We start from the raw sequence: 56,016 nt of genomic DNA, 5'->3' as shown, positions 1-56,016 counted from the left end.
TGACTGAGTTCTACCTGGTCGTGACGCCGGTCAAGATAGCCCTGCTTTTGAGTGTCACTGAGCCAGGCAGGATCTTCCAGAATCAGCCCGCGAAACAGGTCAGGTCTCCTTGTCGAGAGTTCCGAAACCATGGCTGCCCCCATCGAATGAGCCACCACCGCCACGGTTTTCCCGTAGGTCTCCTCCAGGAATTCCAGGGTTTCTTCCAGCTCTCGCTCCCCCGCCACGGCTGGTTCGGGCAACTCCGCGGGCTGGTAGCGAGGCGAGGTTCCGTGGCCGAGAGAATCAAGGGCGATAACGAGGTAGTCGGACTTGAGGTGATTGATGGTGTCTACCCAGGTGGTGGACGCGTCACAAACCCCATGGACCAGGACCACCAGCGGTTTTTCTGGATTTCCCGCCACATAATAAGAAAGCATGCTTCCCCCTATCGGTTTCCTAACACCGGAATTCTATCCCCGCTTCCCAGCGAAAAACCCCGTTTGGAACCGGCGGGCGGAAAAAGCGCTAACCCAAATCCGCTAGCAGTTGTCGCACCCGATCTTCGATGTCATCGCGGATAGCTCGCACTTCCTCGAGAGTTTTCCCAGCAGGATCCCCAACTTCCCAATCCAGGTAGTGTTTACCGGGGAAAACCGGACAGGCTTCCCCGCACCCCATGGTCACGACCCAGTCCGAGCGTTTCACGTCTTCGGGCTCTAATACCCGCGGGTTTGGGGCGAAAGGCTCGAGTCCGATTTCAGCAAGAGCCACGACCACCTCGGAATGGATTTCGGAGGCGGGCTCGGTCCCGGCGGAAAGTATTTCCATCGACTCAGGGGCAAGTTTCCGCGCTATCGCCGCCGCCATCTGAGAGCGACCCGCGTTTTGGCGGCAGGCAAAGAGAATCGTTTTCGTTTCATTCATGTCCGCATGATACCCGAGTGAGGTTAAGGGCAGGTTAAAGAGTTTCGGTTACCTGAATAACCACATGGGTGACCCGAATAACCACAACCCTATCCTGGCAATATAGCATAAAACAGGCAGGATTGCTTCTACCTGCGAATTTACAATTTGGCCTCCCCAAAAATCCCCGCCGGTGTGGTTATTCAGGTACGCTGCCACACGATTCTCAATGGCGACCGGCCAACTTACTGGACGACTACGGCAGTTCCCGAAGCCGTTACCATCAGCATGTTTCCGCCGGTCCCCAACACTTCGTAGTCGATATCCACACCGACAACCGCATTGGCTCCCAGACCGGCGGCGCGCTGTTCCATCTCCGCGATGGCGTTACTGCGCGCCTGCAGGAGTTCGCCTTCGTAGGAGCCGGAGCGACCGCCGAAAAAGTTCGTGAGCCCCGCGGCGAAGTCTTTGATGACGTCAACACCCTGGATGACCTCACCAAAGACAATGCCTTTGTATTCAATAATTTGGTGGCCTTCCACATTGGGGGTGGTCAGTGAAATCATGATTGTCTCCTCGCTTTAGATACCGGCGAGTTTAGTCTACCGGTATCAAAGCCCGTCGGGGAGCGAGCCGCCACCGCCCAACGCCCCCAGGCTACTGCTGTTGCACGGTTCCCTCCAGCCTGGTCGGGATCGAGTCGGCGCCGTGGGCTTCCACTTCACCAAGGTGCAGCTCGTGGACGGTTGCGCCTTCGAGAATCTCGAAGCTCGCGAGCCCTTCTCCCTCAGTTGAGATCTTCCCGTGAATCCCGAGCGCGTCCACGACCGCGCCGGGCTTGATGCTCACCGCGGAAGCCTTCAAGACGGTCTGGACGCCTTTGACGAGGCTCAAGCCCTCGCCACCGGTGGTCGTGACATCGCCGGTCACGGCAACCGCGCCTACCGGACGGGAAATCTGGATACCGATTGCGCCGTCCCCGTGGGTCGTAATCGACTCAAACTTGGCGGATTGCAAAGTCCCGTCATAGACGTTGAAACCGCGCGCTCCGAGCCCGTTCGTGACTATCGGCGCGTTTACTTCCAACGCCCCCATGTCCCCGAAGTTCACGAAACCAATCCCGGACGGACCCGTCGAGGTGATAGGCGCGTTCGCCACCCAGTGCGGGGTCTCGCCCCAGAGGTCAAGCACCATGTCATTTTGTCCGTGGGTCGTTACCGGTCCAGAGTTTTCGACCCGCTCGACTTTCGCTCCAGAGACCACGAAAACCCCGCCAGTGATTTTGTCCGGAGTCCCGGGAGCAATCCCACCATCGGTCACAATCGTTCCGGTTTCAACCAAATCCGCGGTAAAAGCCCCGCCCGTGAGTTTGCCCTCGCGGTCGGCGTAGCCAGCCAAGAAAACACCGGATCCGCGCACCGGAGTTTCCTCGGTGCCGACGCTGATTCCGCGCAAAGTCGCACTAAAAGTCGCAGCCGGATCGGGCTGGCGATTCCACAAGGTGAAGCCACCTTGGAGGACGTCAACGCCGTAACCGTGAGGCTGCTCGGCTCGCCCGCGCAGGTCAGCGGAGAGCACCTTGACCCCGTCAGCTTCGACGCGGATATGCTTTACCGCGCCTTCCGCTACGAGATAAACCTGACCGACGGTCGTGACGTTCCGCAACCGCAAAGTGCCGGCGTCGGTGATTTCGAGGGAGTTGTAGATTGCCTGCTCGTAGTCGAGGGTTTTAACCGTCAGGTTTTCTAGGGAGTTGTCCTTGGTGAGGCGCAAGCCTTTGGCGAGGAATTCGAAGCCGTCGGAGCTGTCTCCCTTCGCTCCGTGCAGGGTCACGCCCTCGGGGAGGGTAATCGAAGGAGAGCCTTTGATGACCCCCTCGATAGTAATGTCTTTCGCGCCACTTTCAAGGGCATCAGCAAGTTCTTTAGCGTCTGTAACAGTTTGAGTTTCTTTATTCATAAGGCCAATATAAGCGCTTCGAGCCCGTGCCAGCAAGGGAGTTCTCAGAGGGCGATTTGCCCCAGTTTTCAGGAATAAGCCGCGACTTTACGGTGTTTATTTGATTGTGTTTTCTGTCTAGCGTTTGTGGGGCTGACTCGCAAGTGCCGAGCCGAAATCAGGCTCGCGGTGCATCGCGCGGCTCTTCGCGCGATTCGGGGAGCGCCGGAAGTATAATCGCCACCAGGATAAGCCCGATACCGAGCAGCCCGAGCCAGCCAAAAACTTCGTGGAGGACCACGGCTCCGAGAACGGCGGCAACTGCGGGATTCAAGGCGGCCATCAAACCGGTGATTTCCGCGGAGACCCGAGATTGGGCGACCGGCTGGAAGGTGAAGCCGAAAATCGTACACACCAAAATCAGCATCGCCATCATCCCCCACTGGGATCCGGTCGCTGGCAGATGCGGGATTTGCCAAATCGCGCTGGCTAGGCCGGCGAGAAGCGCCAGCGCTCCGAGTTGAATCACACCGATAGCAAGCCCCTCTTCGGGGGTATCGGTCAAACGGTCCGTGATAATAATCGTCGCCGCGTAGCTCACTGCTCCGCCGAGCGCCACCAGCAGTCCTACCGAGAGTTTTCCGCCGGGAACTGTCAGCAAGCCGACTCCCACCACCGCGAGGATGAGGAAAGCGACCCCGAAACGCACGGCTAGAACATTGAACGATCCCCTGGTTTCGAGGAGATGCTTGCTGAATATAAACGAGGTTCCCCGCGCCATCATCAACGCGGCCAACAAAACTCAAAACCGTGCTGGGCGCCGCGGAAGGTGTCTTTCCTTTGCTCCACTTGCTCATTATCGGGATATTTTCGGAAGGACACCAAAACCGCGGAGAACCCGCCTAGACCTCAGACGGCTCGCCTGCAAAACTTGCGGTAGCCGCTTGCTGGGTCGCCAGAGCGTGACGGGTCGTGGCAAAAATGGCCAGCAAGGCGGCCACAATCGCAATCAGCGCCACCAGCCACCATCCGGGCTGGGCAGCGACGGCAATGGATTCGCCGCGGGCGCGGGTTCCGAAGTTCATAATCGCGCCCAGAACTGCGACGCCGATTGTCAAGCCGGTTTGCCGGAAAATGGACACCGTCGCGCCGGCCACACCGGACTGGTCTTTAGGCATCCCACTTAGAGCGGTCGTGATCAATGCGGGGTTTGCTAAGCCCACTGAGGCTCCCATCAGGACTGATGCCACCAGGAAGAGCGCCAGAATCGCCGCCGTGGCGCTGTCACCGCTCCCAGCCAACGGCAAAGCCAGCAGCAATAGAGCCAACACCAACTGCAGGGCCGCCCCCACCAGCAGCGGCACGCGATTACCGGTTTTTTCTAGGGTTCGTCCCGAAATCGAGGAACCGGCCGCGTTTGCCAAGGCCAGGGGCACCATCAGCAAGCCCGCCACCAGCGGCGTGAAGGCTAAGCCGGGGGCTGGCTCTTGCAACAGGAGCGTAGCGATGAACATGAATCCCGCGTAGGTGAAGAAGAATAGGAAAGCCAACAAGCCGGCGGTTGCGAAAGGAATGGAGCGGAAGAATTTCAGGTCCACCATGGGGAATTTCACTATCGCCTCCACCAAGACGAAGGCCACGAGGGCGAGGATGCCCGCGACCAACAACGCCCAGGTCAAGACGTCAGTCTTGCCCTCACCGAGCGCAATAATCGCGTAGGTCATCGACCCCAAGCCCACGAGCATCAAGGCCTGTCCCGGCCAGTCAATCGGACGCGACTTGGCGGCGCGCGACTCCGGCACGCTGATGACAATCGCCACCAAGCCCAGCACCGACAGGGGCACATTGAGCCAGAAAATCCCCTGCCAGCCGGCAATCCAGGACAGTAATCCGCCGATTACCGGACCGGCGGCGGCCCCGAGACCAATCATGGTTCCCCACACTCCGACTGCGCGCGCCCGCTCGCCGGGGTCGAGGAAAACGTTGTTGATGATGGCGAGCGCGATGGCCGGCATCATGGCGGAGCCGAGCCCTTGGAAGGCGCGGGCCAAAATCAGCCAGGTCGGGTTGGGGGCCAAAGCACCAGCGAGCGAAGCCAGACCGAAGATGGACACCCCGATGAGGAGGACTCGCTTACGGCCAAATTTGTCTCCCAGTGAGGCGGTCAGCATGATGAGCGAAGCGATGACCACCGTATAGATATCGCCAATCCACTGCAGTTCGGAAGTGGAGGCTCCAAGTTCGCTTTGGATGCGAGGCAGCGTCACGTTCAGGCCCGTGAAGTCTACCTGGGTTATGAAGATGGAGATGGCGCAAGTGAAAAGAATAATGTTGCGCTGTAGTTTTGACATAGCTGATATATTATTGAGGTTCTTCGACACGGTTTCCTTCTTTCTCAACCGATGTGGTTAACAATATTTTTTGATAATTTATTCCCGATTATATGATTCTTCTCTCTAAGTGAAATTGCGCTATTCGGCTAGGTATCGTCTCCTGCATTGTGATAACGTGTTTTTTGGTAATACAACTTGTGTGTTTGGCTTTGAATGCGCCACGCGCGCCCGAAGGCAGGGGCACTCAACGAAAGGGAGATTATGGGACACATAATTGGCATTATCGTAGTTGGCGCGATTATCGGGGCCTTGGCTCGACTTTTCCGCAAGGGCAAGGAACCGATGGGAATCGTGGTTACTATCATCATCGGCGCTGTTGGAGCCGGTCTCGCCGGATGGGTTTTGGGACTGCTTGGATACGGCAATGCTAATGGTGGAATTCCTTGGATTCAGTGGATTGTCGCTGTTATCTTCGCGATTATCTTGATTGGAATTTACATGGCTCTTACCGGAAAGAAATCCGAGTAATAAACGCCTTCGTGATAATCTCGTTTCCCTGTAGCGAGTTGATTTGCGAAATACGATTGGGGGTTCCCGAACTTGAGTTCGGGAACCCCTTATTTTTTCAAAACCGGCCAGCGATTGCAAAATAGCCCCTTCGAATTCAGCAATCCCTTAATGAATTCTTTAAATCAATCACAGGTAGCGGGCGAGGAAGTCGCGGGTGCGTTCGCGCTGGGGATTTTCGAAGATATCATCGGGAGCACCTTGTTCTTCGATTACTCCGTCGGCCATGAAGACGACGTTTTTACTGACGGTACGGGCGAAACTCATCTCGTGGGTGACGACGAGCATCGTCATGCCCTCGGCGGCGAGCTGTTTCATTACCCCGATGACCTCACCAACCATTTCCGGGTCGAGAGCGGAGGTGGGTTCATCAAAGAGCAACACCTCGGGATCCATCGCGAGGGCTCGCGAGATGGCGACGCGCTGCTTCTGACCACCGCTTAGCTGGCGGGGGCGGGCATTGATAAAAGGCAACATCCCGACTTTGTCGAGGTACTCGCGAGCCTTTTCCTCGGCTTCGCCCCGCGACCGACCCAGGACTTTCATCTGGCCAATCATGCAGTTCTTCAAGACCGTCATATTGTTGAACAGATTGAAGGACTGGAAAACCATCCCCACCTTAGAGCGGTATTTCGCCTGGTTAACCGAGCGGTCGTGGATGGATTTTCCGTGGTACAAGATTTCGCCCGAAGTCGCTGGCTCAAGCATGTTGATGCAGCGCAACAAGGTTGACTTCCCCGACCCGGAGGCCCCGATTATCGAGGTCACATCCCCCGAACGAACCGAAAAATCGATGTCTTTCAAAACTTCGTGGGTCCCGAAACTCTTGGAGAGGTGTTTGATGGTAATAATCTCCTCGGTCATTTCGCGCCTTTCTTCGGTTCAGAATAGGTGTAGTTGCCGGCGGCCATGACGAGTTGGTCTTCATTAATGAGTTCGAAGTCCGCATCCGCTTCGGCTCCCGGAACGAGTTCATAATTGTCCGCGCCGTCAATAGCATGCTCGAGTTTCCGCAACAAGAAAGAGGACAACAGCGTGAGTGTCAAATACCCGACCATCTCGATTGTTGCCGAGGGGAAGTATTGGTATATCGCTCCGGACACCATCTTGTGAACCGAGAAAAACTCGGCGAAACCGATGATGAACATGACCGAGGTGTCTTTGATGTTGATGATGAAGTTGTTCCCGATTTGCGGGAGAAGATTACGTAGCGCTTGGGGCAAAATCACGTAGAGCATCGTCTGGAAGTGGGTCATGCCGATGGCGCGAGCCCCCTCGGTTTGTCCCGGGTCAACGCTGATGATGCCGCCGCGGACTGACTCGGCAATATAGGCGCCGGTGTTGATGGAGACGACGAAAATCGACACGCCCCACATGGATTGGAACTGTAGCGCATTGTTCGTGAAATACGGCAGGCCGTAGTAGATGAACACGGCCTGGAGAATCATTGGGGTGCCGCGGAAAACCTCGACATAGATCCGGATGATGACGCGGATAAGGGCGAGGAGGAAGCGCTTGGCGAGCGGGTCGGTTTTCGCGTGCGGGATGGTGTTGAGAATCCCGCATGCGAAGCCGATAATGCACCCGAGAAAGGTTGCAATGGTGGCGAGAATAAGCGTGTTGGCGATACCTTGGAGGTAAATTCCGCCGTAATCATTGAGCAACGCGAGGATATCTCGCCACAGTTGTAACAGCATATTTTCTTCTTTCAAGTGGTGCCCGGCGAAAGTCAGCAAGGGACGTGCTTGATGACTGGATGATGGTTTTGAAAATGAGTCAAAAAGCACGTCCCCATGACTCATTTTTGGAGGGGTTGGATTTTCGCAGCCTGTTCCATGAGCTTGTTGAAGTCCTCGGCCGTCTTGTCTTTCAAGACCGCGTTGATGCCATCCTTCAACTCGGTGTTTCCCTTGCGGATAGCGATGCCGATATTCACGTCCTCGTCGGAAGCCTTGAAGTTATCGTCGCCACTGGAGAAGTCGAGAATCTTCATATCCGGATAGGCGATTAATGCGCCCTGTGCGGTCGGCATATCCGTCACCACGTAGTCCACCTGACCGGTTTCCAGCGCCATCAACATGGCGGGAGCGGAAGCCGCCGGAGGCTGCTTGTCCACGTCCTTAATCTGGGGGATCAAAGTGTCGTACCACACGGTACCGGACTGGCTCGTTGCCTTGCCACCCGCGAGGTCAGCAAGCCCTTTAGCGCCCGCAAACTTGGAGTCCGCCTTGGTGAGCGCCACAATATTCGCATAAAGATACGGGCCGGCAAAGTCCACGGTCTTTTCACGTTCCTTCGTCATGGACTGGCCCGCAATGGTCGCATCCACGGTTCCAGCCTGGACTGCGGGAATCAGGGAATCCCATTCGAGCTGGACAATCTCGAGTTTCCACCCGTTCGCGTCCGCAATCTCCTTGGCGGTCATAACGTCGTAGCCATTGGCATAGAGTTCCGCGCCCTTGATTTTGACTGCTCCGTTGGCATCATCGGGTTGTGCCCAGTTGTAGGGGGCATAGGCGGCTTCCATGGCGACGGTGAAAACCCCGTCCTCCACTCCGGACCCCCCTGCTTTAGCCGCGGACGAAGTCTCCCCGGAAGGCGAAGCCTCGCCGGTCTTCAGAGAATCCACCGAACCTGAACCACAGGCGGCTAGAGAAATCGCTCCAGCTAGAAGTGCGAGCGTGCCAAATAACTTTTTCATCATCGGTCCTTTCAATCGTTGCTAACAACTTTCGCTTGAACCGGCCACTAGAAAAGGGGCCATGTTCCATGACCCCATACGTGTGTATGCGTCATGATAGCTCTCCGCAATCGCGACAGTCGGACGAATATTTTTCGCCCGCCCGGGCTTGGCTCCTGGGGAAGAATCCGCACCCTCGGCAACCGCCCCTTTCACTTCCGGCCACCCTTGGGGTTCCCCTGCTTTTCGGAAGTTACTGATGTTGGTTGCGCCTCCATCATGCTTTTATATGGCTTAGTTTAGGTCGGTTATTGAAAAGGTGCAAAAATGGGTTTGATAGCGCCCTGTTGAAGGAGTTTCGATTGCGAGCCGTTTTTTCTTTGCGAACCGGCCATCCGGTGATAGATTCCCATGTCATCGAGGTTGAAATCGAGGACTATTCTCTTCGTTTGCTGCGGTGGGTGCCTCGAGGGGAGTTGGCGGTTCAACAAGGCGCTCGCGGCGAATACGGCGAGGCCCTTGCTAAACACCTTGCTGACTCCCTAGCGGAACCGATTTGTTCTTCCACCACTCCGCCCGACCCCATGTTCGAGCCTTTCGCATCCGCCTTGGAAGATTGGGAGGTTGGAGATCAGAACGCGTGGCGATATCAACTTGACCTGCTGTATCCTCTGGACTCGGACTTCCGAGAAAGCGTCCGCGAGGCTTTGTTGCGCACGCGCCGCGGTGAGGTCATCAGTTACGCCAGCTTGGCAAGGCGGATTCGTGAGCCGAAGGCGGTTCGGGCAGCGGCATCGGCCTGCGCTACCAACCCGATAGCTCTGGTGGTGCCGTGTCATCGGGTGGTTCCATCGGCGTCCGCGCCACAGTTTTCCGAAGTGAAGGTGGCGGTGTTGGAAGAGGTGAAGGAGCTGGGGAGTGAGGCGCAGCAGTTCGTGGCGAAACCCCGCCGGAAGATCCCGAAGAGGACGCTGCGGCTCGCCGCGGAGCGGTTGCAACTTGTTGACCTCGGAGAATATGCCTATGGCTCGAAATTAAAACGGGCTTTGGTGGAGTTCGAGTTGGCCTGGAAAATCTCTGACACTGCCAAACGCGCCGCGAAACGCTAATCTAATCCGAACGATCATCGTCTAGGAAATGGGCGGACCCCAGCTTCATTCCCGCGGGGCAACACGTTTCGAATCTCCACCTGGCCCCTCAGAGAAAGCGCGGAGGAAACGCTTGGAGTCACCACCCGCGCTAACTATTGCCGAGGACGAGCCAAAGTGAGGGGCGGATGTTCGGCTCGATAGGCGTTGATGGGCGCATCTGCATCGGGATAGCCCAAGGCAAGACCGGTAATCATCGCGTAATCCTTGGGAATCTCGAACTCCTGGTCAACCGGCGAGCGCCAGGTTGCGAGCGTCCCGATTGCGAGTGTCCCGAGCCCGCGGTTTGCTGCCGACAGCATCAATGTCCCGAGCATCACCCCCGCGTCCTGGGCGGAAAACGGCAGCATTTTCTGGTGGACGAAAACGAAAATCCCCACCGGCGCGCCGAAAAGTTTCAAATTATCCCGCTGCTGCGCCTCCCGCGCTTCACGGTCTCCCCGTTCGATTCCGAGATGTTTATAGAACCGTTTTCCGTTAGCGACCTGGCGCGCCCGCAGCTCGGGGGGATATTCCCGCCAAGTCTTGAAGTCAGCGCTCGGAAGTTTCCCACGCCAGACCGCTTTCACAAAGGCCAGCGGCTGGCCGCGCCGGAGCCCCAAAGATTCATCCCAAATCCGCAAGTAATCCGCCCGAATCCGCTCGAGGCGCTCCCCTGTGGCCACTGCCAACACGTAGCCGCGAGTGTTTGACCAAGACGCGCAGTGCCGCGCTTCATCCAAGACCGCGTCCAAAACCTCCGGAGAAACCGGTTTTTCGAGGAAGGCCCTTACTGAATAGCGAGCCTGCAATAGTTCTTCGAATTCCATCAACGTTCCTTTTCTTCGGTAGCGGCAGCGAGCTCTTCGGCCAGCAAGTCGCGGGGCGCGGGCAGATTGCGAATTCGGTTCAACAACTCGTATGACCCGAGCAACGCCGCCACATACGGAATCCCCGCCAAGGGTGCGAGCGGCATGAGCCAAAACAAAGCCACGAAAATCGCCACGCAAGCCGCAATAACCGCTATGTTGACCACCGGCGCGCCCCACAGGCGCCGCTTCGCCAGCGGCAAACTGGCGGCGGCGCGGTCGCGGCGGAATTTCAGGTGGGTCGCCATGACGAGACACCAAGTGATCAAGATGGCTACTGTCGTCGCCCCCAGGAGAATCATGAAAGCGCTGTCGGGAGCGGTGATGGACAAGACGGCAGCAATCCCCACCCCGAAAAGCGACACCACCACGGCTCCACGCGGGGTTCCATTCGCGGAAAGTTTCCCCGCGATTCGTGGGGCTTGGCCTTCAACGGCGAGAGCGTGAATCATGCGGGTAGCGGCGTAGAGACAGCCATTCGCGGCAGAGAGAGCCGCCACAATCAGAATCGCGTTCATGACGTGAGCCGCGGGGCCCACTCCGGACAAGGCCAAGGCTCGCACGAAGGGCGATTCCTCGATGGTTCCGCCTTGAGCGGCGGTTTTGGTCCACGGCTGGAGCGCCAACACCACCGTGACGGCAGCCAGATAGAAGATGACGATACGCCAAATCATGGCCTGGGCCGCTTGGGGAATGTCGCGCCGCGGATTTTCGGACTCCGCGGCCGTGGAGGAGACGTTTTCGATTCCTCCAAAGGAGAAAACTGCCATACAGGAAGCGGCTAAAACCCCGAGAATCCCGTGCGGCAGGAAGCCACCGTGGGCCGTCAAGTTCCCCCACCCAATTGGGGCCCGCCCCGGAACCATCCCGAGGATAAGCGCCAATCCGAGGAGAATGAAGGCCACGGCCGCCACCACTTTAATCATCGAAAACCAATATTCCGAAGACCCGTAGAGGTGCACCGAGAAGGCATTAAAGGCCATAATGAGCGCCGCGCAGCCGATGGCTCCAGCCCACAGGGGGACTTCCGGGAACCAGTAGCGGATGTAGGTCGCGGTGGCGGTGACTTCCGCGCCGACCGCGACCAGGGATTGAATCGCGAAATTCCAGCGCGCCACGTAGCCGCCGCGCCGCCCCAAGTAAGACGCGGCGACGGTTCCGTGTCCGCCCGCAACCGGATGGGTCGAAACCATCTCGGCCAAGGCCCACACGACCGCCAGTGCGAAGGATCCCGCAATCAGGTAGGAGATTATGGTGGCTGGCCCCGCATAGGCGATGACCGATCCGGAGCCAAGGAACAATCCCGTTCCGAGCGCTCCGGAGAGGCCAATCATGGAGACTTGCCGGTGGGTGAGCCCGCGGGTGAGCGCTTGGGGGTTACCCTTCGGCGCCTCGCTTGCGCAGTCGCTAATTACAGGCACGGAATCGCTTGTTGACATACCTGCAAGACTATGCCATTTGGGCGGCGTTGCCGTAATCCGTAGCCTCCCTTACACCAAACCGGCCACGGTCGGCAGCCACAGCGAAATCTGGGGGACGAAGACCACCACGAAGAGGGTCAAAATGATCCCGATCATGAACGGCCACAGTTTCGCCACCACCGGTTCGATGCGCAGTCCCGCCACTTTGGAACCCACGAAGAGAACGTTGCCGACCGGCGGAGTAATCACCCCAACCGACAGGTTCATGACCACCATCGCCCCGAAATGCACCGGATCAACCCCGAGGTCAGTCACGATTGGGAGGAAGATGGGGACAAAAATCAGGATGGCCGGAGTCGGATCCATGAAGGTGCCGACGATGAGCAAAATCACCATGATGATAATCAAGATACCCGTCTTGGAGTCGGTGATTCCGAGGAGCAAGTCCGTGATCAGAGTGGGGATTCGCGCAAAAGCCATGACCCAGGACAGGCCGGAAGATACTGCCACAAGGAGCATCACCACGGAGGTGGTTTCGGTTGCGGTCACGAGAATCTTCGGAAGGTCTTTCACTTTCAAGTTCCGATAGATGAAGCCCAACACGAGACAGTAGACCACCGCGATAGCGGAGGACTCGGTGGCGGGGAACCCGCCCAAGATAATCCCGCCGATGACGAGGAAAATCATGAACAAGGAAGGCACCGCGCGCCACAGGGTCACCAAGGTCAGTTTCAAACCCGGGTGTTCCACTTCGCGCCGGACATTCTCCTTGCGGAACATGATGAGAGCCACCACGAGACAGGCCACCACCCAGAGCAGCCCCGGCCCAACTCCGGCCATGAACAACGCCGCAATCGAGGTCGAGGATACGAGGGAGTACACGATGAAGGTGTTGGACGGAGGGATGAGCATTCCCGAAGGCGCGGAGGCGATATTGACTGCCGCCGCGTAGGACTTGGAGTAGCCTTCCTTTTCCATGCGCGGCTGCATAATCGTCCCGATGGCGGAAGCGGCCGCAACCGCCGCTCCGGAGACAGCGCCGAACATGGCGTTGGCGACGATATTCGTTTGTGCCATCGAAGCGGGCATCCGTCCCACCAAGACTTTGGCGGCATCAATCAGTCTGGCAGCAATCCCGCCGGAGTTCATTAAGACGCCCGCCAAAATGAAGAACGGAATTGCCAGGAGCGAAAACGAGTTCACGCCGGTAAACATGCGCTGAGCAATGGACATGGCCGCCACATCGGGAGCCATGACGGCGATGGCCGCGATAACGGTCGGAACCCCGATGGCAATCGCGATGGGAACCGAGGAAGAGATGAGGGCGATGATTCCGATGAGGAGAATCAATCCGGCAACAGCGGTGGGTGTCATTTCTCGACCTCCTTCGTCGGGGCCGCGGCATCTACCAGTTCAGCCTCAGTTTCGAGCGCCTCTTCGGCGATTTCTTGGCCTTTCGCGGCTTCGAGTTCCGCTTCGGGGACGGGGAAAGCGCTCGTCTCGTGGCGGGAAATCTCTTTAATGTAGTTCAACGCAAACAGGCTGATGCACACTCCCGCAAGCGGGATTACCAGGTAGATTGACCCGATGTTCAATGGCAGAGCCGTCAAGTTTTGGGTCCAGGCGTTCAAGGCGGCTTTGAACCCGCCATAGACCAGCACGAAAAGTCCGAAGAACAGCCCGACAACGTGGGTCCAGATTCCGAAGAATCGCTCGCCTTTGTCGGGGAAACGACGCGCCAGCATCTCCACGGCCATGTGGCCACGAGACCCGTAGACCAGGGAGGCTCCCAGGAAAGAAAGCCACACGAACACGACTTTCGCAAGCTCTTCTGACCAGGTCACGGGGGAATTCAGCACGAGACGGGAGAAAACCTGCCAGACCGTGGTGAGGACGAGGATCGTAAACAGCGCTGCGCAGACCACCGCCAACGCTTTACAGAGACCATTTACCAGTAGTTTCATGATTGTCCTCCTGACTGGGTGGGACTGGGTGCGGTTGTGGCCGCCACGGGAGCAGGCGACTGGGTGGATGCGGGCGACTGGGTCGTCTCGGTCGCGGCCTTAGTGCCCGCCTCCAGTTCGTCAGCCACCGCGCGAATCTTGGCGTAGAGCTCCTTTTGGTAAGGCGTCACCACGAACTGGTCTTTAATAGGTTGGAGCGCATTAAAGAAAGCCTCGGAATCGACTTCATTAAACTCCGCACCGTGTTCTTTCGCGATTTCTTCGGATTCTTTCGTGTAATCAATCCAGAGTTTGGTATGGAAATCCATGGAATCATTCCACTTTTCAATCAATAGGTTGCGATCTTTTTCAGGCACGGCCCGAAACAGGTCGGCACGCAGAATCATGTAGTCCAAACCGATAAGGTGATTGGTGTAAGCATAATGATTCGCGACTTCCATGTGTTTAGCCGTGTTATACGAAACAGCATTGTTTTCTGCGCCATCTAAGACACCGGCCTGCAAGGCAGAATAAACCTCACCATAAGACAGCGGAGTGGCTGAACCACCCATGAGTTCAATCATCCGAATATGCATATCGGATTCTTGCACCCGAATTTTTAGCCCCTTCAAATCGGCGGGGGTCTTGATGACCCTATCGGTGGTATAGACATTGCGGGAGCCTTGAGTATATCCACCTAAAACGGTGATGTTGTCTCTTTTCTCCAACGATTCAAATAGTTTTCCGACAATCTCACGGTCTTTCAAAACCGCAATTTGTTGGTCAATCGAGGTAAAAGTGGTCGGCATGTCGAGAACTTGGAAATCTTTATTGACGTTTTCCAACTGGGTTCCCGAAACAATCGCCATTTCTATCGCCCCGGATTTCACCATTTGGAGAACTTCCTGTTGAGAGCCGAGCTGCTCATTAGGAAATATCTCTATTTGGTAGCGCCCTCCGGTGGCTTTCGAAAACTCTTTTCCGAAGAATTCCAAAGCCTTATAAGAAGGATGTTCCGTGGTCTGATTGAGCGCTACTTTGAGGTAGGTGACGGTGTCGGGTTTCCCCACACTGTCGAGTTTAATGCCCCCAAATCCGGCGCACCCTGACAGCATCAGGGTGGCCGCGACTATGAGGGGAAGGAATCTTTTCGTTTTCACGAGACCTCCGCCTTAGTGTGACGCCGCATCTTTGCGGCGTATCTCCAAACTGAATATGAAATTATTGACTAAATTGCTTTAGCCAAGGCGGAAAATTTCCCGCGGTTGTTCATCGGTGAGCCGGTGAATCCAGTGGCGCGCGCTCGACAGGGATAGGCGTCCTTCCCGCACGTAGCGAGCCAGGAAAGCCGCGTCCAAGCGCCGGTTCATGTCGTGGCGCGCCGGAATCGACAAGAAGGCCCGGGTGTCATCAATGAACCCAGATAGTCGCGAGAATCCCGCAACCTCGGAAGTCGCCGCATGGAAGCGCAGAATCGAGTCCGGCGCGTCAATAAACCACCACGGGGCTCCGATGTAGACTGCCGGATAGAACCCGGCCAGCGGCGCAATCTCTCGGGAGTATACGGTCTCATCCAAAGTGAAGAGCACCAGATGAAGGCGTTTATCGTTTCCGTATTTCTCCAGCAAGGGCCGCAGTGCCCGGGTAAACTCGGTGGCCACCGGAATGTCGTGACCGGTGTCTGGCCCGAAACGGTCAAAGGCCGCCGTGGAGTGGTTGCGGAACACTCCGGGATGAACCGTCATGACGAGACCGTCATCAATACTCATCCCCGCAAACCGCGTCAGCATTCCGGACTCAAAGGCATCGGCTTCTTCCGGACTCGGATCCCCGCCCACGCAGGCTCGATACAGCGCCGACATTTCCTCATCGTTCAAATCCAGGCTGCGCGGGTGGGAAACCCCGAAGTCGGCTGAAACCGCACCGCGTTCCACAAAGCGTGCCCGCGAGGCTCGCATGGCCTCGAGATAGCCTCGGAAATCATCCGGAGCCGCCCCGACCGAAGCAGTCAAAGCCGTGACTTTCTCCACGAACTCGGGCTTCCGCGCATTCACGTAGGCATCGGGCCGGAAGGTCGGCGCGACCCGCCCCTTGATGGCTCCGCTAACTGTCAACTCGGCCAGCTTCGCGTGCGAGTCCAGTGAATCCAGCGGGTCATCCGTGGTGGCCATGAAGGCAATCGGGAAGGAGTTAAACAGCTCGCGGGGACGAAAGTCCGGCTCCGCAAGCCGCGCCGCAATGCGGTCATAGATCTCATCGGCAGTCTCCGCGCTCGGCATCACATCCAGCCCGAACAGGGTCACGAACTCGTGGGTGAGCCAGTAGCCCGAGGCGGTTCCGTCAAGCAAATGCCAGTTCTCGCAGAAAATCCGCCACGCCCCGCGCGGGTCGGTTGTCGGCACCTTGCCGACCCCGATCCGCTCCAGGTCAATGCCGGCCGCGTTCAACATCCGGAACACATAGTGGTCGTAGCGCAAGAACAGGTCGGTGGCGTCCTGGAAAGCCGCATTATCCAGCAGCAAATCGGGGCTGACATGCCCGTGCGGCGAAATAATCGGCAGGTCCTTCACCGTCGCGTACAGTTCCTGTGCCACTTCGCGCGTCTGCGGGTCTGCCGGAAACAGCCGATCCGGATCCAGTGTCAAGGGCTCATTCATGATTTTCACCAACCTTAGCGCTGCACGCGAGCGGATCCGCCGCCGACGAGACGCTCGATTTCGGCCAGCGACGCCATCGAGGTGTCGCCGGGTGTGGTCATAGCGAGCGCGCCGTGGGCGGCGCCATATTCGACCGCGCGCGAGATGTCCCCAAACTCCATGAGCCCGTAAATGAGCCCCGAAGCGAAGGAGTCTCCCCCGCCGACGCGGTCGAGAATCTCGAGGCCATCGCGCTGGGTGGCTTGCACAAACCCTTGCTGACGATCCCAAGCGACCGCGCCCCAGTCGTTGACCGTGGCGGTGCGAACCTGGCGCATGGTCGTCCCGATGCACTGGAAGTTCGGGAATTTCTGGGAGGCAGTTTCAATCATCTTGCGGAAAGACTCGACTTCCAGATTATCAAGATTCTCGTTGGCACCCTCAATCTCGAAACCGAGAGAAGCCGTGAAGTCTTCTTCGTTTCCGATCATCACGTCAACGTACTGTGCCAAGTCACGGTTAACTTCTTGGCATTTAGCCTGACCACCAATGGCTTTCCACAAGGACGGACGGTAGTTGAGGTCGTAGGACACAATCGTCCCGTGACGTTTAGCGGCTTGCATTGCCGCGCGAGCCACGGCGGCAGTGTTTGCAGACAAAGCCGTGAAGATTCCGCCCGTGTGCAGCCAGCGCACCCCGAGATCTCCGAAGAGATGCTCCCAATCCACGTCTTCGGGCCGCATCTGGGACACGGCCGTGTTGCCGCGGTCGTTACAACCAACCGCCCCGCGAACCCCGAAGCCGCGTTCGGTGAAGTTGAGCCCGTTACGAACCGAGCGCCCGACCCCGTCGGAGTCCACCCACTTAATCAAGGAAGTATCCACGCCGCCTTGCAAGATACAGTCCTCAATCAAGAGCCCGACTTCATCACGAACCAGCGCGGTGACGATGGCGGCGCGGCGCCCAAAGGCGCGGCGCGACCCGCGAGCCACGTTATATTCGCCCCCACCTTCGGAGGCCTTGAATGCCCGGGCGGTGCGAATCCGCCCCTCGCCGGGGTCAAGTCGCAGCATGACCTCCCCGAGAGACACCACGTCATAGCGGCATTCCTCGGCGGGGCGAACCTTTAGTTCACTGGGAACTTTACTCATTGTCTAATCTCCTTTACTTTCTCCATGGCTTCTCGCGACAAGCGCGTAATTTCATCAAAGTTTCCTTCGGCAACCAACTTGCCGGACACCATCCAAGACCCGCCCACCGCTGGAATCATCGGCGCGGAGAGCCACTCGGCGAGGTTATCCAGATTAATCCCTCCGGTCGGCATGAACTTCACCTGGGGGAAGGGTCCCGCAAAGGCCTTCACGACCGGTAAGCCACCCAGAGGCACCGCGGGGAAGAACTTCACGACTTCGAGACCCCAGCCCCAAGACAGGACTTCCATAATGTCCGTGGGATTCGCAATCCCTGGCAGGAGGGGCACTTGCGCTTTGTCGGCGGCTTTGGCAATCTTCTTGGAAGTTCCGGGGGAAACCAGGAACTTCGCGCCTTCGGCAACCGCGGCCTCGGCCTGTTCCCGATTAATGACCGTCCCCGCACCAACCGTGATTTCAGGAACTTCACGGGCAATAGCGCCGATACAGCCCAGGGCCGCCTCGGTTCGCAGGGTCACCTCCGCGGACTTGATTCCTCCGGCGAGCAAAGCGCGGGCGGTCGGAACTGCGTCTTCCACGCGATCCAACACGACCACGGGAACGATCGGGTTTTCTTTGAGCAAGGGCATGGCGCTCGGAATATGCATTTTTCCTTCTTTCTTGACGGTCTAATAAATGGACGCAAGGTCTTCTAGGCCTCTTGGTGGGATTTCACGATGGCTTCCCACAGGCCGCTCAGGTAGACGGCTCCCAACGCACGGTCGTAGAGCGGGTATCCCGGACGACCGGTTTCACCCCAGATCATGCGCCCGTGGTCGGGGCGAATGTAAACGTCAGGGTTGGTTTCGTAGATGGCCTCCATAATGGCGTACATATCAAGGGAGCCAGTGGAAGACGGGTGCGGAGCCTCGTGGAACTTCTTGGGACCAAGGTATTTCACGTTGCGGACGTGGGCGGCGTTCATCAAGCCGCGTTTCCCAAACTCGCGGAAGATTGCGGGAACGTCATTGTCCGGATTGGAGCCCAAAGACCCGGCACAGATACAAAAACCGTTGAACTCCGAGTCATAGAGACCGGCAATCTTGTCCATATCGTCGCGCGACTTGTAGATGCGCGGCAACCCGAAGAGATCCCAGGCCGGATCGTCGGGGTGGCAAGCCATCTTGATGCCAACCTTTTCGGCGGTCGGAATGATGCCCTCGAGGAAGTACTGGTAGTTGTCGCGCATCTTGTCATGGTCAACGTCTTGGTAAAGTTTCATCACCTCATCAAGGTGCGCGAGGCGTTCGGGCTCCCAGCCGGGAAGGGTCAACCCGCCGGATTCCTTGGCGGTAATCTCCACAATATCCCGCGGGGTCATGCCCTCAATCTGGGCGTGGTCATAATACAGGCAGTTCGAACCGTCCTCGGTGACGTGGGAGAGCTCGGTGCGAAGCCAATCGAAAACCGGCATGAAGTTGTAGACAACGACCTTTACCCCGAACTTCGCTAGGTTCTCGAGGCTCTTATTGTAGGCATCGATATAGCCATCACGAGTGGGCAGGCCGAGTTTAATGTCTTCATGAACATTGACCGACTCGATGACTTCGCACTCGAGACCGGCATCGTTGACCCCACTCACAAGGTCACGAATCTCGTCTTCTTCCCAGACTTCCCCGGCGGCCTTGCCGGAAAGCACCCCCATGATCCCGGTCATCTCGGGAATCTGGCGGATATATTCGAGCGGAATCGGGTCGTAACCCTCCCCGTACCAGCGGAACGTCATTTTCATTTGTGGAACTCCTTGTCGACAGTGGCGCGGATTGCGCCGGGGGCGGACATCATTTCTTTATAAAAATCTGTGACCTTGGCTGCGAGCGGCGTTTCGGTCAAGTCAATCCCGAAAATGTCTTCGCGGGCCAAAAGCGGCGCGAGGCGCGCTTCTGCGTCATCGTTTTCACCAAGGGCGACTCCCTGGAAGTGGGCTTGGAGCTCCGGGCCGAGCGGGTCGGAAGAAATCTCCAGGGGCGCGCCGTTGTCGTCAAGGCCGGTCAAGTAGCGCAACCACAGCGCGAAAACGAAGGGGATTGCGTGGAGCGCGCCAAGGTCAAGCCCGCGCTCTCGGTATTTCTTCAAAGTCACGCCGAAACGAATCGGGAGCTTTTGAGAGGTGTCCATCGCGATCCGCGCCGGGTCGTCGGGAAGATAGCGGTTCGGGAAGCGCACCTCCAAAACTTCTTGCAAGAATTCCTCGGGCTTCACAATCCCGGGGTCAACCACGACCGGCATGGCCTCACGCTCACCAAGTTCACGAACCAAAGCCGCGAGCGCGGGGTCGCGCATCTCGGAGTCAATTGTCGGGAAGTGGAGCAAGCAGCCCGCAACCGCGAGAGCCGTATGCAGCGGGTTCAAACAGGTAGTTACCTTCATGTTTTCAAAGTCATCGCAAGTCTCCCGCGCGACCACGTCCACCCCGAGTCCCTCCCAGGCGGGTCTCTCGCCGGCGAATTTGTCTTCAATAATCAGGTATTCGGTCGGCTCCGTGTTCACAAACCCAGCCAGCGGAGTGCGCCTGGGGGTGGTCACTTCCATGTCGGTAAATCCGCGGGCCGCGAGGTCAGCAGCCACGGCGGGGCTCGGGCGCGGGGTAATCTTGTCAATCACCGTAATCGGGAAAGCCACATTGCCTTCATCCCCTACCCAGTCGGCAAATTCCCGGGGAACCGCGCCTTGCTCAAGCCACTTGCTGACAATCGTCAACACCGATTCGCGCAGCTTATCCCCGTTGTGAGAGAAATTATCGAAGCTCAAGAGGGTCAGGGGCGCGGGCTTACCAGAGTCACGAACCGCGTTAAACCGCTCCCACAGCAGACCCGCGGTGAGCAGCATCGCGTGAGCCGCGGCAGCTTCCTGACTTCCCGGGGCTTCCACCAAGCCCGACGTGACTTCCGGCTGCAGGTCGCCGGCGGAATCCGTGATGACATAGCCCTTTTCCGTAATGGTGAAACTCATCAAGGCCACGCCCGGGTTGCGGGCGACTTCCACCAGCCGGCGATAGTCCGCCTCGCGAGCCACCGCGAGGGCCTCACTAATCCCCGCCACGACCCGTTCTTCGCGAGTTCCGTCCGGATTCAAGGTCACCTTGAGGCTCATCAAGTCGTGGTCGCCGAGCTGGACATCCATATCGCCGGGGTCGCGCGGGGCGACGGCAACAATCGGCCAGTGCTCCCCGCGGGCAATCAGGTCATCCGCCACGCGAGCCACGTAGGCGCGAAACAGGTTTCCCGGCCCTACGTGTATCCACCGCGGATTCTCCCGACCCTCGGCCTGCATGGTGGCAACAGCAAATGCGGGGAGACGCAGGTTTTCAACACTTCCCAGTTCTTCGAGGCCTTTTAAGTTTAACTCCATTGTTTTCCTTCGTTTTCGGGGAATGAAAACTCATTCCCAAGGGCTTGGTTTTATTGTTTCGCAGGAGTCACCTCGAGCGGGAAAGTTGCCAAAAGTTGCCTTTTGTTGCCAGGCTTGCTGTCTGCCCGACGTTTGCCGCACGACACCACGACGCCGCACGACACCACGACGACACGCAGTGACGCGCGGCGAACGCCTTACACGGTCTGCCACGGCGGCGTCTCCGGCAGCAACTTGTTGTAAGCCTCAACCAAGCCGTCTTGGTATTCCCCGCGGAAGCTCCCCTCCAAGAAACGCGGCAAGCCGACTTCGCGGAATTCTTGCCAAGACGCGGCTTCTTCGCCGGGTCGAATCGGGAACCACAGCACGTCGTGGGAAAAGGCCGCCTTGCCGTCCCCAGGCGCATCCCCGAGGAGGAGAATCTTGTCCGGGTCGTATTTCCCGACCGCGGCCAACTCCAACTGTTCGGCTTTGGTTCCCATCTCTTGACCAGCAATGACCGAGACATACTGCTCGAGGTCGTGCTCGGCCCACTCGTGATGGAGCATCGCCAAGGAGGCTGCCGAAACGACCATGACATCGGCGCGTTCCTGGGCCGCGGACAGGGCCGCGGGAACCCCGGGGAAAGGCGCACAGTTATGCACCATCCAGGCCACGAGCTCGTTGACCGTCTCGCCCCACTGTAAAGCCCTCTCAAGTTCCGCGGAAGGATGGTCAGCCATTAATTGCTTCAAGCCGGCTTCACTAAGCGGCAACCCGGAAGTCACGAAGGCGTGGAGATCCCGCCCCTCGGGGAGCTTTATCTCGGAGGCCAAGACTTCTGGGCGTTGTTTCAAGAGGTCAAAGAGCAAATCCAACCCCGACCAGCGGTTGATCCCGCGATACTTCGAAAACAGGTTCATGAAGATTGCGGTTTCTCGGACCAACGTCGAAATCGCCTGGAGGTCAAAAGCCTTGATATAGGCCGGAGTGAAGCACTCGAAGTGTTTAATGTTCATCTGGTCAATGGCACAACCATCCGAATCCACCCCGATAAAGAACTCTTTAGTGGGCGTAAAACCCCGAAGTTTCTCGCGTAGTTCTTCCATAACTGACCTCAAATCCGGGTGTCGATCTTGCCACAGAACGCATCCACCGGCGATAAACCCTTGAACTCGCTCTTGCCCTCGAGTTTGTCCACGAGAGACTCCAAGGTGTCGGGTTTGTCGTCGTAGGTGTTGATATAGGTCTTCACCTGCGGGACGTCCACGAGCGCATAAGGTGTCGCGGTGGAAACATAAATCGTCGGGAGTTCAAAGACATACCAGGGAATATCCACCGTGCCCTTGGTGGCCGGCCACATGACGCGCTCCGTGGGTTGCATCATCCCGTCGATCTTGGAGATCAACAAGACGAGGTCATAGTTGTCGGTGAGGTTCGAAATCGGAGCCTTACCGGCATAGACGTTCTTGACGGCCTCGGCTTGTTCCTCGGGAGACATTTTAGAGAGCTTATCCAACAGCGACTCGTGACGATCCACCTCGTAACCGCGTTCCCGCAGTAGCTCCGCGACCCTATCGGCGGGATGTTTCGCCTCACCGCCCCCGCCGAAAGCCCTTGAGATGGGGTTTTGCGGACCCGAGACGCTAACCACCAGAATCCGGCGGCACTTCTCGGGGGAAATCGGGAGGTTTTTCGGCTGCTTGTTCTTCACCAAGGTGATGGCATCATTGGTGAGCGCGCTCGCCACCGCGAGGTTTTCCGGCAAACCAATCCGCCCCATAGCCTCTTCCTTCGAAGGCAAAATCTCCTCGCGTGGCGTCTTATGTAAGCCCAGCCGTGCCTTCAAGCCGAGAATTCTCTCGAGCGCATCTTGGAGCCGCTCGGCGCTGATACGCCCATCTTCGACCGCGGCCTTCATCCAGGCGAAGTCCTCGTCCGGGTCGTTGAAGAAGAGGAACAAGTCCACGCCGGCGGCAATCGCGGTCGGGAGGATGTCTCGCCGATTCATGGCGCCGGTCAAGCCCACCATGTGGGAGGCATCGGTCACCACGACCCCGTTGAAGCCGAGTTGGCCTCGCAAGAGATCTCCGACGAGTTCCTTCGACAAGGTGGCCGGCAAGAGATCATCATCAGTCATTCCCGGGTTGAATTTCTTCTGGTAGGCCGGCTGCATGATGTGGCCGATCATGATGGAAGGCAGCCCGTCTTCGATGAGCCCGGAATAGACCTTCCCGAAAGTCGCGTCCCATTCCTCGCAGGTGAGCGAGTTCACGGAGGCGGAGAGATGCTGGTCACGTTCATCAATCCCGTCTCCCGGGAAATGCTTGGCGGCGGGCATAATGCCTGATTCCATAATCCCGCGCATATAGGCCCTTGAGAGCGCCAAGACCCGATCCGGGTCATCGGCGAAGGCACGGTTGGACAGAATCGGGTTGCGCCAGTTGCGCATAATGTCCACGATCGGGGCAAACGACCAGTTACAGCCAATTGCCGCTGCCTCCACGCCGGAAACCCGCCCCATCTCGTAGGCATATTTTTCCCCGAGCTCACCGGGAGCTGCGCCGATTTTCACCTCAAAACCGACATAGGTTCCGTCGGTGCAGGCGCCGTTTCCGCCGGCTTCCGTGTTTGCCGCAATCAGCAAAGGAATCTTCGATTTCGTCTGCAGGATGTAGTTTTGGTCCCACACCTCCGCGGCCTTTCCCGGGTTGTAGCGGACCGCGCCGATATGGTACTTGTTCAAAACCTCGGTCAAATATTCCTCGGTTCGAGACGCGCCCATATTGACGAAGAGCTGGCCAACTTTTTCGTCCAGGGTCATTCCGGCAATGGTGTCACGTACCCATTTCTGGTCGGCAGCATCGAGGTTATAGGGTTTCGCTCCCAAATCGATCATGTTGTTTTCCTTTCCTAATTCTTTCTAAACATTCTTCCCGTTGCTCTGGTTGTCAGGTGCACTGTCGGGAATTTGCTGGTTCGCCTGGTCTGTCGTGGCATTACCGGAAGCGGAAACCGGAGTTTGCTGCGCTGCCACCTGGGCTCGACGCGACTCGAGTTCCACCACATTGACCTGCACAATCTTCTTCTTCAAAGGATAGAGGAACCACAGCGCCAAACCGACGAGGACAAAGCCCACTCCGGGAAGCAGATTAGCCAGCATATAGAGCTTGTCAAGCACCTCCGGGAGCTGCGCTGCTCCGGCTTTAGCCGCATCAGAGTCGTACCCAATCCAGTCCAGTGTCCACCCGGTGAGGCCACCGGCCAAAGCCTGGCCAAGTTTACGAGCCCAGGAGTACACCGAGTAAACTGTGGCATCATCTCGATACCCTGAAACGACTTCTTGGTAGTCGATTACGTCAGTAATGAAAGCCCAGACAAGGTAGTTAAAGATAGCAATACAGAAAGATCCTACGGCGTAGAAAACAATCCACAGCCAAGCGATTTTAATGTGGAGCACCCAGGCGATTATGAACACCGCACCGGCGGAAAGCATGGCCACGGTTGCGACCTCGGCTTTGCCCCACTTTTTAGCCATGATTGGAGCCAACACAATCAGGATTAGTGGAGGAACCAAACCGGCGAGCGCCCCTGCAGTTTGCAGCTTGCCATCGTTGAAGTAGCTCAGGAAAATATAGCCAACCATACCCAGGAGGAACAGGCTGCTCAACAGCAAGAGCAAGGCCGCCGCAATCAAACCGCCGAGAGCCCGGTTAGTCAAGACCGCCTTCAGCATTTCCCCAATGGAATGCTTCTCTTCTTGCTTTTTATCGGCAGGGTTATCGCCCTCGTGGACACGCTCCTGCACGTTAAAGTAGCAGACCAGGTAGCAAATAACTGCAGCAACGGAGCAGAAAACCGCACCCAAAGTCATTTTGGAACCATCGAGAATAGCCTGACCGGCCTCGTTTTTGCTGTAGACAATCATGGGCATAACCGCCATGATGAACATCTGCGCCAAGGCACCCCCGGTGGAACGGAAGACGGAAAGCTGAGAACGGTCGTCGGGGCTGGCGGAAATAACCGAAGCCATGGAACCGTAGGGAATGTTGATTGCTGTGTAGCAAATGGAGCCCCACAGGAAGTAGGTCGCACACATCCACACCAGTTTCGCGGTGTAGGAGCCGAAGTCCGCGACGAAGGACATATACATCAGGGAGGAGGCCACTGCCACGGGAATCATGATGTACTTAATCCAACGGCGAAATTTGTCCTTGCCAGATTTGACCGGCAGTTTATCCACAATGATGCCCATACCCACGTCGGTGAAGCCATCAACGATACGTGCCGCCAAGAGCAGGGTACCTACATGCGCGGGATTAATCCCCACCACGTTGGTATAGAACAGCATGAAGAACATTGACTGCAGGAGGAAGGTGAAGTCGTTGCCGAAGTCACCAAACATGTAGCCGATTTTGTCGCGCAACCCGAAGGGGCGCTTGACCGGCGCGGGTGCGGGGGAGGGAGTTGTATTCGCCATTGAGGTTCCTTTACGTTGATTTTAGGGGCCGGTTAGCTTCGCTGCCTTCCGGTGAAGTTGGATATATCTTCACACGCTCGCGGTGCCACCAGCGCAAGTTGCCATTAATTGCCAAGGGGAAGAGCGAGAACTGGTGTCATCAGGTTATGACAGGATTCTTTGCAAAAAGTAGCGGCAACTTTTGGCAACTTCGCCGCGCGGAGTCGGTTTTCTGGTTGCATTGGAGTAATCGGGCAAGGTTGCCCCTCCCCCTCGGCCCCGCAGGCCGTTAATGAAATCGATAACTCAGCAAGGAGCCAATATGCTAACAGTTCGCGAAACATCCTCCCGCAACGTCTTTGTCCTCGACGGCGTGTGGGACTTTAAGGTTGATGACCAGAACAGCGGTATTAATGACCGCTGGTTTACTGGGCCTTTACCCGATTCTCAGACTATGGCCGTGCCAGCATCCTTCAATGACGTTGTGACCTGCACGGAAGCCCGCGACCACGTCGGATATCTGTGGTACCAGCGCGAGGCGCGCGTTCCCCGCGGTCTCGGCGAGGATCGTCTGGTGTTGCGGTTCGGTTCCGCGACCCACTCCGCGATTGTGTGGGTAAACGATACCGAGGTTACCCGTCACGAAGGCGGCTACCTGCCTTTCGAGGTCGACATTACTGACGTGTCCGGCTCAGAAGGCGAGACTTTCCGCCTGACCGTTTGCGTCGACAACCGCCTGAGCTGGGAAACTATCCCCCCAGGCTACATGAAAAAGGACTCGACTGGACGCGAGCGCCAGTTCTACTACCACGACTTTTACAACTATGCCGGCATCCATCGTTCCGTGAAACTCTACACTCGTCCCGCTGACCACGTTGAGAATGTGACGGTCGTGACGGAGATTGAGGGCACGACTGGAATCGTGAACTACGAAGTCGTGGTGGCCGGCGGCGCGGATGTGAGCGTGCGCTTGCTCGACGCTAGCGGTCAGCAAGTTGCGGAGGCCAGCGGAGCGAAGGGGCGCCTTAGCGTCCCGAACGCGCATTTCTGGGCTCCGGGAGATGGCTACCTCTACACTCTGGAGATTCACGCGGGCGAGGACGTTTATCCCCAAACCGTTGGAATCCGGACGGTCGAGGTGCGCGGAACAGAGTTGCTGATTAACGGCAAACCCTTCTATTTCCGCGGCTACGGACGCCACGAAGACAATATTGTTCGCGGCAAGGCCCACGACAATGTCATGATGATCCACGACTTCGAGTTGATGAAGTGGCAGGGCGCGAACTCTTTCCGCACTTCCCACTATCCCTACGCCGAAGAAGTCATGGACTACGCGGACCGTGAAGGCTTCGTAGTGATTGATGAAACCTCCGCGGTGGGCTTGAACGTCGGAATTGGCGGCGGGATTGCCACGGCAGAAAACAAGTTGAAGACCTTCTCTCCCGAGACCTGTAACGAGCGCACCCAGGCGGCGCACCGGCGCGAGATTGAGAAGCTCATTGCGCGGGACAAGAACCACCCCTGCGTCGTGATTTGGTCGATTGCTAATGAACCGGAGTCATTTACTGAAGAGTCTCGCGAATACTTCGCTCCCCTTGCTGAAGCCGCCCGTAAAGCCGACCCGACCCGTCCGGTGGGCTATGTCAACGTGATGCTGGCTACTCCGGACAACGAAAAAATCACAGATCTCTTCGATGTGATTATGTTGAATCGTTACAACGGCTGGTATGTCCAGACCGGCAACCTTGCTGACGCCGAAGCCGCACTTCGGACCGAGATTGACGGCTGGTTGAAGAACTATCCTGGCAAGCCGATTATCTTCACGGAATACGGCCCGGACACGATGAACGGCAACGCCGACCTCTACCGTCGCCCCTGGTCCCAGGAATATCAGATTGATATGCTCGCGATGTTCCACAAAGTTTTTGACTCTTATCCGGAAGTCATCGGGGAACAGATGTGGAACTTTGCGGACTTCTCGACGGTCCCCGGGATTATGCGCGTTGGTGGCAACAAGAAGGGCATGTTCACCCGCGACCGCAACCCGAAGCCCGCGGCCTATGCGGTTCGGGAACGTTGGTTGAGAATGCGCGAGGAACTGGGGTTCTAAGCGAATCCGGTGACAGATAGTAGAGATTGCAATTCCGGCAACGAGAGACGGGAGGGGCTCATGGCACACCGCAAGCCAGTAACAATTTATGACCTCGCTAAAGATGTTGGGGTGGCCGCCTCCACCGTCTCTCGGGCCTTGTCTCGGCCCGACCGAGTCAGTGCCGACACGGCTGCGCGGATTTTTGCCGCGGCAGAGCGTCTGGGATATTCGCGGGTCGGGGCGACCTACAGCGAAGAAACCCACCTTTCCAACACGCTGGTTTTCGCGGTGGCAGACTTGGCGAACCCCATGTATGCCGATGTCGCCGCCGGATTCCAGCAAGCGGCCCAGGCCGCCGGTTACACGACCCTCATCATCAACACGGAAGAATCGGGTTCTTTGGAACAGCGCACGATTCAGCAAGTCGTGTCTCGGGTTGACGGGGTAGCGCTGGCGGCGTCTCGCCTGGATGCGGCTTCTATCAACAAGCTCGAGAAACAGCGGCCTTTAGTTTTGTTGAACCGCTACATGAAGGGTCACACCTGCGTCATTCCGGAAACCGAACGCGGGATTGCCCAGGTGTTTCGCTACCTGCGGGATTTAGGGCACCACGGGGTCATGTATATTTCCGGCCCGGAAATGTCTTGGGCAAACGCGATTCGCTGGCGAGTGGCCTCGGAATACGCCCCGAAATTTGGGTTGAACCTGTGGCGGACAGATTACGCCACCCCCGACTATTCGGCCGGAGTCTCCGCTTTCGGGACTTGGAAAGACACCGGAAAAACCACTGCGGTTTTGGCCTTCAACGACCTGATTGCGGCCGGTTTCTTGCGAGAAGCCCGCGCTCACCAGGTTCGCATCCCCGAAGACGTGTCGGTCGTCGGAATCGATAACTCGACTTTGGCAACCCTTATCTCACCGGAACTGTCCTCCATGACTTCAGCCTCCACCGCGATCGGTCGCCGCGGGGCGGAGTCCCTCATCTGGCAGGTCACGCATCGCTCCATTCGGGAACGCAAGCTCATGCGCGTCCCCATCGAATTCATCCCCCGCGCCTCCACCGGCCCCGCCCCGCAATCCTAGCCCCTCTCCTCGCGCCGACGCCCTAGCCCCCACCTTGCGTCGCGGTCGCGTCCCTCTCGCCACGTTTTCAGTGTCTCCGTTCCGGTCGGGCTTGCGTCGCGGACTCGTCTTTTGGTCGCGGAGCGCTCGGTACGTTTCTCAGTCGCATCGCACTTGGGTCGTTTCTTCTGCCGGTTCGGGCTTGCGTCGCGCGTGAGGGACGTTCGCGTAGGCAGCTCCGAAACCCACAAACCGGAAGTAAACGCGACGCAAGCCCGAACAATCACAACGACGATGTGCCAAACTGAATGGGACGCAAGCCTGAAGTGACAAGCGAGCCGAGAGGGACAGGCGAAGCAGATAAGACGGGAAAAGAATTCGGATAGGATGAGCGAAGAGAAGGGGGTGGAGATGAGTGAAATTAGGTCTACGGGAGATTTGGCTTTTCAGGGATTTCTTGAGTATCCCGAGATGCGCTTCCCGAGCGGGAAATTCTCGTTCTTGGCGGGGCCCAGCGGGAGCGGCAAAAGCACGTATCTGCGCTTGTTGAACCGCACCGCGCAGCCTTCCTCCGGAGAAATCTTCCTCGGAGAGGAGCCGATTTCGAGCTTCGAGGTCCTGGATTATCGCCGCCGGGTCTTGCTGGTTCCGCAAGAGGTTTACCTGAAAGAGGGAACCATCGCGGAGAACTTTCGACTGTTCTATCGTTCGCGCCGCGAGGCTTGTCCAGATGCGGACGCGATGCGCGCGGCTCTGGACTTGTGCCAGGCGGATTTCTCCCCCGAAGACGAAACCGCGACACTTTCTGGAGGGGAGTCCCAGCGGGTGTTTCTCGCGTTTTTTCTCTCGACCGGCCCCGAGGTTTTGCTCCTTGATGAGCTCACCGCAGCCCTTGATGAATCGACCTCTAAAACACTTCTCGAAAACCTCAAAACCCACGCGGCCACGAACGGAACCACCGTCATCTGCATCAGCCACAGCGAAGCCTTGGTTTCCGAATTTTCCGACTACACTGCACGGTTGACGGGGCGGTAGAAAATCGCGGGAAAGGAGGCTTCCCGTGAGTCTTGAAACCACCACCAGCCTCGGGTGGCAGGCCCTGCAGTTTTCACTGATATATGTCCTGTTGATTATCGTCATCGCGGTCATGAAAGCCTTCCGGATTGACAAGGCGAAGGTGCTTTTAGTCGCGAGCATCAAAATGACGGTGCAGCTCATTTTGGCGGGCATTTTGCTGACCTATATCTTCCAGTACCCCCATCCCGCCTTCACCGTGCTTTACCTCCTGGCGATGCTGGGCTTCGCGATTTACACCGTCTGGAAACGCAACCCGAACTTGAACCGCCGCTTTCACCTGGTGATTGCCGCTTCCATGAGCGTCTCGAGCATCTTCATCATCGTGTTCTTCATCGCCCTCGTGGTGCGCGAAAACGTGTTGAATCCGCAGTACGCCATCCCGCTTTACGGCATGGTGGTCGGGAACTCCATGACCGGGGTGACCTTGGGTTTGAAGACTTTCCAGGACGTCACTGCCGGCCAGACGAAGCGGATTAATGCGCTGCTGTGTTTTGGGGCGGGGCCGCGAGAAATCCTGTTTCCTTTCGTGAAGCAGTCCCTGGAAACCGCGATGGTGCCAACGATTAACTCCATGATTGGGATGGGGATTGTGTTCCTCCCGGGGATGATGACCGGCCAGATTCTTGCCGGGGCGCTGCCGATGACGGCGATTTTTTACCAGATCGCCATCATGATTGCGATTACGACCGTCGTGACCTGCGCCTGCTTCGGATCACTGTATTTTGGATTTCAAACCCTGTTTGACAAGGACACTCAGATTATTCGGTTGCCTTCCGTCGAGGCTGAAAGCTGACTTCCCGGGCACCAACTTCAGGGATTTTCGCGGTCGCATATCGGGAGTGTCCCCTGTAACTCGTGAATTTTCGGCACTGAGTGGCAATAGTGGCAGCAATGGCCAAATTTTCCTGAGTTACGTCCAATCTCCCGAGTAGCCTCCGACTCGATAACATAGAACTATGCGCTTTTTGAACGATCTCCAACCGACCTATGACCTCACCTATGACGACGTGTTCATGGTGCCGTCCCGCTCCAATATCGGCTCGCGGACCAGCGTGGACCTCAAAACCAGCGACGGCTCGGGGACCACGATTCCGATTGTGGTCGCGAATATGACCGCAGTCTCGGGAAAACGCATGGCCGAAACCGTGGCGCGTCGTGGCGGAATGGCGATTATTCCCCAAGACATTCCGGTCGATGTCGTCACCGAGACGGTCGCCGCCGTGAAGGAAAGCCATCTCATCTACGAGACTCCCGTCACGGTGAAACCGCATCACACCTGCGGGTATGCTCTGGATTTGCTTCCGAAGCGGGCGCACGGCGCGGCGGTGGTTTTTGATCCTGACACCGATAAGCCCCTGGGGCTGGTCCAGAAATCCGATCTCCAGGGAGTGGACCGCTACACCCAGGTTCGCGAGGTGATGAGTTCTGATTTGTTGCTCATCCGGGAGGGAACCGAACTTCGCCAGGGCTTCCATATTTTGAAAGACGCCAACCATCGGCTCGCTCCCGTCGTGGATGGTCAGGGGCACTTGCTGGGCGTGTTGACCCGCAAAGGAGCCGTTCGCTCCGCGATTTACGAGCCCGCAGTAGATTCCGGCGGGCGCTTGCGGATTGGGGCGGCTCTCGCGATGCATGACCACCCATCTGTCAAAGCCCAACAACTCGTGGAGGCCGGGGTGGACATTATTGTGATGGACACCGCCCACGGTCATCAAGACGGTATGTTGGCGGCGATAAGCGAGGTGCGTTCTGCCCTTCCCGCAGATTTCCCGATTGTGGCCGGGAATGTGGTTTCCGCCGCGGGAGTGCGGGATTTGGTGGAAGCCGGAGCCTCCATCGTGAAGGTCGGGGTCGGACCCGGCGCAATGTGTACGACCCGGATGCAGACCGGAGTGGGTCGCCCGCAGTTTTCCGCGGCTCTCGAATGCGCCGCGGCCGCCCGCGAGCTCGGTGCCTCAGTCTGGGCTGACGGCGGGGTGCGCCATCCGCGCGACGTGGCCTTGGCTCTGGCCGCGGGGGCCTCGAATGTCATGATTGGGTCCTGGTTCGCGGGCACTTTCGAGTCCCCCGGTGACCTGCAATATGACGGCAAGGGACGGCCTTTCAAGGAGTCTTTCGGGATGGCTTCGAAGCGCGCGGTGCAACAGCGCACCGAGGGGGACGACGCTTTTGACCGAGCCCGCAAGGAGCTTTTCGAGGAAGGGATTTCCCGGGCCAAGATGTTCTTGGATCCGGAGCGTCCCAGTGTCGAGGATTTGATTGATGAAATCATATCCGGAGTGCGTTCGGCTTTCACCTATGCCGGAGCAGGAACTATTCCGGAATTCCAGGAACGCGCTGTGGTGGGGATTCAGTCGGCCGCCGGCTATCGCGAAGGCGCCCCACTGGAACAGTCCTGGTAGAAGCGGAGCCACGGGGTCAGGCGGAGCCACGGGGTCAGACCTCTCTGCTTGCAACTTTGCTTCGCAAAGTTGCGCACCGCTTCCTTGGCCTCGGCAATGCTCGAGCAATCTCGGCATTGCGCTCGACCTTCGTCGCGGTGGCGTAACGAAGTGGAACCAGAATGGCCCGACCCACCGATTCCTCCCTGCGGGAGCTAGTTTTTGAAGGAGTGAATCGGGGCGGGGATGCGACCGCCACGGGCCGCAAAATCGGCGGAAGAAAACGGCGAGACCTGCATAATCGGAGCCCAGCCGAGCAGCCCCCCAAAATCTGCCACCTCGCCCACGCCCTTGCCGGGAACCGGAATCACCCTTACTGCCGTAGTTTTCCCGCCGGCAATCCCGATAGCCGCCTCGTCAGCAATCAGCCCGGTGATGGTCGCGGCGGGGGTGTCTCCCGGAATCGCAATCATGTCGAGGCCAACCGAGCAAATCGCTGTCATCGCCTCGAGTTTCGCGAGGCTAATCGAGCCGCGCTCTACTCCGTGAATCATGTTGATGTCTTCGGAAACCGGAATGAACGACCCCGACAAGCCCCCGACCATAGAGCACGCCATCAGCCCGCCTTTCTTTACGGCATCATTCAACAAGGCGAGAGCCGCGGTTGTCCCCGGTGCCCCCACTGACTCGATCCCCATCTCTTCCAAGATGGCCGCGACCGAATCCCCCACAGTAGAGGTCGGAGCGAGAGACAAATCCACAATCCCAAATCTGACCCCGAGCCGCTCGGCGACGGTTTTGCCCACCAACTGTCCCATACGGGTAATCTTGAAGGCCGACTTCTTGATGACCTCGGCGCATTCATCAAAGGGCCGTCCGCGCACTCCACGCAAGGCGCGTTCCACCACACCCGGTCCGGAAATCCCGACCGAAATCACCGCATCCGGTTGACTCACCCCGTGGAATGCCCCGGCCATAAACGGGTTGTCCCCCACCGCGTTGGCGAAAACCACAAGTTTCGCCGCCCCGATTCCGTCATCCGCGGCCGTGGCCTGAGCCGTTGCCACCACCTGTTCCCCCATGCGAGCCGCAGCCGACATGTTGATGCCGGTCCGGCTCGAGCCGATGTTGACCGAGGAACAGACAATATCTGTGGAGGCCAAAGCCTCGGGAATCGAGTCAATCAGAGCCTGGTCGGAACTGGTCGCGCCGGCTTCAACCAGCGCGGAGTATCCGCCAACAAAATCCACCCCGACGGTTTTTCCGGCCAGGTCCAAGGCCTTCGCGAAAGGCAAGGGATTGCCGGTATGACTTGCCGCCGCCACCAAGGAAATCGGCGTCACGGAAATTCGCTTGTTGATGACCGGAACCCCGAACTCTCCCGCGACTTCATCGGCCACCTCGACAAGCCGAGACGCCGCCGTCACGAGACGCTCCTCCACCCGCTCGCAGGCCACCTCCACGCGAGAATCGGCGCAGTCCAGCAGGGACAAACCCATCGTCACGGTACGAACGTCGAGATTGTCCTCGGCAATCATGCGGATGGTTTCGAGGATTTCTCCCTCGGTATCAAGACTCATTATTGGTTACCTCTTTACTCGATAGCACTTGTTGACGCGGGGCGGATTGGCGAAACTAAAACAGGGAAAACGGGCGCCCCGCAAACCGGCATAAACAGCGCAAAACCGGACCGGCGCGCACCGAACTACAGTTTATGCATAGCGTTAAACAGCTCTTCTGCCTGGACTTTAATGACAAGCCCCTGGGATTCCTCCACCGGAGTCATCGCTTCTTGAACGTCGTTCAAAGACACTGTGGCCTCGTCAAACTCGAGTTGCATAATCATCGTGAAATACTCATCCATCAAAGTCTGGGACACATTCGTGATATTCACGCCTCGATCTGCCAGCCCATTTGCCACTGCGGCGATAATTCCCGTGTGGTCAATTCCGGTTACCGTCATGATTGCTTTCATATCTCTTATTATGCCTTCAAAAATATTCCCGTCTGAAACTTTATTTCGCTGAGTGCTGAAAAGTTACCGGATTTCAAGTTTTCTCTTGCGAACTCACAAAAGTCGTGCGTTTAATGAAACTGTCTTTTAGACAAAACATCTCAGAAAGGAAAGACTCATGAAAACTCAGGAAATGCACGATCGTTTGCTCGCTAACCTGGTGGAACAAACCGGAAAGTCTGCGGAAGAACTGGTTCCCGGTTTACACAAGGCTGGCGTAGAGGCTCACGCAGCGGGAGACGGCGCGGTAAATGAAGTTCGCGAGACTTTCTTTGCTGAGGTGGCCTCTACCCTCGGGGTTCCCGTCGAGTCGATCTCCAAGTTTGCCGATGATTTGAAGGATGATTGGCCTGCCGCTAAGGCCAATATCGCCAAAGAAACCGGTAAGTCCGAAGACGAGGTGCGCGGCGTTTTGCACGAGGTCGGCAACAAGCACATGGATGCCTATAAGGAAGCCGTCGCGAAGAACCACGAGGGCTTCGTGGTGCGCGCCGCCAAGGAGCTCGGCTTCGACCGCGCTGTGATCGAAAACGCCTTCATTTTTGACTAAACTTCAACTCAATTTCAACAAAAGGAAACGAAATATACCATCCCAGAAAGGATAAACATGACGAAGATTGGTGTCTTTGTAGGCAGCCTGCGGAAAGATTCTTGGAACCGTAAAGTTGCCAATGAACTGGTGAGCTTGCTCCCCGAAGGATATGAAACGGAATTCTTTGAGATTGGCAATCTCCCGCTCTACAACGAGGATTGGGACCAGTCAGGTTCCGTTCCCGAGGTGGTTCAGGACTTCCGTAAGGCGGTGGCCGGAGTTGACGCCTTCATTTGGACTACCCCCGAATACAATCGAGGAGTACCGGGCGTTTTGAAGAACGCCATTGACGTGGCCTCCAAGCCGATGCAGGACGCGGTTTTCGCCGGAAAACCCTCTCTGATTGCTTCCGCTTCGACGGGATCAATGGGCGGTTTCGGGTCTAACCACCATCTGCGCCAGACCTTGGTATTCGTGAATTCCCCCGTAGTAGCCCAGCCGGAAATCTACTTGAGCTTCATCGACAAGGCCTACGACGAGAGCGGGAAGATGAAGGCCGGCACTCGTGATTTCCTGGCGAAGGGAATTGAGGCCTTTACGAAGCTGATTGGACACTATCAGGTATAAGAGCCGGTTTTCTCTGATTTTTGGCTCACTGCTAGTGTTGGGGTGGAGTGATTGAATGCGGCGCTCCACCCCAGCATTTTGCCCTATTATTAAATGCCAGCAACTCACCTCTAAGGAATAATCAGTCTCATGGGGACAGCTTTCGTAATAACCCTTTCACAGGCCATCGTGTTGTTTTTGGCAACAAACATTGATCATCTTGTCCTCTTAACCTTGTGGTTTGTGCGCGGGCGGGGGCGCTCCGGTTCTACCGCGCGGATTTTTGCCGGACAGTACCTTGGTTTCGGATCCATTTTGGCAGTGACGGCTGTCCTCGGGATTACCTCGGGTTTCATCATTCCCGAGGAGCATTTGCGTTGGCTCGGGTTATTGCCTTTGTTGATTGGCCTGAAAGCCGGATTCGATGAAATTCGCGAGCGCGTTCCGGCTCGCCGGGCTGCCGACGGCACGGGCGAGGACGACGATGACGCGGAGAAACTTGCCGGCAAACCCCTGAGTATCTTGTCCGTCGCGGCGGTCACTATTGCAAACGGAGGGGACGAAATTGGGGTTTATATTCCGGTCTTCGCGATTTCTGAACCGTGGCAAATCGGGGTCTACGTAGTAGTTTTCCTCTTGCTGGCTGGCGTCTTGCTGACACTCGCGAAGCTCATCACCGACCGCGCTGGTGTGGGAGAGCTCCTCGAACGTCTCGAGGCGATCCTTTTCCCCGGTGTCCTCATTTTCCTCGGAATTCTTATCCTTGCCGACATCCTGTAGCGATAATTCTCCAAGCGAATCTCAGGGCTTTGACGCGGGTTCGACCTTCGCAATCACGTCCAGGAATCCGCGCATCTTTTCGTCGCGAGCCTCGGAGCGCTGCTGGAAGGAGGCTGTGTCGGTTCCGAAAGTGGCGTCGATTTCATCCAGGATTTCATCAAGGCGGCTCATATCTGGAACGCCCGCCGGCATGGTCTTATCCCAGCCTCCAGCAATCCCCTTGATGAGTTTCCGGGCACCCTCAGGCCCACCGCCGAGCCGGTTGGCCTCCAAGGGGCCGACTGCCGCATAGCGCAACCCGAGGGAGTTGCGGATAATCCGGTCGAGGTTCTCCACGTCGATCACCCCTTGTTGCAAGAGATAGAACGCCTCCCACATGATGACTTTTTGGATGCGGTTCCCGACGAATCCGAAGATTTCCTTATTAAGTTTGGATGGGTCAAAGCCGATTTCGCGGTAGATTCCCATCGCTGCGTCCACGATTTTCGGGTCGGTGTCGGGGCTCGGGACAATCTCGAGGACAGGCATGATTGCCGGTGGGGTAAAGGGGTGTCCGATAATGATGCGGTTCGCGGCGGGGTTACCCTCCGCGATTTTCGACGGCAAGATGGCCGAGGAAGAAGACGCGAGAATGACACCTTCAGAGGTGGCCGCGCCGAGTCCCGCAAAGGTCTCGTGTTTCCATTCTAGATTTTCCGGCCCAGCCTCTTGAACAAAATCAACGCCTTGCGCGGCAGCCTCGAGGTCGGAAAAATACTCGCCTTTCTCCCCAAAACGGTCTTTTACCTGGGACTCAAGCTCAGGGCGGACGTCCAAGACACGGACCTGCCAACCGTGTTCCACAAAGCGCTCGGCAAAAGACATTCCAATCAGTCCGCCGCCAACTATCAATGCTGTTTTCATGTTTTCTCCCCTGGGATTCTTTTTAGGTGTTGTTCTTACGGGTCACCACTGTCCCCGCTTTCACCTTAGTCCGCCATCGCTCGGCCTTGGTTCCGAAACGACAGTTAGCATTAGGAACACTAGGAATAGTTTCTTGTGCAGGGGCGTCCTAGGTGACCACTTTGACTTCACTATCTTCCGACCCATTTTCAAAGCAGCAGGTCAAGGCGATTTGCTTGTCGGAGGCTCTCCTACTAAATTCACGAAAGTGCCCCCAGGGTGAGGCTGTGGTTTCCCCGGATTCTCCTGTGACCTAAAACCGCTCTACTCGCCGCGCCCCGCAACCAGATCACTAACTATCGCTAGTGGCGCGAGTACGGCGAAATATCGATATTTACGCACATTTAACACCTGACATGGATTTTTTAGCGGCGTTTACTCCTCTACCGGCTCTTCGAGAACCTAAGATAGGAGGGGAAACTCACAGCCGTATTTTAGGAGAGTATTGATGAATGAGATGAACTCAAGCCCCAGTAATCCCGAGAACCCAACGCAGGGACAGTATTCCTCCGGGACACCTTTCGGACAGCCGAGCCAACCTAGTTTTGGCCAGCCGAGCTTTGGTCTGCCCGAATCTTCCTCTTCCGGTACATTCGGGCAGACTGGACAGTTCGGTCAACAAAACCAACCCGGTCAGCCAAACCCGAGCCAGCCCTACTTCGGCCAGCCGGATCAGCCGATTCAACCCGCGGGCTATCCTCCTTACGGCTACCAACAGCCAAATGCGAACCCGCCGGGAGCCACCATGGCGATTGTGGGATTTATCCTTTCGATTGTGGCTTCGCTGGTGGGCCTGATTATCAGCATTGTGGCCCTGGTTCAGCTCAACCGCGCCGGCGCCACGAAGAATCGTGGCTTTGCAATCGCTGGCATCATCATCGGAGCCATCCTCACTATCATCAGCACCATCTGGACGATATCCATGATTGGCATTTTTATCGCGGCTCTCGAATATTCAGGCAACCAGACTTGGGATGAATCAGGCCCCTTCCCCACCGAAGAATTCGAATACTTCGATGACAATGAGGACGGAGAAGATCCCACCGCTGCTGGAGAGTACGGCCCTGTGCCGATGCTCGATACCGCCATGCTTCTAGGGAATGCCTATGCAGCGTAAAACCCGCCCGTGCGATGGAGCCTGACGGCAACCGCGATTGCGGCTGCGAGATAATTAATCCCTTAGCGAAGCGAATTGCGCTTCGCTAGCTCTACCGATTTGCAAAGCCTGCTTGACAGATAATGTCAAGCAGGCTATTCTTTTTATGTAAAGTTTACTTAGCAAAGGGGTTTTATGAAAACCGAGATTCCTCGCCTGCGAAAGGAGCGCAAGCTCTCCCAGGGAGAACTTGCTGAAGCCGTAGGAGTCACTCGGCAAACCATCACTTCCGTCGAAACCGGAAAGTACGTAGCCTCGCTGCAGCTGGCCTATAAAATTTCACACTTTTTCAATCTCAGCATCGAAGATGTCTTCGATTTTTCAGACTTGGAGGAAACACAATGAACCAACTTGAGGAATACCGCATAGAGCTAAAGAAACGTCAAGGTCTGACATTGTTTTTCATCATCGGAGGAATGCTGCTCGCAACGGTGGGCAACAACTTCTTGCGCTCACAAATGCCAGACGCGCCAATAGTCAATATCATCACTGTTGCCGCCATCATTTTTGAGTTAATTTGCCTTGCCTATCTGAGTTCCAATATGGACAAGATGCGAAACGAAGAAAAATTGAAGAAGGCTTATATCGCCGAACACGATGAGCGCGAAGCCGCCATTCGCGCCAAATCCGGCAGGCCGGTTGTCACCGTGCTCGCCATGGCGCTCGTGGGCGCGTCGCTCATTGTGGGAGGCTTTAGTATCCCCGCCTTTATTGCCTTGCAGCTGGCAGCCGCTTTCCAGCTCCTGGCTGCCTTTGCGCTCACCGGCTACTGGAGTCACAAACTTTAAAAACCAGGGCTGCCTGAACTCGTGAGTTCAGGCAGCCCGTGAGTTTGTCTAGATTAGTTGTCTTTGCCGCCGAAAGCGTCTTTCAATCCGTCCACAGCACCCTTGACTTTCGCTCCGAGATCCTCCGCCACGTCCGTCACGGCCTCTCGGGCGTTGTCAAGCTTCTCCCCAAGCTGGTTAGCAGTCTCTTTAGCCTGGCCACTGGCTTGGTCGTGGACTCCTTCAGATTGCAAATCCCGATCCCCGGTCACGTCTCCCGCCATCTCTTTGGCTTTGCCACCAAATTCCTCGGCCTTGTTCTTAATCGTTTCGTCCATAGCCATTTGCATGTCCTTTCGTAATTCTCTGGGCTGAGTTGAGGCTTCTTTCCACCAGTGGGGGGTTTCCCGACGAGGCCGTTGCCCGTCAAGGTGGTCTCCATCCGGCAGAGACAGCCACAGTTTCAGTCTAGCTTTTATCTAGGGATTTCTCAGGAGGAACGTCTTTTTTGAGAGTCGCTCTTTTTTACCAATGGGGACGGGCCAAAATGGTAAAAAACGCGCCGACAGACACCCCTCCGCGAGGGTTATAGTCCCGATTGATTACGTAACTCAGGAAAAATCGGGCCTCACTGCCATATATGCCACTCATGGCCAAATTCTCCTGAGTTACATAAACCAACTTGGGTATGAACCCTGGATTACCCGCTCGGCATCATTCAGAAGTCGGCCAGTATTTGTCCCAGCCGCCGGCAGCGCGGGCGTCTTTGCCGGCCTGGACAATCAGTCCGTGCAGTTCAGCGAGTTCCGCGACGGTAAAACCTTCCGCGCGGATTCGCCCGTCGAGGGCCTTTCGGGCGGCAGGGTAGGTGCGAAACTCGCCCCAACCCGCGGCTGCAAGCAAGCGCCGTCCGTAGGCGTCGTAAATGAACACCGGTCTTCGGTAAGCATAAAGCATGATGTCATCGGCAGTTTCCTCCCCCACTCCGCGAACCTCCAAGAGGGAGCGACGCAGTTCCGCGTCGGTAAGTTCGGTCGCCCGCGCGTCGATTTCCAAAAACCACTCAGTAATCGCCAATAGATAAGCGGTTTTCACTCGCCAATAGCCCGCCGTGCGGATGGCCTCTCCTATTTCCTCGGGATCCGCATCAGCAAGGCGTGTCGGTTCCAACAGCCCGAGCCCTTTGAGGTTCGCTATCGCTTTCTCAACACTTGTCCACGTCGTGTTTTGCGTCAAAACCGCCCCGACCAGAATCTCAAAACGTGTCTCCGCCGGCCACCATTTCCCCGGGTCCTTGACCTTACACCGCAAAATCGCCAGAATCTCCCGCATTGTCACTCGCTCCATACTGCCCTCCTGGAGACATTATCCCAAAAACTTGTCTGCCCGATTGCCCTAGGCAGATCTGGTGTCTGCTTCCGATGAGCGAAACCTGCCGCTTATCCCGGAATCCCTACCGCTTAGTCAAATCTTTTTGTCAAGACACCGGCTTGGGGTCTTTACTTAAAACGACCCCCCGAAAGGAAACAGCGATGAAACTCACGCTCACGATTGACCCAACTGTAACGGAAACAACCGTGACGATAATCGCACCCAAGGTTAATTCGGAAGTTCGTGCCATCCAGGCACTCGAGACAGACTCACTTGGTCGTATCATCGGAACACGAGGAAGCGACGCCACCGTCCTTGACGTGCGCAAGGTACTCGCGTTTTTCACCAAAAACAAGGCAGTTTATGCCCGTACGGCTAACGGTGATTGGCGCATCAAACAGCGCATGTACGAGCTAGAGAGTTCCCTCGCTGCTTCTGATTTTGCGCGGATTTCACAGTCGGAAATCGTCAATATCTCTGCCATCGAAAATCTCGATCTCTCCCTTACCGGAACCATCACCGTACATCTCAAAGACGGCAGCAAGTTTTTCGTCGCTCGCCGGCACCTGTCAACTTTCAAGAAAAAACTCGGATTTTAGGAGGAACCCAAAATGAAAACCAAAGAAGTTATCGGCATGGCTCTTTTGGGCGCTTGCGTTGGAGTCGCCATTGGAACAACCATAGAGCTCGTTTTCTCATTTACTTTCGCTGGCACGTCTTTTTCTCCCGGCACACCCGAATTCCTCAACGGGTTCACAAATTCGAACCTGGCTGTTTTTGTTGAACGAGTCGTCTATGCCCTTTATGGCATTATTTGCTCTTTTGCTGGACTGCTTTACCGTGACGAGCATCGCCCTCTGGCACTCAGCGCCGCGATGCATTTCGGAGTTGTAATCCTCTGTGGCATAGCTGCGGGAAGTTATCTGAAATGGTGGAGCTCCGGATGGGGCATGCTCGGGGTTATTGTCTCAATCGTGGTGACTTACTTGATTATTTGGCTGGTAACGTGGCTATTCACCAAAGGGGAAGTAGCCAGGATGAACGAGAAATTGCAATAGCAATCACCAACATTCAATTCACTCAAGGGGTCAAGAACAATGACAGCAAATATGAATAAACCTACCGGGAAACCCGCGAAGGCTGCTAGCAAGATAAAGAGAACGCTTCTCACGGTTGGCATCATGGTCGCAATACTCGCGACAAGCATTTGCGGCATACGAATCTACAACAGCCACAAATACTCGGCTCCCTCAGAGTCAAGTTTTCCTCGATACTATGCCGATCCAGCAGATCTTTCTCTATATCCGAAAAATCTGGACGGTATCACCGTCAGCGAGGTACACCACGGCACCGCTCAGGGCTTTCATCTCGTTTCCAATCAGGATTCTCTCAAAGCAAAAAGACGGGGAATCATAATCACCTACGGAGGCTCCGAGGGAACTCCCGGATACGAGAATGCTGTTCAATTTACCCAAAATGGTTACGAAGTATTGGCATTGTTCATGTTTGGACAACCGAATCAACCCCAGACTCTCAGTAGAATCCCGCTGGAGCAATTTGAAGATGCGCTGGAATATATAAACGAAAAAACCACAAGCACTTCCCCAATCACAGTGGTAGCCGCTTCAAAAGGTGCCGAGTATGCCTTGAATCTCGCCACAAAATACCCCCAAATCAGCAATCTTATTCTGATTTCTCCTTCGGCCTACACCTTTGCGGGTCTCGACTTCGAAGAATACGGGTCGTCATGGACTTATCAAGGCCACGAACTTCCATTTATAGACATAAAACGTAGTTCTTTGCCAGTGTTCTTGCGCGATGTGATTACGCCATTACTGGCGCATTCTCCCATCACGTACAAAAACATCTACAACTCAGCCGTGGCAAGCGACCAAGAAATTGCGACCAAAACGATTTCTATAAAGGATACAGAGGCCAGAATTCTCATCCTGGCAGGTGAGGACGACTGCATGTGGGACAGTCCAGCAATGGCCAAAGCTATTCAGGCAGAGCGACCAGCAAACGTTACGGTACAGGTTTATACTGATGCCGGGCATTTGCTAACCGGCAGGAGCTATATCAACGCAGGCGACACGGTTGTGTGCGTAGGCGGTAGGGTACAGGCGAATCACAGAGCCTTTATTGAAAGCAACGAACTAATTCTGAAAACTCTTGAACAGTGGCACCGAAGAAGCTAGCGTGCATTAGTCATTAATATACATACTTAATCACAACGTAATACAGTTGCAATACATTCCAATAATCCAGACAACGAGTTTGATGACCTCCCCAGATACCTTGAAAGAGGATTTATCCGGTTATTTGGAGTAGGCACATTGACAAGAAAAACCGCCTGGTTTATCTGATTGAAGAGCGGTTCGGATCAGATGGTTTTCGCGCAAATACCAGTCAATCCCCTCATCGGCCACACTCGGAGCCACGTCATCAGCCGCGGCTTTCACCTCGTCGCGCCCATTTCCCATCGCCACACCCCAACCTACCGCGCGCAGCATCTCAATATCGTTATGACCATCCCCGAACGCCATAGCCTGCTCCGGCTCTAACCCCAGCGCCGCAAGTATCGCCTTCACACCCAGGTCTTTTCCACTCGTTGCAGGAATAATGTCAACCGCGCGTTCCCACCACGCCATGATTTTCACGCCCGCGGCTCCACGAGTCAGGTCCGCATACTCCGGTTCTTGGGCAGCACACATGAGCTGGAAAACCGGCTCGCTTTCCACTATCCCTTGAAAATCCGCAGAAATCGGCACGTCAAAACCTCCGAAAGCGAAATAGGTATCCAAATCTGGTTCGCTCCCATTAGCGACCATCTGGTTAGTCGTGGCGGCGCAAATCGGTTTCCCCAGGTTGGTAGCGTTTTCAATCACCCTCCGCGCATCTGCAGGCCGAATCGGCTGGGAAAACAGCACCTCGCCGTTTCTATCGAAACAATACGAACCGTTGAAAGTCAGAAACGCCTCAAATGGAATCTCGGAAAAACTAGATTTGATGGACGGATTCCGCCCATGAGACTATCTTAATTATCTAACAATGGAGAACTGGAAAGAGAGCACCATGCCGGACATCAAAAATCTGCAAGAACTGCACGCCCGCAATGGCGCCCCTACCAACAAGGACTGGTGGCCGGAGAGGTTGAACCTGACGATCCTGGCCAAAAACCCGCGGGTCATCAATCCGCAAGATGATGATTTCGATTACAAAGCAGCCTTCGAGTCCCTCGACCTCGAGGCTCTAAAGGCAGATATCAAAGACGTTTTGCTGGACTCCCAGGACTGGTACCCCTCCGATTTCGGCAACTATGGACCGGCAGCAATCCGCATGGTCTGGCACTCGGCGGGCTGGTTTTCCTGGCAGTTCTGAGGTGGCAAAACCAGAGAAATCTGGTTGGCAAAACGGTGAGCTGCAACTAGAAATCTTGTGTTTACTCGGTTACAAGCCATTTTCCCGCTCGAGCACTCCCCTCTCGAAGCAGTTTGCCATCATTCTTCAGTCCAGCGACCAGCCTTTCGGCACTTCTCTTTGAGCAGCCGAGGTAATCAACCAGTTGGTTGATGTTGGCCTGCGGGTTTGCCTTGAAGAAGGCTAGGGCCTTGGCATTCATCACGTCGCGTTCGCTGGCAGGCTTGGCGAAGGGAAGAATCGAATCCCTAATCGTTTCGAGCATGAATTCGACGAATACCTGGCTGGTGCCGGTCTTTCCAGATTTGGCAAGAGCCAGGTAATAGCTCGCCTGACGTTGCCTGATTGTGCTCTCGATGGGCAGCCAGGCCAGAACCGGCCTCCATCTGGAAAGCAGAAGAGTGTGCCAGAGTCGACCGATTCTGCCGTTCCCGTCCGAGAACGGGTGGCAAAACTCGAACTCAAAATGAAAAATGCAGGAGGCAATAAGGGGGTGCATTGTGGTCGCCGCAATCCACGCGAAGATGTCGGCCATTACTTCGGGAACATAATCGGCCGGAGTTCCCGCGTGAATCAAGGTATCCCCCTCGAACACCCCCACGTTTCCAGATCTAAAGCGCCCTGCATCAGCAGTGAGGCCCTCCATCATGACACCGTGCGTCCGCAGGAGGTCTTCCGGGGAGTACGGGTTGAGTTCAGGAATGAGGTCATAGGCGCGCTTCGCGTTTTCAACCTCACGGATATCATTGGCATCACCGAGAACTCGCTTTCCGTCGATGATCGCGCTAACGGCTTGTTCATCGAGTTTGTTACCCTCAATCAGAAGCGACGAGTGAATCGTCTTGATTCTGAGTTCCCGGTGGAGCGTGGGGCTTTTAGACAAAGGCATCTCGGGAGAGACCATCCCCACCAGCTCCGCAATCTCCATGCTCAGCGAGTCGATTCGGTCGTTACGTTTGAACGGCGGTTGGTAGTTCACAAACACCCCCTCTTTTACCGCCAATATTTTACCGCCATTGGCGGTAAAATCCAATCATTCACTGCGCGTTTTCAAGTTTCCCCACCCGAATCATAAGGTGAGATTGAAAACTTACCGGCAACAGCTCAGCCGGAGACCCAGTGTTAGCGTTTAGTCCCGTCTTCGGGTTTCGTCATTCCGAATACGATGCCCAGGCAAACACCGACAGCCATCCCCGCGATAACATAGTTGCAGCTAGTGCGCCGTGAGGGCCGAACAAACTGTTGAAAGGAAAACATGAAAACCCCAACGATTTTGGCAACTTCTGGTGGATATGTCCCGGGAACCCGGGTCCGCGCCGAGTTTGGGCCGCTCGTGAAATACGCCCTTGAACTTGCCGGAGCGGGAGGAACCGGGCGCACGCCGAAGTTGGGTTATCTCGCAACGGCTTGTGGTGACCAGCTCTCCCAGATCGCCGAGCGCGAGGATGCTGGGCGGCTCGCCGGGATTGAGGTCAATCCCCTGCGACTGTTCGTCATGCCAAATGTCGAGGATATTGAGGGTTTCTTGATGGAGCAAGATGCCATCTGGGTCGACGGCGGATCAGTCGAGAATCTCTTGGCGGTGTGGCGGGTGCACGGGTTGGACGCCATCTTTCGCCGCGTGTGGGAGGCCGGGGTGGTTTTGGCCGGCGTTTCCGCGGGATCAATCTGTTGGCACCGCGGGGGAACCACCGATTCTTTCGGACCAACCTTGCGTCCGGTGACCGATGGGCTGGGATTGATCCCTTATGACAACGGGGTCCACTACGACGCCGAGGAACAGCGCCGCCCGCTGGTGCACCGGCTGGTCACTGAGGGGACGCTTGGGCGCACGTATTGCACGGATAACGGCGTCGGGCTGGTCTACCGCGGCAGCGAGCTGGCCGAATGCGTTGCGGAAGTGCCGGAGCGCTCGGCTTACGTGGTCGAAAACGTGGGCGGCGAGGCTGTCGAAGAGGCGCTCCCCACCCGACTGTTGCAGTAGCCAACCCCACACGGTGCTATAAGCGACAGGGCAAAGACCGTGCGACGGGTCAGTCTTGCGCCAAGAAGACCGCACCGAGCTGAAACTCTCGCCCTTCTCAGCGGATGGGCGCGACCTCAAAGAGGCCACCGAGGAGCTGATTCACGCCCTCGAGCACGACTCGAATCTGCGCCACCCACGATCTTTCGGCTTTATTCCGGGGCCGGCCCAGTCGGTGAGCTGGCTTGGGGACATGATTGCGATGGCCTACAACCCGCATGTGGGCGGGTGGTATCTCTCGCCGGGCGCAAGCTCCACCGAGAAGCAGGCCATCCAGTGGGCTTTGGAGGCGACCGGTCTCGACGCGAATCCGCATCCGGCCGGGCTCATAGTTTCCGGCGGTTCCATGGGCGAACTCACCGCGCTGACCGCGGCCCGCGACGCGAAAGTTACGCTCGCGGATCTTCCGAAGGCGGTCGTTTACCTCACCAGCCAGACACATTCTTCGGTGCGTAAAGCGCTGCATATTGCCGGGATTCAAAGCGAAAATATGCACGTCGTGGCCCACGATTAGGCTTCCGGATGGTTCCCGCGGCGTTATCGGAAGCCATCGCAACCGACCGCGCGAGCGGGAAAATCCCCGTCGCAGTCGTCGGCACTTGCGGCACCACCAACACCGGGTCTGTTGACCCCCTCGATGCGCTGGCCGACATCTGCGAAGCCGAAAACCTGTGGTTCCACGTCGATGGCGCTTACGGCGGATCAGTCGTTTTGTCGGACCGCGCCGAGGTGGCGCGCGGCATCGAGCGGGCGGATTCGATTGTGTGGGACGGCCATAAGTGGCTCTATCAGATTTACGGCTGCGCGTTGGTGCTTGTCAAAGATGTGCGCACGCTACTCGCGGCTTACAGTGCGGGCGGGGAATACCTCCAGGACGTCGCCGGGCTCGGCCAGGATCCCGAGTGGTGGGACATGGGCCCGGAGCTCACCCGTCCAGCGCGCGGACCGCCGCTGTGGCTCACCTTGCAGGTAGCGGGCACAAAAGCGATGCGCGAGATGGTCAGTAAGTCGATTCGGATTGCGGAGCGCTTTGAACAGCTCGTGCGCGAGTCGTCTTTCCTGGAGGTGGTCACTCCGGCGAGCCTCGCGATTGTGACTTTCTCGGTAAAGGCCGATAATCCGGAGGAGGCTGCGCGGCGAAACCTCGCCTTGTCGGAGTACCTCAGGGTAAACAACATCGCCGGTATCTTCTCGACCGAACTCGAGGGGCGCAATGTCCTGCTCCTTTGCACTATCAGCCCCGACGAATATGTCGAGGACTTCAACGTGCTGATGCGCCAGGTCGAGGACACCGCGAAGACCCTCGGTTTCTAGGGGTGCAGGCCAGGTACATCGACAGGTTAGAAATCCTGCTGCTAGAAATGTGTAGAACGATTGCTCGAACTTTTATGGAAGGAGGGAAGCGAGCCGGACTGAGGCACTTACGACGAGGTAGGAATATTTATCCCCGCGGCTGCGTTATAACCGTTAGAGAATTGTCGAAAGAAAGGCGGAGTCATGGGTGAAGTAAGCACCATCGCAATCGTGGGAGCAACCGGCGTTATCGGGTCGGAAATCGCCAAGGAGGCCACACGTCGCGGGCTAAAGGTCATTGGAATTTCTCGCTCCGGCACGGCGAAGGAACCCCTTCCTGGCGTTGAGTATCGACAGGGGAATCTTCTTGATACCCCAAGTATTCTTTCCGCCGCGCAGGATGCTGATGCCATCGTTATCGCCACGGCAGCAACAGCTCGCGGCGGCACGGCTGAGCAGGCGGCTGAAGTCGTGGCTGCTCACAAAGCACTTATAGAGGCGCGCCCTTCGCAGCGGATCTTCGTGGTGGGCGGGGCCGGCGGCTTGGTTATGCCTGATGGCAAGCGAATGATTGAGTCGATGCCTGCGGATTATTTGGAGCCGCGCATTTTCGCCCAGGTGTTAGACCTTTACCTAGCCTCGGATGAGTCTCTGAATTGGACGATGCAGGTGCCCGCTATCAAGATTGAAAAAGGCGCGGCCACCCCAAAGTATTCCCTTGGTGGGGATAATCCGGTCGGGGACCACGTCTTTACCGGCACTTTTGCCATCGCTGCCCTTGATGAACTGGAACACCCCGCGCACCTTCGCCAGCGTTACAACGTGGCTGACGCTGCGTAAATTTCGACCGATCCGGAGGCGAGGCCAGGGTTAGTTCCGCTCAAAGTCCTCTAGGTCGGCTATGATTTTTGGGCAGATAGGTGTTTCAGTTTTGTAAAGAGGCTCAGAGACAAACAGGAGCAAAATGACCGGAGCAAATATTTTGCTTGCCATTGAAGCAATGTCAGAGTTGGATGAAATGGCTTTGGCGGCCAGGGAACAAGGGTATAGCCTGCGCGTTCTGGCGGAGGATGCACGGTACTATGGGGAAACTTTTGCTGAGGTGGTTGAATTTCCCACTCGCGATGACACCGAGCTCGAGAACTATGTGAGGGATAATCTGTCATCGATAGCGCAAGTTTTCAGTGTCACCGACACTTGGGGTGTGATTGCTTCGAAGCTGCGTGACAGGTTCGGTTTTCACCAATTTGGGGATACCGCGAAGTTGGAGTTTTTTCGGGACAAACAGGCTGTGGAAAACGAACTCATCGCCCGAGGATTTGCGCGTCCCTCGGAGGCCTCGCAGTCGGGGCCCAAGATTATGAAGCTTCGGAGTGGTACCGGGAAAATTGGGGTTCACCTCGTCGAATCAGAAGCGGCTATCTCTGAGGTGGTTCTCAATTCCGGACATAGTGGCCCTGAGTTCGTGGTTCAGGATTTCTATTTCGGTCCAGCCTACTCGGCTGAGGTGTGGAGAGATACGGAGCGGGAAATCTTCTTCGGCGTCACCAACCGCATCCTCTCCGAACCCCCTTTCTTCACCGAGAAGGTGAAATCTTTCCCATGGGTTCCAAATTCGAACTGGGAGCGGAGCGTCAAGGACTGGGTCTTTGGGCTGCTCCGGGCGTTGGACTACACCCTAGGACAGGCGCATGTGGAGTTCATCGAGACAACCGAGGGCTTCAGGTTGGTTGAGATCAATGCGCGAATGGCCGGAGCCATGATTACTCCGGGGATTCTTCGCACAACGAACTTTAATCCTTACGCGATGGCGGTTAATCAGGCCCTAGGGGTAGCTCCTTGCTCTGAGACTAGCCGGGAGAATCAGGGCGGGTTTTCGCACGTAAGCATCTACGCAGACCGAACCGGAACAATCAGGAACATCCGCGGAATCGACACTTTGGCGCGCTTCCCAGGTAGCCCGCAATGGTTCCCTTCCCGCGGACAAGGCGATATTATTTCGGAGCTCGGAACCTATAAATCCCGCATTGGAAACGTGGCCGCAATCGGCGAAACAGCCTCGATAGCACAAGACCGTGCGATTAGCGCCTCGCAAGCAATCAAGGTAGAGATAGCCGAAGACTAGCGCGAAAACCAGGCGGAGGCCAGCGTCAACCCGGCGCACAAGGTGCGATGACAAGGTAAAGAAAACCAGCCTCCGATTCGAAAGACTTGCCAGAATCAGACGAGTGTCAATTTTCGCCGGTTTCAAAATTGGACAAGTGCAAGATTTAGGGGTTACTAAAATCAGACAAGTGCAATATAATAAGAGTTACAGAATCAGACTAGTGTAAAGCGATGGAGTATGATAAGGCGTAAAGTGGAGTCTGAACTGCAGAGATGGCTGGAATCTGGAACCGATAGAGCCCTGGTTGTTACCGGAGCGCGCCAAGTCGGCAAAACCTACCTGGTTCGAAACTTCGCCGCGAAGCACTTTAAAAACGTTGCTTACTTCGATTTGGCGACCGACAGAGCCACCCTCGAGGCTTTTGCCGCCGCTACCAGCGCAGATGACCTCTCTTTGCGAATTTCCATCGCCACCGATGTTCCCCTCACCCCAGGCGACACTGTCATCATCATTGATGAAGTCCAGGAAGTCCCGGAGATTTTGACGTTTGTTAAAGCCTTGGTTCAGAAACACAATTTCCGCTATATTTTGTCAGGTTCGTTGCTTGAAGTGCGATTGGAGGCGGTTTCCTCGCTGCCAGTAGGATACGCGACTAACCTTCAGATGTTCGGACTCGACTTCGAAGAGTTCTGCTGGGCGATGGGACTGACCAACCAGGCTTTCACCGAACTCCGCACCTCTTTCACGGCAAGTACCCCCGTCCCTGATTTCCTCCATAAACGTCTTCTCGACTTGTGGCATCGCTATTTAATCGTGGGGGGAATGCCCCAGGCTGTTGCCGATTACGCGGTGCATGGCGATGTTGACCGGGTAAGGGAAATTCAAACGGACATCCGCGATTATTACCGTCAAGACATCACGAAATACGCCCCACGCGAACTACGTCTCATTCTCACCGACATTTTCGACCTGATACCCTCTGAGCTTCAGATGCCCAACCGTCGTTTCAAGCTGAGCGACATCCGCGACGTGAAACGATATTCCCAGGTTCAACAGCATTTCTTGTGGCTGGCAGGCGCGGGGGTGGCTTTGCCGACCTATAACGTGGATGCACCGGTACGCCCTCTGCTGGCCTCCCAGCAACGCAATGTTTTCAAGCTGTTCGCCTCCGACGTGGGGCTGTTGACAAGCAGTTTTCCTAAACCCGCCTTGCTCGGACTTTTGGACGGTTCGAGCGATATCAATCTTGGCGGAATCACTGAAAACGCGGTTGCCACCCAACTTGCCGCTCACGGTTTTGCTTTGCGCTATTTCACGAGCAAGAAAATCGGGGAGCTTGACTTCGTGGTCGAAAACAATGGCGGAGAGGTTGCCGCCTTGGAAGTAAAATCCGGTTCCCGTTTCCGCTCCCACACCGCCCTCAATAACGCTCTTGACGTGCCCGAATACACCATAGACAGGGCTTTCGTTTTTGTTGACAGCCCCAAAGTAAATCTTGAGGAAAACGGCAAAATCCTTTACGCTCCGATTTACTGCGCAAGCTTGCTGGAGTATGACAAAACTGTCTGAACAGAGCGAGCAATGAAGGTACCTCCGCCGAACTGGCCGAGTTTGCACGGTTCTTGGTTGGTGAAGGCGTGGCCACGGACAAGGAGTTGACCCAAAGGAAACCGGGCCGCTTCGATCTCGTTATCGTCACTCGCCCGGATGGTGTCGGAGGGTTTCGATAAACTCATCGATTAGTCGGTTCACCACCTCGGGCTGGTCAGTGTTGGCATTGTGACCGGCATCTTTGACCCATTTCAGAGGGATGCCGGTTTTCGCTTGCCACGCCCTGTTGTATCGCCTGGTGGAGCCCGCGTGGTCCTTTTCCCCACAGATCAGCAGTGCGGGGCAGTCAATTCGGTAGGGCAAGTCCGCCTCCATCGCCTCGGCAAGGATGCGATAGCCGTGGCCCGCCAATCTAGCGTAACCTGCCGGGTCGGGGTCGTAAGTGAGCATCATCTCGCGCATTAGAGCACGCCCCGAGGCGGTGGTGGCAACGCCGTTTGAGCCGTGGCGTAATAGGAGTTTCCACGGGTAAAGGCGATAAATCGGCTCCATGCGTTTTAGCAACCACAGTTCCGCCGCCGTGGTGTAGGCGCGACCAAGCGGGGCGGAGTCAATCGACACTAATCCGGCAATCGACCCGGGGAACTGTTGCAGATAGGACTGCGCCACGTAACCACCCATAGACTGACCAACCAAAACCGGACGGTCGAAGCCTTCCTGAACCAAGATTTCGTGCAGCCAACGTGCCTTATCGGCAAGAGAAAACGTGAGGTCGAAGGGCCTCGAGGCCGCGTGTCCCGGCGCGTCCCAAACCAGCGTGGGGTATCGGCTAGCGAAGTGCGCGAGCTGAGCGTTGAACAGTCGGTGGTCGGCGGTCAAGCCTGGGAGGAATACCAATCGCGGAGCCGGGTGACTCACCTCGCCGCCGACCCAATAGTGGATGGTTCCCCGTGGAGTCTCGTAAGTTTTTTCAATCATCGCGCCCTTTCCGCCTACGCCTGATTCATTCATACCATTTCTCGGGATTTCAAAGAACACAGGTCGTTTGCGGCGACAAAAAGTCAACTAAATCTTCAGCAGTCCCGAAAGCTTCACTGCTCGTCCAATGCTTCAGCAACCGTTTCCGAGGTGAGCACGTGACCTGGAACAAAGCCGAGCATCGGGAACCCGTCATCGAAAGTGCGCGGTTCCGCCTTAGCCTCAGCGCCTTTCCCGGCAATCCTTGGAGAAGTCACGCCGCCAATCCCCAAATTCGTTCTCATAACCGCATATTAACATCGGAAAATCACCACATCAAGAGATTTTCTATCTCAATTTCCGAAAGTGAAGCGTACTGGGTTTTGTTCCGTTTCTTATACGGGGGTCAGTTCGCTGACCCGGGTCTGATTATACATATTGATGATCTCGGCTGGCGTGCAGTAGCCTAGTGATTCGTGGAGGCGCTCGTTGTTCCACCTGTACACCCAGTTCAATGTAGCGAACTCGACCTCGGTCAGTGACGCCCAGGGCTGGGAATAAATCAGCTCGGTCTTATACAAGCCGTTAACGGCCTCGGCGAGAGCGTTATCGTAGGAATCACCCACGCTCCCGGTAGAGGGCTTAATCCCATAATCAGTGAGCGTCTCGTTATACGCGATGCTCGTGTACTGGGAACCATGATCAGAATGATGTATGAGCTGGTCAAGCTGATTCGTGGCACTCATCACCGCTTGTTCGAGCGCCTCTAACGGTAGCGCCTCAGTTTTCGTCGACGAGCGGGTCGCCCAACCCACAATCTTGCGGCTGTAAACGTCAGTGACGAACGCCGTATACACGAAGCCGGACAAGGTTCGCACATACGTAATATCAGCAACCCACAACTCGTTCGGCCTACTCGCCTTGAACTGCCGATTCACCAAATCCGGGCGAGAATCCGGCTCGGGGGCAGGCCTGGTCGTCACTGGGATGCGTCCCCGGCGAACGCCCTCAATTCCAGCGATCCTCATGAGCCGAGCCACCTGGTCACGGCCAACACCCCAGCCAGCCCGCCTGACTGCATGCCACATTTTCCGCACACCATAGACGCCAAAATTCTTTTCGTGAATCAACCGTAGTTCTTCAGTGAGAATCTGGTCACGAATACTTCTCGCGCTTACTAGCCTGCTCTTCGCTGCACGATACCCGCGAGAGGTGATAAACCCTCCTTCCAGGCTCGCACCCAATACCCGGCATATCGGCTCAACCCCGAAACGATCCCTATATTCGTCAATATAAGCGATCATCATCGGGCCGGTCGGTCGAGCTCCGCTGCGAAAAAAACCGAAGCAGTTTTCAAAATCTCATTCGCCCGCCGCAGTTAAGCGTTTTCGCGTTTGAGGCGCTTGATCTCCTCATGCTCCTCACGCGTCAGCCCGGGCCGTTGGCCAGTGTCGATCAACGACTGTTCATGCCAGCGGCGCAAAGACTCTACTGCTATCCCCAGCCGTGGAGCGATCTCGTTTACCGCACGCCATTGCGTGCAGGAGGGATCATCAGCCAAACGATCCACGACCATCCGCACCGCGCGATCCTTAAACTCCTGTGAATACCTTCTAGGCATGTTCCAATCCTCTCAAAAAACTAGGAACAAAACCCGTGGCACTTCATAACAACTTTTTTAGTAAGCGATGTGTTATCAATGCCTAGATGCAGGAACGACAAATCACATTCTCATATCAAATGAACGAATTCCATTTTTGGGAATGAGCCAAACTATTGATGTGATTAGACCAATCGAGCTTGCGTACAGTACAAAAGATGTTCCTAACCACGTTGCAAGAATTCCTCCAATAATCGCTCCAATAGGCTCAAATCCAAGTGTTATCCAACGTATAGATGATGATACTTTACCAATCATTTCAGAATTCGTTAATGTTTGCTTAATTGTCTCGCTCATGACTAAGTTGATTACAATTGAGTATGACCACGCGAACTGAGAAAAAGCAACTAAGGCAAATACAATGCTGATTTCGTTAATTGTTCCCGAAAAAGGTACCAGTAAGGAAACGATTCCGGGTATTGTTAATGACGCTATAAACAGAACAGCAGTAGAAAACCTTTTAGTAGCCCGCTCTACAGTTAGCGTCGCCAAAATTCCCCCTAACCCTGCAGCAACACTCGATAAACCAACTACTAAAGGCGTAAAATCTAGTGTATGTACAAGAAAAAAAGTGTACACTCCATAATACATTGCGGTAAAAATGTTGAAATGGGCAGCAGATAAAGTAATAGATTTCAATACTTTTTGTTCAAAGATATGTTTCACACCGACTAGAAATGTACCATATTCCATCCGAAGATTCTCAGGGGGATTAACTTTCGCCTCAGTAGATTTTACTACAATACTCTTATTGCGAAATATGAGAATAATAGCACCAATAAAATAACAGAGTGAATCAAAAATAACAGCAAGTGGAGCGGTTATAAACTGCACTAACAGACCCCCAAGCCCTGGACCAGCCACCTCCGTAACGGAGGAACTTCCTTCCATGTAAGCATTTACTCGAGTCCATTGGTTTTCTGGAATCTCCGTTACAATTAATTTTGAGATTGCGCTTTCATAGAGTAGTGTCCCTAAACCAATCAAAAAGACAACAATAAATACTTGAATAAATGTAAGACTGAAATAAAAATACCCTATTGGTATACTTAGTAATGAAATCCCCCTTATAGTATTTGCTACAAGTATTGACTTATGCCCTCCCAACAAATCGGCCAATATTCCTATAAAAAGCCCCAGAAAGAGGACAGCTAGAGACTCAGTAGCCTCGAGTATACTCATTTGAAATACGCTCGCGTTTACAACTTCAATCGCCGGTAAAGGTATAACTATCAAACTTGTGTTTGTCCCAACTACGGTAATAGTATGCGCACTCCAAAGAGTTTTAAACGCTAAAGCCTTAGGCATTACTTCAGCCTCCTTCATAATTTGTTATATATTCCGTTACCGGTCACTTGACATAGGAAATCTGCATAATATCCACAGTCACATGAGTGTAAACATACCAGGTAAACCAAGAACTCAACAACTGTCGGTGATAGTTGAAAATGGTACGTTTTTAGCTGTTGAGTTTTAGCAGTTTTGTTGTATTTGGTTTCGTTTGGTAGTGGTTGCAGAGTCGGTAGGATTTTCCACTGGTTTGCAAGACTTAGGCATGGTTGACGACTCGATCGATTATGGCTGTGGCTATGGTTGTGGAGCCTAGGGTATCGCTCCATTTGCTGATTTGTAGGTCGGGCGCGATTATCAGCGAGCCTTGCTCGTATCGGACTGAGATGAGCTGGAAGAAAAGGCTCACTGCGTCTACATCGATTGGTAGGTATCCTAACTCGTCAATGATGAGCAGGGGTTATTTCTTCAATCGTTTCAATGTTTGGGCTACTTGTCTGTGGTTGTGGAAGTCAGGCGGTGAAAACTTGAAAGACAAAAAATTGTTCAACACAGATAAATTTGTTTATGCAAATCAAGGATAACAGTGTATCCATGTTATGAAAAGATACCGGCGTACCTTACGTATATTGAGCGCGTAGCTTGACCTGTACCTCATATTTTTTGAGCGCGAAAAGTTACGCTTGCGGCTATGGGTAAGGAAGTTGTTTCTATGCTGACTCGGGTTGGAATTGGCTCGGTTTAGTTGACAGTTTGTAATTGTTGTTGTTCGTATTCTAGCGGGCTTAGATCGCCCAGGTTCGAGTGGATTTTGACTCGGTTGTAGAACCGCTCGGTGTAGTCGATGATTTCTAGTTTTGCCTCCTCTCTGGTTTTGAAAATGAACGGGTGGACGCATTCCATTTTGATGGTCGACATTAAGGACTCGGTTACCGCGTTATTCCACGGGGATGCGATAGATCCCATTGAGGGTCGTATCCCGCGTGGTCTCATTGTGGATCCGAGCAGCAGGGAACAATACTGGGAACCATGATCTGAATGATGTATCAGCCCGCTGGGCGGGTTCCTCCGGGCGATAGCCATCCTGAGCGCGTTATCAACCAGGTCAGCAGTCATTTTAGAAGCCATAGACCAGCCGACTACCATACGCGAGTAAATATCGAACACTACTGCCAGGAACAACCATCCCTGATAGGTTTTCACATAAGTGATGTCCGCAAACCACAATCGGTTCGGAGCCTCGGCATGAAACTCGCGGCGCACCAAATCCAGAGAATAATCCGGCCTCACAAGCTGTTTCCTCGTTTTTGCTCGATATTTTTTGGCTCGGGTAACACCCTGCATGCCCGCTAAGCGCATGAGCCTGGTGACCCGCCGCTTCGACGTGCGAACGCCTTCGCGCCGAAGCATCGCCAACACGCGTGGAGCCGCGTAGGTTTGCCTCGAATCATCATAGATACGACGAATCCGTGTTAAAAGTTGCTGATCAGCCAAATCACGGGCAGACCGGGAGCGCGAGCGCCAAGCGTAATACCCGCCCCGAGTAACACCCAATAC

57 protein-coding genes, 2 pseudogenes and 1 riboswitch (1 of these 60 only partly in view) are annotated in these 56,016 nt (G+C 55.8%); of the genes and pseudogenes, 23 read left to right on the top strand and 36 right to left on the bottom strand.

All coding sequences use genetic code 11. From position 1 onward, the window contains the following. From FYJ63_RS04285 to FYJ63_RS04260, 6 genes are all read right to left on the bottom strand, one after another. On the bottom strand, positions 1–419 hold the 5' portion of the coding sequence (locus FYJ63_RS04285) for an alpha/beta fold hydrolase (protein WP_154544124.1). The gene continues 379 nt to the left of window position 1, outside the view; only the first 419 of its 798 coding nucleotides appear in the window; it begins with the start codon at positions 417–419; its stop codon lies off the left edge, out of view. An 88-nt stretch (positions 420–507) separates the two neighbouring features. Further along, positions 508–906 carry an arsenate-mycothiol transferase ArsC gene (locus FYJ63_RS04280; RefSeq protein WP_154544122.1) on the bottom strand — a complete coding sequence of 133 codons (399 nt, stop codon included), beginning with the start codon at positions 904–906 and terminating at the stop codon, positions 508–510. Between the two features lie 224 nt (positions 907–1,130). Then, complete coding sequence (locus tag FYJ63_RS04275; RefSeq protein ID WP_154544120.1) at positions 1,131–1,451, bottom strand: putative heavy metal-binding protein; 321 nt, start codon at positions 1,449–1,451, stop codon at positions 1,131–1,133. Between the two features lie 91 nt (positions 1,452–1,542). Further along, positions 1,543–2,844 carry a hypothetical protein gene (locus tag FYJ63_RS04270; RefSeq protein ID WP_154544118.1) on the bottom strand — a complete coding sequence of 434 codons (1,302 nt, stop codon included), beginning with the start codon at positions 2,842–2,844 and terminating at the stop codon, positions 1,543–1,545. A 157-nt stretch (positions 2,845–3,001) separates the two neighbouring features. After that, positions 3,002–3,622 carry an EamA family transporter gene (locus FYJ63_RS04265; RefSeq protein ID WP_154544116.1) on the bottom strand — a complete coding sequence of 207 codons (621 nt, stop codon included), beginning with the start codon at positions 3,620–3,622 and terminating at the stop codon, positions 3,002–3,004. Between the two features lie 103 nt (positions 3,623–3,725). Further along, positions 3,726–5,174: an MFS transporter gene (locus tag FYJ63_RS04260; protein ID WP_154544114.1), complete on the bottom strand. Its 1,449-nt coding sequence runs from the start codon at positions 5,172–5,174 to the stop codon at positions 3,726–3,728. Positions 5,175–5,417: 243 nt separating this feature from the next. On the opposite strand from FYJ63_RS04260, the gene FYJ63_RS04255 reads away from it, so the two are divergent. Further along, entirely contained in the window at positions 5,418–5,684 is a 267-nt protein-coding gene (locus FYJ63_RS04255) for a GlsB/YeaQ/YmgE family stress response membrane protein (protein WP_154544112.1), read from the top strand. A 168-nt stretch (positions 5,685–5,852) separates the two neighbouring features. Here FYJ63_RS04255 and FYJ63_RS04250 read toward each other — a convergent pair whose 3' ends face one another. From FYJ63_RS04250 to FYJ63_RS04240, 3 genes are all read right to left on the bottom strand, one after another. Then, positions 5,853–6,587, bottom strand: coding sequence for an amino acid ABC transporter ATP-binding protein (locus FYJ63_RS04250; RefSeq protein ID WP_154544110.1), 735 nt, complete (start codon positions 6,585–6,587; stop codon positions 5,853–5,855). Further along, entirely contained in the window at positions 6,584–7,420 is an 837-nt protein-coding gene (locus FYJ63_RS04245; RefSeq protein WP_154544108.1) for an amino acid ABC transporter permease, read from the bottom strand. The genes FYJ63_RS04250 and FYJ63_RS04245 overlap by 4 nt, the downstream gene beginning before the upstream one ends. 101 nt (positions 7,421–7,521) lie before the next feature. Continuing rightward, positions 7,522–8,424, bottom strand: coding sequence for a transporter substrate-binding domain-containing protein (locus FYJ63_RS04240; RefSeq protein WP_229769961.1), 903 nt, complete (start codon positions 8,422–8,424; stop codon positions 7,522–7,524). An 89-nt stretch (positions 8,425–8,513) separates the two neighbouring features. Beyond that, positions 8,514–8,688, bottom strand: a riboswitch (Lysine riboswitch). A 77-nt stretch (positions 8,689–8,765) separates the two neighbouring features. Between FYJ63_RS04240 and FYJ63_RS04235 the strand changes: the two genes are divergently transcribed. Continuing rightward, positions 8,766–9,512, top strand: a complete 747-nt coding sequence (locus FYJ63_RS04235) for a methylated-DNA--[protein]-cysteine S-methyltransferase (protein WP_229769960.1) — start codon at positions 8,766–8,768, stop codon at positions 9,510–9,512. A 134-nt stretch (positions 9,513–9,646) separates the two neighbouring features. On the opposite strand, the gene FYJ63_RS04230 is transcribed toward FYJ63_RS04235, so the two are convergent. The 13 genes from FYJ63_RS04230 to FYJ63_RS04170 form a co-directional block, all read right to left on the bottom strand. Continuing rightward, entirely contained in the window at positions 9,647–10,360 is a 714-nt protein-coding gene (locus tag FYJ63_RS04230) for a nitroreductase (protein ID WP_154544104.1), read from the bottom strand. After that, the gene (locus FYJ63_RS04225) at positions 10,360–11,838 is read right to left on the bottom strand and encodes an amino acid permease (RefSeq protein ID WP_229769959.1); all 1,479 of its coding nucleotides are present in this window, start codon (positions 11,836–11,838) and stop codon (positions 10,360–10,362) included. Before FYJ63_RS04225 ends, FYJ63_RS04230 begins: the two co-directional genes overlap by 1 nt. Before the next feature lie 51 nt (positions 11,839–11,889). Continuing rightward, a complete protein-coding gene (locus FYJ63_RS04220; protein WP_154544102.1) occupies positions 11,890–13,194 on the bottom strand; it encodes a TRAP transporter large permease in 1,305 nt (434 codons plus the stop codon). Further along, positions 13,191–13,784, bottom strand: a complete 594-nt coding sequence (locus tag FYJ63_RS04215) for a TRAP transporter small permease (protein WP_154544100.1) — start codon at positions 13,782–13,784, stop codon at positions 13,191–13,193. Before FYJ63_RS04215 ends, FYJ63_RS04220 begins: the two co-directional genes overlap by 4 nt. After that, positions 13,781–14,923: a TRAP transporter substrate-binding protein gene (locus FYJ63_RS04210; protein WP_338106819.1), complete on the bottom strand. Its 1,143-nt coding sequence runs from the start codon at positions 14,921–14,923 to the stop codon at positions 13,781–13,783. Before FYJ63_RS04210 ends, FYJ63_RS04215 begins: the two co-directional genes overlap by 4 nt. 78 nt (positions 14,924–15,001) lie before the next feature. Further along, on the bottom strand, positions 15,002–16,420 hold the full coding sequence (uxaC, locus tag FYJ63_RS04205) for a glucuronate isomerase (RefSeq protein ID WP_154544258.1): 1,419 nt from the start codon (positions 16,418–16,420) through the stop codon (positions 15,002–15,004). 14 nt (positions 16,421–16,434) lie between these two features. Beyond that, positions 16,435–17,550, bottom strand: coding sequence for a sugar kinase (locus tag FYJ63_RS04200; protein ID WP_154544098.1), 1,116 nt, complete (start codon positions 17,548–17,550; stop codon positions 16,435–16,437). Beyond that, positions 17,547–18,197, bottom strand: coding sequence for a bifunctional 4-hydroxy-2-oxoglutarate aldolase/2-dehydro-3-deoxy-phosphogluconate aldolase (gene eda, locus FYJ63_RS04195; protein ID WP_154544096.1), 651 nt, complete (start codon positions 18,195–18,197; stop codon positions 17,547–17,549). Before eda ends, FYJ63_RS04200 begins: the two co-directional genes overlap by 4 nt. A gap of 44 nt (positions 18,198–18,241) precedes the next feature. Further along, the gene (locus FYJ63_RS04190) at positions 18,242–19,321 is read right to left on the bottom strand and encodes a mannonate dehydratase (RefSeq protein ID WP_154544094.1); all 1,080 of its coding nucleotides are present in this window, start codon (positions 19,319–19,321) and stop codon (positions 18,242–18,244) included. Continuing rightward, entirely contained in the window at positions 19,318–20,940 is a 1,623-nt protein-coding gene (locus FYJ63_RS04185) for a mannitol dehydrogenase family protein (protein WP_154544092.1), read from the bottom strand. The genes FYJ63_RS04190 and FYJ63_RS04185 overlap by 4 nt, the downstream gene beginning before the upstream one ends. A 197-nt stretch (positions 20,941–21,137) precedes the next feature. After that, positions 21,138–22,028 (bottom strand): HAD family hydrolase, encoded by an 891-nt coding sequence (locus tag FYJ63_RS04180; protein ID WP_154544090.1) that lies wholly within the window; start codon positions 22,026–22,028, stop codon positions 21,138–21,140. A gap of 8 nt (positions 22,029–22,036) precedes the next feature. Continuing rightward, a complete protein-coding gene (locus tag FYJ63_RS04175) occupies positions 22,037–23,818 on the bottom strand; it encodes a glycoside hydrolase family 3 protein (RefSeq protein ID WP_154544088.1) in 1,782 nt (593 codons plus the stop codon). Positions 23,819–23,842: 24 nt separating this feature from the next. Then, positions 23,843–25,399 carry an MFS transporter gene (locus FYJ63_RS04170; RefSeq protein WP_154544086.1) on the bottom strand — a complete coding sequence of 519 codons (1,557 nt, stop codon included), beginning with the start codon at positions 25,397–25,399 and terminating at the stop codon, positions 23,843–23,845. A gap of 301 nt (positions 25,400–25,700) precedes the next feature. Here FYJ63_RS04170 and uidA point away from each other — a divergent pair, with 301 nt between their 5' ends. From uidA to FYJ63_RS04145, 5 genes are all read left to right on the top strand, one after another. Further along, positions 25,701–27,488 carry a beta-glucuronidase gene (gene uidA / locus FYJ63_RS04165; RefSeq protein WP_154544084.1) on the top strand — a complete coding sequence of 596 codons (1,788 nt, stop codon included), beginning with the start codon at positions 25,701–25,703 and terminating at the stop codon, positions 27,486–27,488. A gap of 9 nt (positions 27,489–27,497) precedes the next feature. After that, positions 27,498–28,553 carry a LacI family DNA-binding transcriptional regulator gene (locus FYJ63_RS04160; protein WP_338106818.1) on the top strand — a complete coding sequence of 352 codons (1,056 nt, stop codon included), beginning with the start codon at positions 27,498–27,500 and terminating at the stop codon, positions 28,551–28,553. Between the two features lie 366 nt (positions 28,554–28,919). Further along, positions 28,920–29,567, top strand: a complete 648-nt coding sequence (locus FYJ63_RS04155) for an ABC transporter ATP-binding protein (protein ID WP_154544080.1) — start codon at positions 28,920–28,922, stop codon at positions 29,565–29,567. A gap of 25 nt (positions 29,568–29,592) precedes the next feature. After that, positions 29,593–30,402, top strand: coding sequence for an ABC transporter permease (locus FYJ63_RS04150; RefSeq protein ID WP_277027795.1), 810 nt, complete (start codon positions 29,593–29,595; stop codon positions 30,400–30,402). 163 nt (positions 30,403–30,565) lie between these two features. Further along, entirely contained in the window at positions 30,566–32,011 is a 1,446-nt protein-coding gene (locus FYJ63_RS04145; RefSeq protein WP_154544078.1) for a GuaB1 family IMP dehydrogenase-related protein, read from the top strand. A gap of 194 nt (positions 32,012–32,205) precedes the next feature. On the opposite strand, the gene FYJ63_RS04140 is transcribed toward FYJ63_RS04145, so the two are convergent. Next, positions 32,206–33,570, bottom strand: coding sequence for a PFL family protein (locus tag FYJ63_RS04140; RefSeq protein WP_154544076.1), 1,365 nt, complete (start codon positions 33,568–33,570; stop codon positions 32,206–32,208). A 125-nt stretch (positions 33,571–33,695) separates the two neighbouring features. Further along, complete coding sequence (locus tag FYJ63_RS04135; RefSeq protein ID WP_154544075.1) at positions 33,696–33,965, bottom strand: ACT domain-containing protein; 270 nt, start codon at positions 33,963–33,965, stop codon at positions 33,696–33,698. 157 nt (positions 33,966–34,122) lie between these two features. Here FYJ63_RS04135 and FYJ63_RS04130 point away from each other — a divergent pair, with 157 nt between their 5' ends. The 3 genes from FYJ63_RS04130 to FYJ63_RS04120 all read left to right on the top strand — a co-directional run bounded on the left by FYJ63_RS04130 (position 34,123) and on the right by FYJ63_RS04120 (position 35,922). Beyond that, the gene (locus tag FYJ63_RS04130) at positions 34,123–34,554 is read left to right on the top strand and encodes a hypothetical protein (RefSeq protein ID WP_154544073.1); all 432 of its coding nucleotides are present in this window, start codon (positions 34,123–34,125) and stop codon (positions 34,552–34,554) included. 57 nt (positions 34,555–34,611) lie between these two features. Then, positions 34,612–35,163: an NADPH-dependent FMN reductase gene (locus FYJ63_RS04125; RefSeq protein WP_154544071.1), complete on the top strand. Its 552-nt coding sequence runs from the start codon at positions 34,612–34,614 to the stop codon at positions 35,161–35,163. A 129-nt stretch (positions 35,164–35,292) separates the two neighbouring features. After that, entirely contained in the window at positions 35,293–35,922 is a 630-nt protein-coding gene (locus FYJ63_RS04120) for a cadmium resistance transporter (RefSeq protein WP_154544069.1), read from the top strand. Positions 35,923–35,943: 21 nt separating this feature from the next. Here FYJ63_RS04120 and FYJ63_RS11425 read toward each other — a convergent pair whose 3' ends face one another. Both FYJ63_RS11425 and FYJ63_RS11420 read right to left on the bottom strand, forming a co-directional pair. Next, on the bottom strand, positions 35,944–36,390 hold the full coding sequence (locus FYJ63_RS11425) for a 3-hydroxyacyl-CoA dehydrogenase family protein (RefSeq protein WP_338106826.1): 447 nt from the start codon (positions 36,388–36,390) through the stop codon (positions 35,944–35,946). Further along, a pseudogene (locus FYJ63_RS11420) lies at positions 36,370–36,828 on the bottom strand (3-hydroxyacyl-CoA dehydrogenase family protein); the annotation flags it as partial. The pseudogene FYJ63_RS11420 and the gene FYJ63_RS11425, both read right to left, overlap by 21 nt. 484 nt (positions 36,829–37,312) lie before the next feature. Here FYJ63_RS11420 and FYJ63_RS04110 point away from each other — a divergent pair. From FYJ63_RS04110 to FYJ63_RS04100, 3 genes are all read left to right on the top strand, one after another. Next, positions 37,313–37,981: a hypothetical protein gene (locus FYJ63_RS04110; protein WP_154544065.1), complete on the top strand. Its 669-nt coding sequence runs from the start codon at positions 37,313–37,315 to the stop codon at positions 37,979–37,981. Positions 37,982–38,155: 174 nt separating this feature from the next. Further along, positions 38,156–38,365 (top strand): helix-turn-helix transcriptional regulator, encoded by a 210-nt coding sequence (locus FYJ63_RS04105; protein ID WP_154544063.1) that lies wholly within the window; start codon positions 38,156–38,158, stop codon positions 38,363–38,365. Further along, a complete protein-coding gene (locus tag FYJ63_RS04100; RefSeq protein ID WP_154544061.1) occupies positions 38,362–38,808 on the top strand; it encodes a hypothetical protein in 447 nt (148 codons plus the stop codon). Before FYJ63_RS04105 ends, FYJ63_RS04100 begins: the two co-directional genes overlap by 4 nt. Positions 38,809–38,861: 53 nt before the next feature. Here FYJ63_RS04100 and FYJ63_RS04095 read toward each other — a convergent pair whose 3' ends face one another. Continuing rightward, positions 38,862–39,131: a CsbD family protein gene (locus FYJ63_RS04095; RefSeq protein WP_154544059.1), complete on the bottom strand. Its 270-nt coding sequence runs from the start codon at positions 39,129–39,131 to the stop codon at positions 38,862–38,864. 370 nt (positions 39,132–39,501) lie between these two features. Continuing rightward, on the bottom strand, positions 39,502–40,134 hold the full coding sequence (locus tag FYJ63_RS04090; protein WP_154544057.1) for an endonuclease III domain-containing protein: 633 nt from the start codon (positions 40,132–40,134) through the stop codon (positions 39,502–39,504). Between the two features lie 185 nt (positions 40,135–40,319). Between FYJ63_RS04090 and FYJ63_RS04085 the strand changes: the two genes are divergently transcribed. The 3 genes from FYJ63_RS04085 to FYJ63_RS04075 are packed head-to-tail and all read left to right on the top strand — an operon-like array spanning position 40,320 to position 42,356. After that, a complete protein-coding gene (locus FYJ63_RS04085; protein ID WP_195839332.1) occupies positions 40,320–40,757 on the top strand; it encodes a LytTR family DNA-binding domain-containing protein in 438 nt (145 codons plus the stop codon). 12 nt (positions 40,758–40,769) lie between these two features. After that, positions 40,770–41,216: a DUF3021 domain-containing protein gene (locus FYJ63_RS04080; protein ID WP_154544053.1), complete on the top strand. Its 447-nt coding sequence runs from the start codon at positions 40,770–40,772 to the stop codon at positions 41,214–41,216. A 39-nt stretch (positions 41,217–41,255) separates the two neighbouring features. Further along, entirely contained in the window at positions 41,256–42,356 is a 1,101-nt protein-coding gene (locus FYJ63_RS04075; protein WP_154544051.1) for an acyl-CoA thioester hydrolase/BAAT C-terminal domain-containing protein, read from the top strand. Between the two features lie 120 nt (positions 42,357–42,476). On the opposite strand, the gene FYJ63_RS04070 is transcribed toward FYJ63_RS04075, so the two are convergent. Continuing rightward, a complete protein-coding gene (locus FYJ63_RS04070; protein ID WP_338106825.1) occupies positions 42,477–43,169 on the bottom strand; it encodes an HAD family hydrolase in 693 nt (230 codons plus the stop codon). A 64-nt stretch (positions 43,170–43,233) separates the two neighbouring features. Here FYJ63_RS04070 and FYJ63_RS04065 point away from each other — a divergent pair, with 64 nt between their 5' ends. Beyond that, entirely contained in the window at positions 43,234–43,539 is a 306-nt protein-coding gene (locus FYJ63_RS04065; RefSeq protein ID WP_229769957.1) for a hypothetical protein, read from the top strand. A gap of 61 nt (positions 43,540–43,600) precedes the next feature. Here the strand turns inward: FYJ63_RS04065 and FYJ63_RS04060 are convergent, their stop codons facing one another. After that, positions 43,601–44,557: a Fic family protein gene (locus FYJ63_RS04060; protein WP_287847998.1), complete on the bottom strand. Its 957-nt coding sequence runs from the start codon at positions 44,555–44,557 to the stop codon at positions 43,601–43,603. A gap of 276 nt (positions 44,558–44,833) precedes the next feature. Here FYJ63_RS04060 and FYJ63_RS04055 point away from each other — a divergent pair, with 276 nt between their 5' ends. From FYJ63_RS04055 to FYJ63_RS04035, 6 genes are all read left to right on the top strand, one after another. Next, entirely contained in the window at positions 44,834–45,562 is a 729-nt protein-coding gene (locus FYJ63_RS04055; RefSeq protein WP_154544047.1) for a Type 1 glutamine amidotransferase-like domain-containing protein, read from the top strand. Between the two features lie 55 nt (positions 45,563–45,617). Then, on the top strand, positions 45,618–46,115 hold the full coding sequence (locus FYJ63_RS11165) for a hypothetical protein (RefSeq protein WP_229769956.1): 498 nt from the start codon (positions 45,618–45,620) through the stop codon (positions 46,113–46,115). Positions 46,116–46,123: 8 nt separating this feature from the next. Next, complete coding sequence (locus tag FYJ63_RS11160; RefSeq protein WP_229769955.1) at positions 46,124–46,915, top strand: pyridoxal phosphate-dependent decarboxylase family protein; 792 nt, start codon at positions 46,124–46,126, stop codon at positions 46,913–46,915. A 183-nt stretch (positions 46,916–47,098) separates the two neighbouring features. After that, positions 47,099–47,734 carry an NAD(P)-dependent oxidoreductase gene (locus FYJ63_RS04045; protein WP_154544045.1) on the top strand — a complete coding sequence of 212 codons (636 nt, stop codon included), beginning with the start codon at positions 47,099–47,101 and terminating at the stop codon, positions 47,732–47,734. Between the two features lie 124 nt (positions 47,735–47,858). Next, positions 47,859–49,019 carry an ATP-grasp domain-containing protein gene (locus FYJ63_RS04040; protein WP_154544043.1) on the top strand — a complete coding sequence of 387 codons (1,161 nt, stop codon included), beginning with the start codon at positions 47,859–47,861 and terminating at the stop codon, positions 49,017–49,019. A gap of 219 nt (positions 49,020–49,238) precedes the next feature. Continuing rightward, the gene (locus FYJ63_RS04035; RefSeq protein ID WP_154544041.1) at positions 49,239–50,570 is read left to right on the top strand and encodes an ATP-binding protein; all 1,332 of its coding nucleotides are present in this window, start codon (positions 49,239–49,241) and stop codon (positions 50,568–50,570) included. A 126-nt stretch (positions 50,571–50,696) separates the two neighbouring features. Here the strand turns inward: FYJ63_RS04035 and FYJ63_RS04030 are convergent, their stop codons facing one another. The 6 genes and pseudogenes from FYJ63_RS04030 to FYJ63_RS04005 all read right to left on the bottom strand — a co-directional run. Continuing rightward, complete coding sequence (locus FYJ63_RS04030) at positions 50,697–51,563, bottom strand: alpha/beta fold hydrolase (RefSeq protein ID WP_229769954.1); 867 nt, start codon at positions 51,561–51,563, stop codon at positions 50,697–50,699. Between the two features lie 80 nt (positions 51,564–51,643). Further along, positions 51,644–51,814 carry a hypothetical protein gene (locus FYJ63_RS04025; RefSeq protein WP_154544037.1) on the bottom strand — a complete coding sequence of 57 codons (171 nt, stop codon included), beginning with the start codon at positions 51,812–51,814 and terminating at the stop codon, positions 51,644–51,646. 90 nt (positions 51,815–51,904) lie between these two features. Next, positions 51,905–53,130: pseudogene (locus FYJ63_RS04020) on the bottom strand (IS3 family transposase). A gap of 102 nt (positions 53,131–53,232) precedes the next feature. Next, positions 53,233–54,477, bottom strand: coding sequence for an MFS transporter (locus FYJ63_RS04015; RefSeq protein ID WP_195839331.1), 1,245 nt, complete (start codon positions 54,475–54,477; stop codon positions 53,233–53,235). A 241-nt stretch (positions 54,478–54,718) separates the two neighbouring features. Continuing rightward, entirely contained in the window at positions 54,719–54,907 is a 189-nt protein-coding gene (locus tag FYJ63_RS11155) for an ATP-binding protein (protein WP_338106824.1), read from the bottom strand. 293 nt (positions 54,908–55,200) lie between these two features. Next, the coding region (locus FYJ63_RS04005; protein WP_154544033.1) for an IS3 family transposase at positions 55,201–56,016 on the bottom strand (816 nt) is incomplete at its 5' end.

The sequence above is a fragment of the Mobiluncus porci genome (genome assembly GCF_009695935.1).
GTDB lineage: Bacteria > Actinomycetota > Actinomycetes > Actinomycetales > Actinomycetaceae > Mobiluncus > Mobiluncus porci.
This window is presented reverse-complemented; position numbering and strand designations above follow the sequence as displayed.

Excerpts from the sequence above, each read along its gene's own strand:
- FYJ63_RS04220 (WP_154544102.1), bottom strand. The coding sequence starts at position 13,194 with ATGACACCCACCGCTGTTGCCGGATTGATTCTCCTCATCGGAATCATC.
- FYJ63_RS04190 (WP_154544094.1), bottom strand. The coding sequence starts at position 19,321 with ATGAAAATGACGTTCCGCTGGTACGGGGAGGGTTACGACCCGATTCCG.
- FYJ63_RS04140 (WP_154544076.1), bottom strand. The coding sequence starts at position 33,570 with ATGAGTCTTGATACCGAGGGAGAAATCCTCGAAACCATCCGCATGATT.
- FYJ63_RS04175 (WP_154544088.1), bottom strand. The coding sequence starts at position 23,818 with ATGATCGATTTGGGAGCGAAACCCTATAACCTCGATGCTGCCGACCAG.
- FYJ63_RS04075 (WP_154544051.1), top strand. The coding sequence starts at position 41,256 with ATGACAGCAAATATGAATAAACCTACCGGGAAACCCGCGAAGGCTGCT.
- FYJ63_RS11425 (WP_338106826.1), bottom strand. The coding sequence starts at position 36,390 with ATGGGAATCTACCGCGAAATCGGCTTTGACCCATCCAAACTTAATAAG.
- FYJ63_RS04275 (WP_154544120.1), bottom strand. The coding sequence starts at position 1,451 with ATGATTTCACTGACCACCCCCAATGTGGAAGGCCACCAAATTATTGAA.
- FYJ63_RS04065 (WP_229769957.1), top strand. The coding sequence starts at position 43,234 with ATGCCGGACATCAAAAATCTGCAAGAACTGCACGCCCGCAATGGCGCC.
- FYJ63_RS04250 (WP_154544110.1), bottom strand. The coding sequence starts at position 6,587 with ATGACCGAGGAGATTATTACCATCAAACACCTCTCCAAGAGTTTCGGG.
- FYJ63_RS04145 (WP_154544078.1), top strand. The coding sequence starts at position 30,566 with ATGCGCTTTTTGAACGATCTCCAACCGACCTATGACCTCACCTATGAC.
- FYJ63_RS04130 (WP_154544073.1), top strand. The coding sequence starts at position 34,123 with ATGAAAACTCAGGAAATGCACGATCGTTTGCTCGCTAACCTGGTGGAA.
- FYJ63_RS04155 (WP_154544080.1), top strand. The coding sequence starts at position 28,920 with ATGAGCGAAGAGAAGGGGGTGGAGATGAGTGAAATTAGGTCTACGGGA.
- FYJ63_RS04110 (WP_154544065.1), top strand. The coding sequence starts at position 37,313 with ATGAATGAGATGAACTCAAGCCCCAGTAATCCCGAGAACCCAACGCAG.
- FYJ63_RS04245 (WP_154544108.1), bottom strand. The coding sequence starts at position 7,420 with ATGCTGTTACAACTGTGGCGAGATATCCTCGCGTTGCTCAATGATTAC.
- FYJ63_RS04100 (WP_154544061.1), top strand. The coding sequence starts at position 38,362 with ATGAACCAACTTGAGGAATACCGCATAGAGCTAAAGAAACGTCAAGGT.
- FYJ63_RS04120 (WP_154544069.1), top strand. The coding sequence starts at position 35,293 with ATGGGGACAGCTTTCGTAATAACCCTTTCACAGGCCATCGTGTTGTTT.
- FYJ63_RS04040 (WP_154544043.1), top strand. The coding sequence starts at position 47,859 with ATGACCGGAGCAAATATTTTGCTTGCCATTGAAGCAATGTCAGAGTTG.
- FYJ63_RS04240 (WP_229769961.1), bottom strand. The coding sequence starts at position 8,424 with ATGAAAAAGTTATTTGGCACGCTCGCACTTCTAGCTGGAGCGATTTCT.
- FYJ63_RS04135 (WP_154544075.1), bottom strand. The coding sequence starts at position 33,965 with ATGAAAGCAATCATGACGGTAACCGGAATTGACCACACGGGAATTATC.
- FYJ63_RS04280 (WP_154544122.1), bottom strand. The coding sequence starts at position 906 with ATGAATGAAACGAAAACGATTCTCTTTGCCTGCCGCCAAAACGCGGGT.
- FYJ63_RS04270 (WP_154544118.1), bottom strand. The coding sequence starts at position 2,844 with ATGAATAAAGAAACTCAAACTGTTACAGACGCTAAAGAACTTGCTGAT.
- FYJ63_RS11160 (WP_229769955.1), top strand. The coding sequence starts at position 46,124 with ATGGTTCCCGCGGCGTTATCGGAAGCCATCGCAACCGACCGCGCGAGC.
- FYJ63_RS04080 (WP_154544053.1), top strand. The coding sequence starts at position 40,770 with ATGAAAACCAAAGAAGTTATCGGCATGGCTCTTTTGGGCGCTTGCGTT.
- FYJ63_RS04230 (WP_154544104.1), bottom strand. The coding sequence starts at position 10,360 with ATGGAATTCGAAGAACTATTGCAGGCTCGCTATTCAGTAAGGGCCTTC.
- FYJ63_RS04180 (WP_154544090.1), bottom strand. The coding sequence starts at position 22,028 with ATGGAAGAACTACGCGAGAAACTTCGGGGTTTTACGCCCACTAAAGAG.
- eda (WP_154544096.1), bottom strand. The coding sequence starts at position 18,197 with ATGCATATTCCGAGCGCCATGCCCTTGCTCAAAGAAAACCCGATCGTT.
- FYJ63_RS04090 (WP_154544057.1), bottom strand. The coding sequence starts at position 40,134 with ATGGAGCGAGTGACAATGCGGGAGATTCTGGCGATTTTGCGGTGTAAG.
- FYJ63_RS04170 (WP_154544086.1), bottom strand. The coding sequence starts at position 25,399 with ATGGCGAATACAACTCCCTCCCCCGCACCCGCGCCGGTCAAGCGCCCC.
- FYJ63_RS04015 (WP_195839331.1), bottom strand. The coding sequence starts at position 54,477 with ATGCCTAAGGCTTTAGCGTTTAAAACTCTTTGGAGTGCGCATACTATT.
- uidA (WP_154544084.1), top strand. The coding sequence starts at position 25,701 with ATGCTAACAGTTCGCGAAACATCCTCCCGCAACGTCTTTGTCCTCGAC.
- FYJ63_RS04255 (WP_154544112.1), top strand. The coding sequence starts at position 5,418 with ATGGGACACATAATTGGCATTATCGTAGTTGGCGCGATTATCGGGGCC.
- uxaC (WP_154544258.1), bottom strand. The coding sequence starts at position 16,420 with ATGAATGAGCCCTTGACACTGGATCCGGATCGGCTGTTTCCGGCAGAC.
- FYJ63_RS04030 (WP_229769954.1), bottom strand. The coding sequence starts at position 51,563 with ATGAATGAATCAGGCGTAGGCGGAAAGGGCGCGATGATTGAAAAAACT.
- FYJ63_RS04095 (WP_154544059.1), bottom strand. The coding sequence starts at position 39,131 with ATGGCTATGGACGAAACGATTAAGAACAAGGCCGAGGAATTTGGTGGC.
- FYJ63_RS04185 (WP_154544092.1), bottom strand. The coding sequence starts at position 20,940 with ATGGAGTTAAACTTAAAAGGCCTCGAAGAACTGGGAAGTGTTGAAAAC.
- FYJ63_RS04055 (WP_154544047.1), top strand. The coding sequence starts at position 44,834 with ATGAAAACCCCAACGATTTTGGCAACTTCTGGTGGATATGTCCCGGGA.
- FYJ63_RS04105 (WP_154544063.1), top strand. The coding sequence starts at position 38,156 with ATGAAAACCGAGATTCCTCGCCTGCGAAAGGAGCGCAAGCTCTCCCAG.
- FYJ63_RS04225 (WP_229769959.1), bottom strand. The coding sequence starts at position 11,838 with ATGTCAACAAGCGATTCCGTGCCTGTAATTAGCGACTGCGCAAGCGAG.
- FYJ63_RS04200 (WP_154544098.1), bottom strand. The coding sequence starts at position 17,550 with ATGAGTAAAGTTCCCAGTGAACTAAAGGTTCGCCCCGCCGAGGAATGC.
- FYJ63_RS04045 (WP_154544045.1), top strand. The coding sequence starts at position 47,099 with ATGGGTGAAGTAAGCACCATCGCAATCGTGGGAGCAACCGGCGTTATC.
- FYJ63_RS04085 (WP_195839332.1), top strand. The coding sequence starts at position 40,320 with ATGAAACTCACGCTCACGATTGACCCAACTGTAACGGAAACAACCGTG.
- FYJ63_RS04260 (WP_154544114.1), bottom strand. The coding sequence starts at position 5,174 with ATGTCAAAACTACAGCGCAACATTATTCTTTTCACTTGCGCCATCTCC.
- FYJ63_RS04125 (WP_154544071.1), top strand. The coding sequence starts at position 34,612 with ATGACGAAGATTGGTGTCTTTGTAGGCAGCCTGCGGAAAGATTCTTGG.
- FYJ63_RS04025 (WP_154544037.1), bottom strand. The coding sequence starts at position 51,814 with ATGAGAACGAATTTGGGGATTGGCGGCGTGACTTCTCCAAGGATTGCC.
- FYJ63_RS04215 (WP_154544100.1), bottom strand. The coding sequence starts at position 13,784 with ATGAAACTACTGGTAAATGGTCTCTGTAAAGCGTTGGCGGTGGTCTGC.
- FYJ63_RS04035 (WP_154544041.1), top strand. The coding sequence starts at position 49,239 with ATGATAAGGCGTAAAGTGGAGTCTGAACTGCAGAGATGGCTGGAATCT.